The sequence below is a fragment of the Arthrobacter sp. AK01 genome, assembly GCF_021109375.1.
GTDB lineage: Bacteria > Actinomycetota > Actinomycetes > Actinomycetales > Micrococcaceae > Arthrobacter.
Genome location: NZ_JAJOHP010000017.1, coordinates 1 through 54976, shown reverse-complemented (window position 1 = coordinate 54976; position 54976 = coordinate 1). Strand labels below are relative to the sequence as shown.

At 63.4% G+C, this 54976-nt stretch carries 57 protein-coding genes, 1 pseudogene and 1 riboswitch (1 of these 59 cut by a window edge); of the genes and pseudogenes, 26 read left to right on the top strand and 32 right to left on the bottom strand.

Annotated features, from left to right (window positions below; translation table 11 throughout):
* The 5 genes in view from LN996_RS08145 to LN996_RS08125 are tightly spaced (at most 41 nt apart) and all read right to left on the bottom strand, a layout consistent with a single transcriptional unit that may run on beyond the window.
* Positions 1-54, bottom strand: the 5' portion of a protein-coding gene (locus tag LN996_RS08145) for a hypothetical protein (protein WP_231339906.1). Its footprint begins 357 nt before the window's first position; 54 of the gene's 411 nt are visible here — the first part of the coding sequence; its start codon is at positions 52-54; its stop codon lies off the left edge, out of view.
* A gap of 14 nt (positions 55-68) precedes the next feature.
* Positions 69-1253 (bottom strand): ParA family protein, encoded by a 1185-nt coding sequence (locus LN996_RS08140; RefSeq protein WP_231339905.1) that lies wholly within the window; start codon positions 1251-1253, stop codon positions 69-71.
* A gap of 41 nt (positions 1254-1294) precedes the next feature.
* Positions 1295-1828, bottom strand: coding sequence for a hypothetical protein (locus tag LN996_RS08135; RefSeq protein WP_231339904.1), 534 nt, complete (start codon positions 1826-1828; stop codon positions 1295-1297).
* The gene (locus LN996_RS08130; RefSeq protein WP_231339903.1) at positions 1828-2901 is read right to left on the bottom strand and encodes a M23 family metallopeptidase; all 1074 of its coding nucleotides are present in this window, start codon (positions 2899-2901) and stop codon (positions 1828-1830) included. The genes LN996_RS08135 and LN996_RS08130 overlap by 1 nt, the downstream gene beginning before the upstream one ends.
* The gene (locus LN996_RS08125; RefSeq protein ID WP_231339902.1) at positions 2898-3299 is read right to left on the bottom strand and encodes a hypothetical protein; all 402 of its coding nucleotides are present in this window, start codon (positions 3297-3299) and stop codon (positions 2898-2900) included. The genes LN996_RS08130 and LN996_RS08125 overlap by 4 nt, the downstream gene beginning before the upstream one ends.
* A gap of 285 nt (positions 3300-3584) precedes the next feature.
* Between LN996_RS08125 and LN996_RS08120 the strand changes: the two genes are divergently transcribed.
* From LN996_RS08120 to LN996_RS08090, 7 genes are all read left to right on the top strand, one after another.
* A complete protein-coding gene (locus LN996_RS08120; protein ID WP_231339901.1) occupies positions 3585-3908 on the top strand; it encodes an HTH domain-containing protein in 324 nt (107 codons plus the stop codon).
* 88 nt (positions 3909-3996) lie between these two features.
* Complete coding sequence (locus LN996_RS08115; protein ID WP_166842959.1) at positions 3997-4230, top strand: hypothetical protein; 234 nt, start codon at positions 3997-3999, stop codon at positions 4228-4230.
* A 147-nt stretch (positions 4231-4377) separates the two neighbouring features.
* Complete coding sequence (locus tag LN996_RS08110; RefSeq protein WP_231339900.1) at positions 4378-6228, top strand: hypothetical protein; 1851 nt, start codon at positions 4378-4380, stop codon at positions 6226-6228.
* Positions 6229-6934: 706 nt separating this feature from the next.
* Positions 6935-7759, top strand: a complete 825-nt coding sequence (locus LN996_RS08105; protein WP_231339899.1) for a ParA family protein — start codon at positions 6935-6937, stop codon at positions 7757-7759.
* 3 nt (positions 7760-7762) lie between these two features.
* On the top strand, positions 7763-8188 hold the full coding sequence (locus LN996_RS08100; RefSeq protein WP_231339898.1) for a hypothetical protein: 426 nt from the start codon (positions 7763-7765) through the stop codon (positions 8186-8188).
* A gap of 96 nt (positions 8189-8284) precedes the next feature.
* The gene (locus LN996_RS08095) at positions 8285-8635 is read left to right on the top strand and encodes a hypothetical protein (protein ID WP_231339897.1); all 351 of its coding nucleotides are present in this window, start codon (positions 8285-8287) and stop codon (positions 8633-8635) included.
* A gap of 78 nt (positions 8636-8713) precedes the next feature.
* The gene (locus LN996_RS08090) at positions 8714-9436 is read left to right on the top strand and encodes a hypothetical protein (RefSeq protein ID WP_231339896.1); all 723 of its coding nucleotides are present in this window, start codon (positions 8714-8716) and stop codon (positions 9434-9436) included.
* Positions 9437-9491: 55 nt separating this feature from the next.
* Here the strand turns inward: LN996_RS08090 and LN996_RS08085 are convergent, their stop codons facing one another.
* The 3 genes from LN996_RS08085 to LN996_RS08075 form a co-directional block, all read right to left on the bottom strand.
* A complete protein-coding gene (locus LN996_RS08085; RefSeq protein ID WP_231339895.1) occupies positions 9492-10319 on the bottom strand; it encodes a hypothetical protein in 828 nt (275 codons plus the stop codon).
* A complete protein-coding gene (locus tag LN996_RS08080) occupies positions 10316-10930 on the bottom strand; it encodes a recombinase family protein (RefSeq protein WP_231339894.1) in 615 nt (204 codons plus the stop codon). Before LN996_RS08080 ends, LN996_RS08085 begins: the two co-directional genes overlap by 4 nt.
* Before the next feature lie 275 nt (positions 10931-11205).
* Positions 11206-12306, bottom strand: a complete 1101-nt coding sequence (locus LN996_RS08075) for an SRPBCC family protein (protein ID WP_231339893.1) — start codon at positions 12304-12306, stop codon at positions 11206-11208.
* Positions 12307-12454: 148 nt separating this feature from the next.
* On the opposite strand from LN996_RS08075, the gene LN996_RS08070 reads away from it, so the two are divergent.
* From LN996_RS08070 to LN996_RS08060, 3 genes are all read left to right on the top strand, one after another.
* Positions 12455-13090, top strand: coding sequence for a TetR/AcrR family transcriptional regulator (locus tag LN996_RS08070; RefSeq protein ID WP_231339892.1), 636 nt, complete (start codon positions 12455-12457; stop codon positions 13088-13090).
* Between the two features lie 327 nt (positions 13091-13417).
* Entirely contained in the window at positions 13418-14587 is a 1170-nt protein-coding gene (locus LN996_RS08065; protein ID WP_014923382.1) for an ATP-binding protein, read from the top strand.
* Entirely contained in the window at positions 14580-15626 is a 1047-nt protein-coding gene (locus tag LN996_RS08060) for a hypothetical protein (RefSeq protein WP_231339891.1), read from the top strand. The genes LN996_RS08065 and LN996_RS08060 overlap by 8 nt, the downstream gene beginning before the upstream one ends.
* Positions 15627-15687: 61 nt before the next feature.
* On the opposite strand, the gene LN996_RS08055 is transcribed toward LN996_RS08060, so the two are convergent.
* The gene (locus LN996_RS08055) at positions 15688-20595 is read right to left on the bottom strand and encodes a DUF4082 domain-containing protein (RefSeq protein ID WP_231339890.1); all 4908 of its coding nucleotides are present in this window, start codon (positions 20593-20595) and stop codon (positions 15688-15690) included.
* Between the two features lie 517 nt (positions 20596-21112).
* Between LN996_RS08055 and LN996_RS08050 the strand changes: the two genes are divergently transcribed.
* Positions 21113-21562: a hypothetical protein gene (locus tag LN996_RS08050; RefSeq protein ID WP_231339889.1), complete on the top strand. Its 450-nt coding sequence runs from the start codon at positions 21113-21115 to the stop codon at positions 21560-21562.
* Positions 21563-21636: 74 nt separating this feature from the next.
* On the opposite strand, the gene LN996_RS08045 is transcribed toward LN996_RS08050, so the two are convergent.
* The 6 genes from LN996_RS08045 to LN996_RS08020 all read right to left on the bottom strand — a co-directional run bounded on the left by LN996_RS08045 (position 21637) and on the right by LN996_RS08020 (position 27187).
* Positions 21637-22248, bottom strand: coding sequence for a copper resistance CopC family protein (locus LN996_RS08045; protein WP_231339888.1), 612 nt, complete (start codon positions 22246-22248; stop codon positions 21637-21639).
* Positions 22249-22320: 72 nt separating this feature from the next.
* Complete coding sequence (locus LN996_RS08040; RefSeq protein ID WP_231339887.1) at positions 22321-22929, bottom strand: hypothetical protein; 609 nt, start codon at positions 22927-22929, stop codon at positions 22321-22323.
* Positions 22930-23024: 95 nt separating this feature from the next.
* On the bottom strand, positions 23025-23720 hold the full coding sequence (locus LN996_RS08035) for a thioredoxin domain-containing protein (protein WP_231339886.1): 696 nt from the start codon (positions 23718-23720) through the stop codon (positions 23025-23027).
* Positions 23720-24637: a cation diffusion facilitator family transporter gene (locus LN996_RS08030; protein ID WP_231339885.1), complete on the bottom strand. Its 918-nt coding sequence runs from the start codon at positions 24635-24637 to the stop codon at positions 23720-23722. Before LN996_RS08030 ends, LN996_RS08035 begins: the two co-directional genes overlap by 1 nt.
* Complete coding sequence (locus LN996_RS08025; protein ID WP_231339884.1) at positions 24634-25008, bottom strand: helix-turn-helix transcriptional regulator; 375 nt, start codon at positions 25006-25008, stop codon at positions 24634-24636. The genes LN996_RS08030 and LN996_RS08025 overlap by 4 nt, the downstream gene beginning before the upstream one ends.
* A 70-nt stretch (positions 25009-25078) precedes the next feature.
* Positions 25079-27187 carry a cytochrome c oxidase assembly protein gene (locus tag LN996_RS08020; protein ID WP_231339883.1) on the bottom strand — a complete coding sequence of 703 codons (2109 nt, stop codon included), beginning with the start codon at positions 27185-27187 and terminating at the stop codon, positions 25079-25081.
* 221 nt (positions 27188-27408) lie between these two features.
* Here LN996_RS08020 and LN996_RS08015 point away from each other — a divergent pair, with 221 nt between their 5' ends.
* The 5 genes from LN996_RS08015 to LN996_RS07995 all read left to right on the top strand — a co-directional run bounded on the left by LN996_RS08015 (position 27409) and on the right by LN996_RS07995 (position 32629).
* Positions 27409-27831, top strand: coding sequence for a helix-turn-helix transcriptional regulator (locus LN996_RS08015; RefSeq protein ID WP_269215627.1), 423 nt, complete (start codon positions 27409-27411; stop codon positions 27829-27831).
* 45 nt (positions 27832-27876) lie between these two features.
* The gene (locus tag LN996_RS08010; protein WP_231339882.1) at positions 27877-28845 is read left to right on the top strand and encodes a cytochrome c oxidase assembly protein; all 969 of its coding nucleotides are present in this window, start codon (positions 27877-27879) and stop codon (positions 28843-28845) included.
* Complete coding sequence (locus LN996_RS08005) at positions 28842-30470, top strand: cytochrome c biogenesis protein ResB (protein WP_231339881.1); 1629 nt, start codon at positions 28842-28844, stop codon at positions 30468-30470. The genes LN996_RS08010 and LN996_RS08005 overlap by 4 nt, the downstream gene beginning before the upstream one ends.
* On the top strand, positions 30460-31317 hold the full coding sequence (locus tag LN996_RS08000; RefSeq protein ID WP_231339880.1) for an SURF1 family protein: 858 nt from the start codon (positions 30460-30462) through the stop codon (positions 31315-31317). The genes LN996_RS08005 and LN996_RS08000 overlap by 11 nt, the downstream gene beginning before the upstream one ends.
* Positions 31318-31608: 291 nt before the next feature.
* Positions 31609-31783, top strand: a riboswitch (cyclic di-AMP (ydaO/yuaA leader).
* 3 nt (positions 31784-31786) lie between these two features.
* Positions 31787-32629 carry a M23 family metallopeptidase gene (locus LN996_RS07995; protein ID WP_231339879.1) on the top strand — a complete coding sequence of 281 codons (843 nt, stop codon included), beginning with the start codon at positions 31787-31789 and terminating at the stop codon, positions 32627-32629.
* 28 nt (positions 32630-32657) lie between these two features.
* On the opposite strand, the gene LN996_RS07990 is transcribed toward LN996_RS07995, so the two are convergent.
* From LN996_RS07990 to LN996_RS07965, 6 genes are all read right to left on the bottom strand, one after another.
* Positions 32658-33335 (bottom strand): vitamin K epoxide reductase family protein, encoded by a 678-nt coding sequence (locus LN996_RS07990; RefSeq protein ID WP_231339878.1) that lies wholly within the window; start codon positions 33333-33335, stop codon positions 32658-32660.
* A 40-nt stretch (positions 33336-33375) separates the two neighbouring features.
* Positions 33376-33987 carry a TlpA disulfide reductase family protein gene (locus LN996_RS07985; protein ID WP_231339877.1) on the bottom strand — a complete coding sequence of 204 codons (612 nt, stop codon included), beginning with the start codon at positions 33985-33987 and terminating at the stop codon, positions 33376-33378.
* 71 nt (positions 33988-34058) lie between these two features.
* Positions 34059-34808 (bottom strand): cytochrome c biogenesis CcdA family protein, encoded by a 750-nt coding sequence (locus LN996_RS07980; protein ID WP_231339876.1) that lies wholly within the window; start codon positions 34806-34808, stop codon positions 34059-34061.
* Between the two features lie 4 nt (positions 34809-34812).
* Complete coding sequence (lspA, locus tag LN996_RS07975) at positions 34813-35304, bottom strand: signal peptidase II (protein WP_231339875.1); 492 nt, start codon at positions 35302-35304, stop codon at positions 34813-34815.
* Complete coding sequence (locus tag LN996_RS07970) at positions 35301-37256, bottom strand: cation-translocating P-type ATPase (RefSeq protein WP_231339874.1); 1956 nt, start codon at positions 37254-37256, stop codon at positions 35301-35303. The genes lspA and LN996_RS07970 overlap by 4 nt, the downstream gene beginning before the upstream one ends.
* The gene (locus tag LN996_RS07965; protein ID WP_231339873.1) at positions 37253-37651 is read right to left on the bottom strand and encodes a helix-turn-helix transcriptional regulator; all 399 of its coding nucleotides are present in this window, start codon (positions 37649-37651) and stop codon (positions 37253-37255) included. The genes LN996_RS07970 and LN996_RS07965 overlap by 4 nt, the downstream gene beginning before the upstream one ends.
* 555 nt (positions 37652-38206) lie before the next feature.
* Between LN996_RS07965 and LN996_RS07960 the strand changes: the two genes are divergently transcribed.
* Together LN996_RS07960 and LN996_RS07955 are read left to right on the top strand one after the other, a co-directional pair.
* A complete protein-coding gene (locus LN996_RS07960; RefSeq protein WP_054809172.1) occupies positions 38207-38518 on the top strand; it encodes a hypothetical protein in 312 nt (103 codons plus the stop codon).
* A gap of 181 nt (positions 38519-38699) precedes the next feature.
* A complete protein-coding gene (locus LN996_RS07955) occupies positions 38700-39422 on the top strand; it encodes a metal-dependent transcriptional regulator (RefSeq protein ID WP_231339872.1) in 723 nt (240 codons plus the stop codon).
* A 27-nt stretch (positions 39423-39449) separates the two neighbouring features.
* Here LN996_RS07955 and LN996_RS07950 read toward each other — a convergent pair whose 3' ends face one another.
* From LN996_RS07950 to LN996_RS07920, 7 genes and pseudogenes are all read right to left on the bottom strand, one after another.
* Positions 39450-40700, bottom strand: coding sequence for an Nramp family divalent metal transporter (locus LN996_RS07950; protein ID WP_231339931.1), 1251 nt, complete (start codon positions 40698-40700; stop codon positions 39450-39452).
* A 386-nt stretch (positions 40701-41086) separates the two neighbouring features.
* Positions 41087-41462, bottom strand: a pseudogene (locus LN996_RS07945) (four-helix bundle copper-binding protein); the annotation flags it as partial.
* A 140-nt stretch (positions 41463-41602) separates the two neighbouring features.
* Positions 41603-42481 (bottom strand): F510_1955 family glycosylhydrolase, encoded by an 879-nt coding sequence (locus LN996_RS07940; RefSeq protein ID WP_231339871.1) that lies wholly within the window; start codon positions 42479-42481, stop codon positions 41603-41605.
* Positions 42482-42568: 87 nt separating this feature from the next.
* On the bottom strand, positions 42569-43183 hold the full coding sequence (locus LN996_RS07935) for a DUF305 domain-containing protein (protein ID WP_231339870.1): 615 nt from the start codon (positions 43181-43183) through the stop codon (positions 42569-42571).
* Positions 43184-43343: 160 nt separating this feature from the next.
* A complete protein-coding gene (locus tag LN996_RS07930; RefSeq protein WP_231339869.1) occupies positions 43344-43826 on the bottom strand; it encodes a DUF6153 family protein in 483 nt (160 codons plus the stop codon).
* A 99-nt stretch (positions 43827-43925) separates the two neighbouring features.
* Positions 43926-46076, bottom strand: coding sequence for a copper-translocating P-type ATPase (locus LN996_RS07925; protein WP_231339868.1), 2151 nt, complete (start codon positions 46074-46076; stop codon positions 43926-43928).
* Positions 46077-46141: 65 nt separating this feature from the next.
* Complete coding sequence (locus LN996_RS07920) at positions 46142-46450, bottom strand: heavy-metal-associated domain-containing protein (RefSeq protein ID WP_231339867.1); 309 nt, start codon at positions 46448-46450, stop codon at positions 46142-46144.
* Between the two features lie 210 nt (positions 46451-46660).
* Here LN996_RS07920 and LN996_RS07915 point away from each other — a divergent pair, with 210 nt between their 5' ends.
* On the top strand, positions 46661-47038 hold the full coding sequence (locus LN996_RS07915) for a metalloregulator ArsR/SmtB family transcription factor (protein WP_231339866.1): 378 nt from the start codon (positions 46661-46663) through the stop codon (positions 47036-47038).
* On the top strand, positions 47035-48093 hold the full coding sequence (locus LN996_RS07910) for a cation diffusion facilitator family transporter (protein WP_231339865.1): 1059 nt from the start codon (positions 47035-47037) through the stop codon (positions 48091-48093). Before LN996_RS07915 ends, LN996_RS07910 begins: the two co-directional genes overlap by 4 nt.
* A 686-nt stretch (positions 48094-48779) precedes the next feature.
* On the opposite strand, the gene LN996_RS07905 is transcribed toward LN996_RS07910, so the two are convergent.
* The 3 genes from LN996_RS07905 to LN996_RS07895 form a co-directional block, all read right to left on the bottom strand.
* Positions 48780-49103, bottom strand: coding sequence for a hypothetical protein (locus LN996_RS07905; protein WP_014923431.1), 324 nt, complete (start codon positions 49101-49103; stop codon positions 48780-48782).
* Between the two features lie 25 nt (positions 49104-49128).
* A complete protein-coding gene (locus tag LN996_RS07900; protein WP_231339864.1) occupies positions 49129-49323 on the bottom strand; it encodes a hypothetical protein in 195 nt (64 codons plus the stop codon).
* A gap of 675 nt (positions 49324-49998) precedes the next feature.
* The gene (locus tag LN996_RS07895; RefSeq protein ID WP_054809165.1) at positions 49999-50265 is read right to left on the bottom strand and encodes a hypothetical protein; all 267 of its coding nucleotides are present in this window, start codon (positions 50263-50265) and stop codon (positions 49999-50001) included.
* A 505-nt stretch (positions 50266-50770) separates the two neighbouring features.
* Between LN996_RS07895 and LN996_RS07890 the strand changes: the two genes are divergently transcribed.
* From LN996_RS07890 to LN996_RS07865, 6 genes are all read left to right on the top strand, one after another.
* On the top strand, positions 50771-51208 hold the full coding sequence (locus LN996_RS07890; protein WP_231339863.1) for a hypothetical protein: 438 nt from the start codon (positions 50771-50773) through the stop codon (positions 51206-51208).
* Between the two features lie 71 nt (positions 51209-51279).
* Positions 51280-51555: a hypothetical protein gene (locus LN996_RS07885; protein WP_231339862.1), complete on the top strand. Its 276-nt coding sequence runs from the start codon at positions 51280-51282 to the stop codon at positions 51553-51555.
* Between the two features lie 74 nt (positions 51556-51629).
* Positions 51630-51980: a hypothetical protein gene (locus tag LN996_RS07880; RefSeq protein ID WP_231339861.1), complete on the top strand. Its 351-nt coding sequence runs from the start codon at positions 51630-51632 to the stop codon at positions 51978-51980.
* A 584-nt stretch (positions 51981-52564) separates the two neighbouring features.
* On the top strand, positions 52565-52915 hold the full coding sequence (locus LN996_RS07875) for a hypothetical protein (protein ID WP_231339860.1): 351 nt from the start codon (positions 52565-52567) through the stop codon (positions 52913-52915).
* A gap of 78 nt (positions 52916-52993) precedes the next feature.
* Positions 52994-53977 carry a DUF4192 family protein gene (locus LN996_RS07870; protein ID WP_231339859.1) on the top strand — a complete coding sequence of 328 codons (984 nt, stop codon included), beginning with the start codon at positions 52994-52996 and terminating at the stop codon, positions 53975-53977.
* Between the two features lie 182 nt (positions 53978-54159).
* Positions 54160-54309, top strand: coding sequence for a hypothetical protein (locus LN996_RS07865; protein ID WP_231339858.1), 150 nt, complete (start codon positions 54160-54162; stop codon positions 54307-54309).
* Between the two features lie 113 nt (positions 54310-54422).
* Here the strand turns inward: LN996_RS07865 and LN996_RS07860 are convergent, their stop codons facing one another.
* Entirely contained in the window at positions 54423-54623 is a 201-nt protein-coding gene (locus tag LN996_RS07860; protein WP_231339857.1) for a hypothetical protein, read from the bottom strand.
* Positions 54624-54976: the final 353 nt, after the last annotated feature.

Genomic DNA, 54976 nt, shown 5'->3' with positions numbered 1-54976 from the left:
GATCATGGGCACGGCGGACCGAATAATGATTTCGTTGCTGATGGTGCTGAACATGTTTCTGCTGCTCCTTAGAGGGTGGTGGTTTTGGTGGACGTGGCGCGGTCAATGGCCAAGAGGCCTTCAGCGATTTCCGCTGAGGCACGTTCGAAGGCCCGGCGGGCCGGGTCACCAACGAGCTGCCAGTCGATGATCGAGCCGGTATCCAACGCCCCGTCATACGGGATGTCGATCAGGACCCGCACAGCGGAGGCAAGGTTCTCGCGAAGCTCCGCCTGCTCTGCCGCGGAAACCTTCGCCCCGCCACCCTGGGTGACCAGCACGACGGCGTTGCTCACCAGGTCCTTGTAGTGCGGGTTGCCGGTGCGCTCGGACATGGACTCGAGCTGTTCAATCATCCGCAGGGCGGAGACGACAGCGTTGCGCTTGAGCGTCGTGGGGATCACGAGCTGGTCGGTGACCTCGATCGAGGCAAGCCAGTTCGCAGAGCGGGTGTTGTTCCCGGTGTCCACGATGATGGTGTCGTAGAAACGGCTGACCACCGTGTGGATGCGGTTGAACTCGTCGGCACCAATGGATTTCATGCGGTCCGCGTCCTCGTCCGCGACCAGGACGGAGAACTGGTTGTTGCCCTGATGGCGGGTGTAGTAGGACAGCTCGCCCTTGCGAGCGGTGACGGTCTCGAAGGACTCCAGGACGTTCAACAGATCCCAGACCGTCCGGGTGGAGTCGTTCGCGTTGGTCCGGACGCCGGCGGTGCCCATCATCTCGTTGTTGTCCCACACCAGCGTCTGCTGGCCGGAGTGGATCCCGAACGTGGAACCCAAGCCGACGCTGCACATCGTTTTGCCCACCCCGCCCAGGGGCTGGGCGACCGTGATCTGCATCGGGCGGGAGTACACGCGCTGGATCGCGGACAGATCCGCCCGGCGTGCCAGCTCGGCCGTGCCAACCTTGGGGCTGATCAGACCGAAGCTGACTGCCCGCAGGAAGGCCTGCCAGCCGGTGGCCGGTGGCAGTTGGTCGTTCACGTTCTCCTTGCGCAGGACAGCTGCGCTGCGGCGGCCACTGACCAACGGTGCTTCGCGGTGATCCACCACCACCGTCTCCGCCTTCGGTTCGGTCGCTGCTGCTTCGGCATCCGGTACGGCGTGGATGATCGTGGCCGGATCCGTTGCGATTGCTTCGGGTTCGGTGTCGGTCAGACTGATGGGTGCGCGGCTCTTCCGTTCGCTCCCTTGCCAGTTCGTGCTCATCGGATGGTTCCTCTCGCTCGTTTCAGGTTCTGTCTTTGGGTTCATGAGGTCGGGTCTTGGGGGGATATGGCTGTTACCAGCCAGGGTTGCTGCTGTCCGGACCGGTGCAGGAGCATCTTCCAGCGGCCCGCGTCAGTGGAGAACGTTGCGGTGACCGTCAGCGGGTTGCCGGCGTCCCTGCTGATCGCTGGTCCGTCCGTGATCTTGCGGATGGGCACCCGGGCCGGGTCGATGTACTTCGCATCTTCGGCGTACTCAGGTGCAAGATGCGGGGCGAGGTCAGCGAACCAGGTTGTTTCCGGAACATCGGGACGGGCGAACAAGCCCATGACCTTGGCCGCGGTGTCCTTGACTGCTTTCTCCGCTGCGGCATCCCAGGTCACCTCCGGGACGCCGTAATGCTCATCGGTGCCGTGGTCGTGGCCGTCCTCGGCATGATGGCTTTCCTGCCCTGCCTGTCCCGTATTCACCGTGGGGGTCGAATCGGTCGCCGGTTCGGTGCCCGCGTTTCCGGCACAGGCACTCAGGGAGAGCGCGGCGGCCAGGGCGGCTGTGAGTGCGAGGTGCTTGCGCATCAGAGAATGCCTTTCTCTTTCATGATCGGAGTCGGGTCGATGGTGGGATTGATCGGGACCATGGGGTTGGGAAGGGCGCCGGCGAAGAACTCCATGTGGAGGTGGCGGCCGGTGACGTTGCCCGTTGCTCCCTCAGTACCAAGGGGGGTTCCGGCGGCCACGGTGTCACCTTCTTTGACCTTCACCGACCCGGCTTCCATGTGGTACATGCCGATCGTGAGCTTTCCGTCCACGGTCTGGCCGGTCACGCCGGTGCCGAAAAGGCCGTCCATGTTGCGGACCTTGACGATCTTCATATCCGTCAGGGCCACGATGGTTCCCGGCCCGCCAGGGTGAACGAGGTCGATCCCGTAGTGGAAGTTGGCCAGCACTCCCCCGGCAGTGCCTGGCGGGGCAGGACGGGAACCGTAACCGCTGCTGTTGATCGCCCCTTCCATGGGTTTGACCCACTTACCGGCCAAATCTCCGACAACCTGGTTGCCTTCAGCCGGGCACACACCGGACGGGTCCACTGCCGCGCCGGACTCCCCACCCAAGGCCTTGAAGACTTCCGTGGCCTGTGCGCGGAACTTTGTGTAGTGGTTCGGATCCGCGTTCCGCTGCGTCCGGTGGATGGCGATGGTCGGCTCCATGGTTTCCCAACCCTGGACGCGCTGAAGGGCCTTGAAAAAGTTCGTCGCCGAAATGGTGGGATCCATCCGGTCCGCATACGATCCCCACGCGCCGTTGGCACGCTGCTGGAACAAGCCACGCGAGTCCGGCCCGGCTCCGTCACCGTAGTCGATGACGCGCAGTGTGGACTCACCGATCGCCGCCTGTATTCCGATCAGCTGCGCCGCGACCGGCAGCTTCAGGGACTTGGCCGCGTTCATGATTGCTTGGGCGTTCTTCATCTGCGCGGCATCAAACCCAGCCACTCCCCCGGCAGGGGCAGGACCAGCAGCCGCACCGGCAGGGGCAGCACACGATGATGCCGCCTGTGCAGGATCGCTCTCGTCCAGGACAACAGTCACCAAGCCAACCGTCAGCAGGGCAACGATCGAGGCGCCGGTAAGGACTTTGCGGGCGGTCATCGCTTCACCACCGGACGTTGCTTGCGGACCCAGGAATCGGCCATCCATAGAGTCCCAGCAGCCTCCACGGTAAGAACAACTTCGGGGTGACGGATCCTCAGGACCAAACCGGGACGGCCATCGTTGTAGACTGCCGCGGCCTTGTGGCGGGTCAGCAGTCCTGTGTCTATCAAGGCGTCCAAGACCTCGGGTAGTTCCTCTTCGAGCCCTGTGCGGCGGGCAAGCTCAGCAGCGTACGTCACGCACGCTGCGCGGCCTTCAATAAACTCACGCTCATCCATCAGGCCCACGAGTTCAGCCAGGACCCGCCTTTGATATGCAGGGACGTCCAGGTCGCCGATCCAAGACCGGAAACTCTCGCGTCCGGCCTCGGCGCGGGTACGCAGAGACGCGCTCATCAGCCACTCCGTGCCAAACGGCAGCAAACTCTTCAAAACCTGTCCCTCCCCACTGGGCATCATTTCCACAGCTACCAGACCCGGGTGACAAAAATAGCCCACCCGTCTAGATAGTCCAGACGTTGGACCAACGCGTATTGTCCACGGAATTCCGCGAAAGTGCTTGTCACACGACCCCTTGTGGAGCAGATCACTCCCGTTTCAGTAAGAGCTTTTGCCCTTACATCGTCATATCACATTGTATGGCATATCATCGTGAGTGCACAGTTAGTAGACAATAGAGAGGTGCCGAAATATGTCCCACTCGCGATTCCAGGCCTCACGGAGGAGTCCTTGAGCATGCTCGGAGTCAATGCGCTCCGAACATCGATCCTCAGATACCTCGCTCAACACCCCGAGGGAGCCACTTCCGGCGTGATTGGACGCGATCTCGACGTCGACTACCGGACCGTCTGGAGATACCTCAAGGAAATTGAGACGCAGGGCGGCGTCACCTCGGAACAGGCGGAAGGAAAAGGGCAATCAGACCGCTGGCGGGTCTACAAACTCAATATCGACGCGCGAGAAGAAGCCATCCAGACCTACCTGGAGTTTCTGCGGGGAAAGTAGACCGCCATATCGCACTTAACGGCACAACATGAAGCATTTGGCGTGTCGCTACGCAAACGAAGGACACATACATAGTTAAGTGGGTTTCATGGCAGCTCGCAGACTACCCCGAGGCACACGGCTCAACCCTGTACGTCTTGGGTGGGCGATCGAAGAAGAGCGCAAGGAATTAATCGACAACCTGGCCGACAGGGCAGGAGTCTCCAGCGCAGTGATTCTCGAAGCGATCATTGACCACGTCCGGAAGGACATACCCGACGGCGGTCTTCCTCCATGGATGCTAGGAAACCAAGGAGTGCTGCCTTTGCCGCAAGCGTCTTAAATTACGAAGGCCCGCACTAGGCGGGCCTTCAACAAGTATGGCGTTCAGATCTCGTTCTTGGCGGGACCACGATCTGAACTAAAAAGCTTCCTCTCGCGAGGACGCTCCCTTTTTCGTACCTTCGAGAACGAAAGGTAACTGCTGTCTATGGTACCGGAAGCGGTCTTGGCGTCAACGCATGCCCCCCTGGGTGTCGGAACGCAGACGACACCGCAACAAGCCTGGGCACTTGCCCCCCTGATTGCAGGTGAGCCTTCCTACAGGCTCGGCCGCTGGATCGGCCAGAAGTTCCAATACCGCCGGCCAGCTCAACCCCCGAAAATTACGCCGACACTGCCTGACCGCCCGGCCGCCGTAACGCTTCACGGCCCCGACGGCCGCGTAGCCACACTCTGCCTGGACCTCGACACCTCCAAGGCCCTCAAACACGTCGTAGACACCGACGCAGCGCAGCTGGCCACCACGCTCAGGAAAGCTGGCGTGGGCTTCGTCGAAGACTTCTCCCCCAGCGGAGGCCGGCACCTGTATATCCCCCTGCAGGAACGCATGGACGCGGCCGACGCCCGCGAACTCGTAGAAGCCCTCGCCCTGATGGCCACGAGCCTTGACCCGAGCCCTCACCAAAACACCACCGACGGCTGCATCCGTGTCCCAGGATCCGCGCACAAGGCCGGTGGCCACCAAACTCTCATCACCCCCCTGACGCAGGCTTACGACGTCCTCCGACGCAGGAACTCCCCCGCCGCCGTCCGTTCCCTGAAAGCCGTCCTGGCACCGGAGCTGGCCCGCAACCGTGCGCGCAAAGCCCGTGAGACGACGCGGATTACCGCTCAGCGATCTACAGCAACACTGCCGCTCACCGCAGCTGCATTCAGCGACTCCCCGCTTCGCAGGGTTGCCCGTACGGGGCTCTACGACACGGCACGCTACGCGAGCCCCTCAGAAGCCCGCATGGCCGTCCTCAATCACTTCGCGGCCTGTGGCTGGACCCGCGGCCAGGTCCAGAACGAACTGGCCGGGCAGTTCCCCGGCCTCGCAGCCCTGTACGGCACAGCCAGCAAGCAGGAACGGCTCCTGCCGATCGAGTGGGCAAAGGCGGAAGCTTTCACGGCGAACCGCATGCCGCAGAAAAGCTCTTTCCAGAAAGTACGGGAAACGACTGCACTTATTAACAACACAAGCCTTACTCAACTCACAGGGGGGGCTACTAAACCTAGCCCTGCAGGAATCCACCAGCTCGTGAACGACCTGGAAAATATCCTCTATGCCGTTCTTGATCACCGCCTTCAGTCACGCGGCCGCGAAGGCTTGGGCCTTCGCCTCCTCCTCCGCGGACTCCTTGGCTATATGCGTGCCAAGCAAACCAACATCCTGGACGTCGGTTGCCGTACCCTCGCCGCGGCCCTGGGGAAACACCACGTGACGATTGCTCGCCTCCTGCCAGCGCTGGTCAAAGCCTCCGACGGTATTCTGACCAAAGTTGCTGACGCGCGGCATAAGGCAGCCGATGTCTACGTGATTCAGTTGCCTGAGCACTACACCCCGCTGGCCCGCGAACTCACGTGGCGCAGAGGGCAGGTTCATGCCATACGCCCCGTATTCCGGTCTCTTGGCGACGCCGCTGCCATCATCTACGAAGGAATCGAACGTGGCCGGCACTCCCCCACCACGGCCGACCTCGTGCGGGCCACAGGTATCAGCCGCAACGCGGCCACCAAAGTACTGACGGACATGGAAGCCTTGGCCATGATCAAACGCCAGGGCCGACACTGGACGACCACTACGGTGAACCTTACGCACCTTGCCGCGCGTCTCGGCGTGCTGGACGACTTCCAGGCCCACATCAGCCGAAACCGACGGGAACGCGCCGCCTGGCATGCCTACCTCGACCGCTTCCGTGACCAGCAAGTAAGCGAAATAGACCTCTATGAAGCCGAACGCGACGAATGGTGGATGCCGCCTCCCGATCATGAGGTGGTCCTATGGCTCGCAGCATAGGGCTCGGCCTGGGCTGTACGAGATGCAAGAGCGAGCTGCTGCCATGGACCTAAAAGGTCTTATAGCCCTTTTAGGTCCAATCTAGCGGTTCAGCGGGTCGAGGAATCTCATCCCACTGCAGTTGCTGAGAACCGTCAGGATACGTGCCCTCCCCCAAGCGTAGATTTTCCACACGGCGTGCGTATAGATACGGGTTGTGGCCGCACATGATCTGAGCCTGCCAAGAGACATTGGTTTCGCCGGTTCCGCTGACGTTAACGCGAATAGTCCCATATGTGGCGGGATATGGGTTGGACGATGGATCCGTAAGAAAGGCCAACTGTTCGTCCCCACCGAACTGTGTCGTCAGGTACAGAAACTCCACAGAGTCCTTCACGGTGTCAGGGCTTTTCCGCGAACTGAACATAGCTGCAATTGGACTTTGCAGATGCTGCTGGTTGGCCGTTACCCAAGTCACCAACCACGCCTTACGGCCTTGCTTGCTGGCCACCATCCACCTCCCCCTAGTTGTGGAGCAATCCTCTCCCCAAAATGAGCAAATGGCGAGCGTAATAGCTCTAATAGGTATAAAAGATCTTATGGTGTGTATAGTGTGATTAGAACTTTTAACCCTAAAAACTCTAAAATATTCAATAGGGGGAGTGTCGCCCACATCCCTAATGGACCTAAGAGGTATTTTGGATGCAATAGATGGAATGGAGACAAAATGGCTGCAACCATATACGCCCTCATCAACCAAAAGGGCGGGGTCGGCAAGACCTCAGAAACCTACAGTTTGGCGCGAGCATTGACTCAGGCTGGAAAGCGGGTCTTGGCCATTGATGCGGATCCCCAGGGAAACCTCAGCGGTCTCCTTTCTGCCGAAAGCGTTGAACAGGACCAACTGACATTTGCAGACGTGCTGCTAGGGGAGAACCTGCGGGAAGTCGAAGTGGACGGCATCTGGGAAGGCCTCACGGTTATCCCGGCCAACTCCAACACAACTAAGGCCGTCCAGCAGCTGCATGCCGAACACGGCCGCGAGTACAGGCTCAAGGAAGCACTCTCGGAGAACCTGGAGCGCTACGACGTCGTTCTCATCGATTGCGCTCCAAGCCTTGAACTTCACACCATCAACGCTTTGGCTGCTGCCCACCGGGCATTGGTGATAACCCAGCCCTCAAAGTTCTCCTTGGACGGACTTAGCCAACTCCAGCTGAGTTTCGACAGTGTGGCCAAGTACTACAACCCTCTGCTCACAGTCGCAGGCGTTATCGTCAACGGCAACCGCAACACCATCACGCACCGGGCATGGATCACCGACCTTATCGAGGCATCGCCCTGGCGGATCCTCGAACCCTACCTGCCCTACTGGAGCGTCATTCAAGACGCAATGGAGGCAGGCCTAGGCCTGGACGAGTGGCCCGATGACAAAGCCAGGCAAGCCTATGAGATCTACGCCAGGCACCTGGCGCATCTCGATGAAATAGACCTACGGCCACATCTGGAAAAGACTTTCCCCAAACACGACTACAGCAAACTGGAGGCCTAAACCATGGCGCAACGACCCGAACGTAGAAAGAGCGCCCTCGGCGCAGCTCACCCGATCGAGCACCAGAACAACCAGGCCCCCGCGCTAAGCAGTGTCCCCACGCAAGCTCAAGCAACCGAAGAAAATACTGCGGGGGAGCGCGCCGTTACTGAGAGTGCTTCAGGCCCCACGCCGCAAGCAGGCAGGCCGCAGTCGAAGTCAGGAAAGACTCAGCCCAAGGGATCCTTCTACGCAGATGAGGATGTATTGGAGCGCATCCGAGCGGCTTGGTTCCACACGCCGACCACGGCGGCCGAAAGGGAGGCATCCTTCTCGGACTTCCTCCGAGAAGCAGCCTTGGACCGGATGCTGAAGCGGGAGAACACGTACAACGACGGCAAGCCGTTCCCTGTCGTCGCCTCGGGCAAGATAGCGCGCGGCCGCCGCTGAAAGCGCCATGTCTCCAATGGCTCTTTTAGACCTAAAAGCCCCTCATAGGAGCGGAGGCCCATCTAGTGTTTGGTCGCTCGTGGAAAGGACTTGAGATTGTTTCAGAATCGCGAAGGACGGTCCCACCCTTACACAGGGCCCGCAGGCACCAATGACTTCGACAACCTCACCGCTGAAGAAATGTCCGAGCTTGTTTCCTCCTACAAGCTCCTGGGGGAGGCATTCGAAGACCGAGATGATGAAGCCATGTTTGGTCTGGGCTTCCACATGGAAGACCCACTCGCATTGATCAGATACAAAGCAGACCAGGCCGACCAAGCCCGCCGCGAACTCATTGCCGCCATCAAACTAGCCCGATACAAAGGCCAGGACTGGACAGAGATAGGCCCCATACTGGGCATGACATGGGTGGAGGCCATGAAGACATTCCACGCGGCCGGAAAGTGAGAAGCAATCTTGGAGACTAAGCCCGGCGGTCCGCTAAGGCGGGTCTGGCGATATTTCTTAACCTGGTCGCCTAGAGAGGTGATCCTCCTGGCAATCGCCAGCGCATCGTCACTGTTAGCCGTTGGGCTTGCCATCGCTTGGTCGTCGTCCTTGGTGCCGCTGGAGACAGTTTGGGGCCCTGTGGCATCCTGGGTAAACGTCGGCGTGACTGCGCTAGGCTTCCTGGTCGCTGGTCTTACGTTCTATCTCCGGTTTCGTGAAGTATCTCAAGGAGACGATGAGAAGAAGACGCAGCAAGAGAAGGAGGACCTGGAGAGCACGTTCCAGCTACATCAGCTAACGGATTCCGCCCGGGCCGCCATGCTAAGCGAAGCCTCTCAGGTAACGTGGGAACTCGTTTGCGACTCATTCCTCACGACTGAGGAACTTCCCGGATTCACGCTGAAGTATCAGGCCCGTTTTGCTATTCGCAATGGGACTGGGAAGCGGTTGACGGACGTCCATGTAGAAATCCCGAATACGACCACTCATTATGGCGACTTTCCGGCGTCCAGGATCGACGTGCCGGATTTCAAGGCCAAATCCGTCCACACGCAGTACGCTGAGCCCTACTTCGCCGGCAAAATGGGGGTGCACATCCTAGCGACAATTCACGGACCACACTCGCGAGGTGACGGGCCAAAAGGGCCTGTGGAGGTCTTTTCTGACAGAGCGATTCTAACCTTTAGGGTTGACGCTGGACCGCGATGGCAGCTGCCGCTGTCAAAGTTTGGCGGGTCGAACCCGACCCTCAAGCTCTGATAGAGCCTTCTTATCTCTTTTAGGTATAAATGACCTAAAAAACGACCTGGTCGGTTCAGTCGGCCCGCCTAGTCCTCCGGAAGAAGGCCCTCAGAGACTGCCATCTTGACTGGTGTGGGGCCTCGACTGGCAGCGCCCGGGGATGGTGCCACTCTTCCTTCGCATAGTCCTGAACTTTTGCGTAGAGTGCTAAGCCGCTTGTAGACGCGAGAGCAGCTCCCAGGAAAAGGACCAGAACCACCCACTCCGATATGCTCGCTGGGTTAGGCCCCGCGCCTGCAAAGCCTCCAATGGCCGCAGCCATCCCTGTAAGACCAAATCCGAATGCGAAAATTAGGACAAGGCCAAGGCCGCCAAGATTGTCCTTGAGCGATCGGCCAGCGTTGATGCTGTCGAGCTCAAGAGGATCGCCATCGAGATAGGCCCTGGCGACTTTCTTCCGAAGCAGCAAAGGGTTCAAGAAAGCTGCCGTTCCCAATGAAGCTACTGAGGGGAGGACTATCAGCACTAGAGTCCCCGGATCTTGTTCCTCCTTTTCCAGCAGTTTGGTCCAGGTAAGCTCTGCTGGTGGTATCTCCCCAATCCGGACGCCCAGCATTACTGCGGCAGCCACGGCGGAGAAAACCAAGAGGGCCGGCACTAATAGCCACTTTGCTGGTAGAGCGCTAAGCGCTACTAGCTTGCCGAGAGCTTCTCTTTGCAAGCTGTGAGACACATCGGAATCGCGTGAGAGCGCATGTTCTTGCGCTGCCATATCGCGCCAGAAGATTGCTTGGCGGCGGAGGCGGGAACCAGCGGTTATCTGATCGACGGCAATCAGGACTGCCGTCGAAGTACCTACCACGCTCACAAGCGGCACAATTAGCTCAGTAAGCAAGTTCACCTACCCAGTATGCCGTTCATATCCGGCGAATCTGGAGCCGGTGAACGGGGCGGCAGGTGCCGGTACAGGGTGCTGCGCTTCAGCCCGGTCTTCTCCGTAATCTCGCGCATGCTTGCTCCCTTGTCCCGGAGCATGACCGCGTGTTCGAGCTTTGCTGGGTCGACTACGGACGGGCGCCCGGTCCGCCGACCGTTGGCCGCGGCCACTGCCCTGGCATGGGCAACTCGTTCGGCGGAATAGGTCCGTTCCATCTCGGCGAACAGAGCCAGCATCACGAAGGCCAGTTGGGCCATTGAACTATCTGGGGCGGTGGTGTCGATCGCCAGGGGATCGGCCAGTGTCCGGATCCCGATATCTCTTTCTTTGAGCTCATGGACGAGGTTCAGGGTGTCTCGCACCGTTCGGCCGAAGCGGTCCAGGGTGTGGACCACGATCACATCTCCGGCCCTCGCGTGGCGCATCGCTTCTTGGAGTCCAGGCCTGTTCGTGGTTGCCCCGGATTTCTTGTCCACGTAAATGTGCTTGGCCTCGATGCCCGCGGCCGCCAGCGCGTCCATTTGACGGGCGAGGTCCTGCTTCGTTGTTGAGACCCTAGCGTACCCAATGTCCATGTCTGAACCGTACCGAAAGTTGTCTCTGTAACAGGGATTTGTTGCATGACTTTTGGGACTACATATGGGATTTTTATGTTTCGCGGGATCTCGCGGATTCGGGTGGGTGGGGGAGTGTCCCATCGGAGGTGTCCCACTTCTAAGGAAATGGGACACGTCTGAAGCGGACGCCATACTTGCTGCCGGATCCCGAGACGAGTTGGTTGCACGTCGGACGAGGAATGGCTTCTAAGGTGCCGGGTTGCTGAGCGATTGCGAGTCGGGACTGCCGTGGCTTAGGGCTGGTCCATTAGGACTTTGAGGGCGGCTAGGGCCTTCTCGTCGTCTCGTTTGAAGATCAGCGTCAGAAGGGGCACTGCGAACCGGGCGAGGCCGCCCACGTGGAAATCTACATTGCTGGTGAGTCGACAGGTGCCGGCGCCTGTGGGCTCTACCAGATAGGAAGCGACACCGGTCATCTTGCCCGATGGGATCTCGAAGGCGACGAAGCGGCCAGGCTCGTAGGCGATGAAGCGGTTGCGGGCGACGACTTTCATTCCCGCGAATCGCCGCGTGAACTCATGTTCAGTGCCAACGCGGAGAGGACCCGGCGTGATGCGCTTAATATCGTCGATGCCGTTCTGCCATCGGGTCGCGTTCGTGTGGTCTGCAACGAAGTCGAAGACCTTTGAGGCCGGAGCCTGCAACTCGGTGCGCATCTCCAGCTGGAGCCGATTCATGACGTCCTTTCCAAGGCGCGGACGCACGCCATGGCGTGCAAGTCCGGTTGATTGCAACGGGACGAGCGAATCCGCGGCTGGTGCCACAGCCCTGTGTGGGATCGACGAGGCGAGGGCTAGAACAGTCACGAACGACGCGGCCAGGACGGCAACCCACGCGCCGCGGGGCTCCGTAAGAGCGAGTGCAGGGCCGGCGATTCCGGGCCCGGCCAGAGCGAGGGCGGCAAGGAGGGCTGCGCTGGTGATGCCACAGGCCAGCCTGCTCCAAAGCGGACCCCGGCGCGATACAGCGTAGCCTCCACCGACTGCCATCAGAGCCACTGCGATCGCTCCTCCGCCAAGGCCCTGAGTTAGAAGGGCAGGAACCGCGCCGGGGAGGAGCATTGGAGCTATGGCAAACGCCAATGGTGCCAGAGCCAGCCAGCGCCAATGCTGTCGTCCGCCGGTCCGTCGGAGGGCTTCCGCCCAGCCTAGAAGTCCACCGGCAACGGCACCGGGAAAAATGAGTGCGCCGAATGTTCCCCACCAATCGAAAGTGGATGCCGGACCGGCGAGCTCCACCATGTATCCGCGGAAACCGGCGGCCCAGGCAATCCCGCAGGTCGTGCCCAGTGCGGTGAGAGTCACCGCTTGTCTGCCAAGGAAATGGCTGTTCATGATGGCCTCGTTAGCTACGGTGCCAGAGAGGGCGAGAAAGGATGTTGGGTCGACTGCCGGTGAGGACGGTCTGGGGGTTCTGGGTTTCCACGACACGGCTCTAATCTTGAAGCAAACTAGAGTGCTGCTCTAGTGAGATACTCTAAATATGGACCCGGACACACTGCACGTCAAGAGCACTCGCAGGCAGAAATCGGAAGCCACTCGGCGCAAGATCATAACGGCGGCGCACCAGGAATTTATCGCCCGAGGATTCCACGGGGCCACCATGGCCGGCATTGCCGCCCGTGCCGGAGTAGCTTCGCAAACCGTGTACTTCGTGTTCCACACCAAACCCGAGCTCATCAGTGCCGTAATTGACTCCGCCGTCCTGGGCGAAGGTGATCCCCGCCCACCGCAGGCCCAACCGTGGTGGACATCGATGATGCAGGAACCCGACGCTGCTGAGGCATTGCGGATCTTCATTCGTGGAGCAGGCCCCTTATTTGCGCGCGCGTCGGCTATCTCGGAAGTTCTTCGCGCAGCCGCCCTGACCGATAACGAGGTGCGCCGAACGCACCAACACCATGAAAACCTTCGCAGGGACGGGTTCGGACAGGTCTTGGAGATACTGGCGGAAAAGGGGCCGCTCCGTGCTGATCGGCCCATCGATCAGCTCACCGAGGCGTTCATGACTGTCTACGGTGACAGCACGTACCACCAGCTCGCTGTTGAGCGCGGCTGGAGCCACGACCAGATCATGGCATGGCTCTGCGACGTCCTTCCAGACATGTTGCTCACTTAAAAGAGTCCCCACCTACCCGCCGCCCTCCCAGCGAACTACAAGCTTAGTGTGGACATAATGCGATCGGAGCTTCGGTCAACCGCTATTTGACCGGGGCTTCGCCAATTCGGGGACCAAGCAACTAATGCCAGGGTCTGCTGCTGTCGCTACCCGGCGGAGCCGTCCCATGACTGGCCAAACAGGAGCGCACGACGGTGCGACAAGCGGGCTACCTGCCCATATCATCATGGCCAGGCGCTCTGCGCTGGCGATCCGTGCCCCCAAGCTCTGAATCCACGACTATAAGTGCATATCCAAAATGCTGGATACTGCCTTATAGTTCTTGATATGGAAAGTGCTTTGAATCCGTATTCGCCCGGTTCGGGGCGACGGCCCTTTGAGCTGGTTGGGCGCCAGAGTGAGATCGATGCCTTCGATCTGCTGCTGGCCAAGACCCGGCAGCGACGGCCCGACCGGGGGATCGTCCTGCATGGGCTTCGCGGGGTGGGAAAAACGGTGCTGCTGAACGAGTTTCGTCGGCAGGCCGAACACGCAGAATTCATGGTGGTTTTCCTGGAGGGCAGGGACGCTGAGGGAGGGCCGGAAGCCGTTCGGGCCAAGCTCGCCCGGAGCTTGCTGCAGGCAGGGCGGAAGCTGAACCGCCGCGGTGCGGGGGAACGGCTCGTGGCGGCGCTTGGCAGCATCGCCTCCTTCTCCGCGAAACTCGGCGTGACCGGCATCGATATCGGGGTCAACCTCAACCACGGCCGCGCCGATTCCGGGTCGATCGAAGTGGACCTGGAAGAACTGATTGAGGATCTCTGCCTGGCGCTGGCGGAGAAGCGTTCGGGCCTGATCTTCATCATCGATGAGATGCAGGACCTGGACGAGGGACTCATCGCCGCTCTCCTCAGCGCCCAGCACCTGGCCGGCCAACGCGAATGGCCTTTCTACATCGCGGGCGCAGGGCTGCCCAATCTGCCCTCGGTACTCAGCGAAGCGCGCTCCTACGCCGAAAGGATCTTCAACTACCGCAGCATCGGAGCTCTGTCGAGGGAAGCCGCCGAGGCAGCCCTGGTCGTCCCGGCCCGAAGGTTTGGGGCATCGTTCGTACCCGAAGCCCAAGACCTCCTCCTGAGCGCCTCGGGCGCGTACCCGTACTTCCTGCAGGAGTACGGCTACGCGGCCTGGGAAACAGCACCGGAAAAGACCGTGACCTTCGACGACGCCAAAATTGCGGTGGAAATCGGCCGCGCGCAACTGGATCAAGGGTTCTTCCCGTCACGCTGGAAACGGGCCTCGAAGGCTGAGAAGGATTTCCTCCGCCTGATGGCGATCGACGGTGATGAAGGATCCAGCACCGCTGAACTTGCCGAACGGGCGCACAAGAAGCAAAGCTCCATGACCATGACCCGCGCATCCTTGATCGACAAGGGGATCATCTACGCACCAGCACTCGGTGTCGTAGCGTTCACCGTGCCGGGCATGGCTGACTACGTCAAACGCCTCCATGAATAAGACGAGCGCAGGAACCGGGACCATTGCAGGTGGGAGGTTGCGGTGGGGAATTCTCCTGGCTGTTACCGCGCTGGTCCTTGCCGGGGCCGGGATCTACGCGGTGGGAGCGTACCAGCGCTTCGAGGAGAGCCGCAGGGCGGCCTCATCGGTAGAGGTCACGGCAGGCCAGCCCCTCCCGGGGGTCCCTTTCGTTCTTTTCAGGAACACAGCCGATGGGCAGGGGTATGGCAATGCGGCCACGGTGCCTCTTTCTGCCCCTGGCGGCACGCGTGCCGTCAGTGACCAGGCCTGCGACCGGGTCTATGCCGCTGCCGCCACGGTGGTCTGTCTCAGATCCAACCGTGGTTTGGTGACTACTCACGAAACATCTGTCCTGAACCGGGAATGGCAGCAGGAGCGTTCGTGGCCTGTGCCCGGCATTCCGAGCCGGGCGCGTGTCAGTGCGGACGGGTCCCTGATCGCCACCACGGTGTTTGTCTCCGGCCACTCCTACACTCAAGCGGGGTTCTCCACAGCAACCGAGATCACGTTGCCCGGCGGCGGTACAGGAAACCTCGAAGACTTCGCACTCATCGTGAACGGCGAACGGCTGCTGGCCAGTGACAGGAACATCTGGGGTGTGACGTTCGCACCCGGCCGGAGTGATGTCTTTTACGCCACGGCCGCGTCGTCAGGGCGGATCTGGCTGGTCCAGGGGAGTATCGAGGCCAGGACGCTGACGGCCATCCACGACAACGTTGAGTGCCCGTCGGTGTCGCCGGACGGCACCAGGATCGCGTATAAGAAGAACGTCGGCGGGCCCTTGGCCGCGCATTGGAACGTGGCGCTGCTTGACCTTGCAACCGGCACCGAAACGGTGCTTTCGGAGAAACGCAGCGTCGATGACCAGATTGAGTGGCTGGATGATCAGACCCTGCTGTATGGTCTCGCGGACGACACCACAGAAGGCGACAGCAACATCTGGAAACTGCCAACCGATCCCGCCTCCCAACCGAGCCTGTTCATCGAGCACGCGTGGTCGCCGAGTGTGGTCCGCTGACGTCCGGCCCGGAAACCGGGGGAGCGGACGGACGTCAGCAGTCTGAATGTCCTTCCACGCCTCAGCAGGTTCCCAGCAGGCCGCACAGCAGGCCGCCGGACTGAGTGGGGCTCGGCGAGGGGCTGGGTGACGGGCTGGCGGTCGGACTTGGGGAGGGAGTCGCTGTCGCCGTTGCGGATGGGGCCGGCATTGCGGTCGGGGTAGGCGTGGGCGTTTGGCCGGGCGTCGCCTGTGCCTGTGCCGGTGCCGCTGCCGAGTAGAGGACGTCGACGAAGTAGTTCGTGGAGTTCCACGAGTTCGTGGGTGCAGCACCGCCGGAACCGTACAGGTAGCGGCCGTTGTTGGGCCCGGCGGCGGTGAACACGCCGCTGGCCCAGGTTTGGGAGAAGAACGCAGGCGTGTAGGCGTAGCGGCCGTTGGGCGCCAGATAGGACACGACGTACGTTTCCCCCGGAACTACGGCTACCGGGGAGGACAGCATCGCGGTTTGCCAGCCGTTCGCTGTTTCATTCGCGAAGGTCACTTGGGCCAGCCGCGTTCCCGCGGCGTTCCACAGGGAGCCAACATGGGTTCCGGTGTTTCCGGTTCCCTTGTAGAACCGGATGCCGGTGACATTGCCGGCTTCGGAGACCGTGAACGCCGTCCCCAGTTCAACCGATGACGCATCATCGGAGGCCGCTGTCTGGGGTTGGAGTTCCCCGAAGATGGAGACTTGGACAGCATCAGGGTCGGCAGTGGTGAATTGCCAGGTCGTGGTCGGCAGCGTCTGGCCCTGACGGGATTCGACGTTGCTGACGGTGACGGAGATGGCGGTGGTGCCCGGCAGGACGGCCGCCGGGGTGAACGTCAGGGTGCGGCCGTCGGCGGACAGGGCAGCACTGCCGTCAACAGGTGCCCCGTTCGCTCCCAGCGTGAACGAGGCACCCGGCTTGATGGCGGAGGAGAGCGTCAGCGCTGGTTTGACATCAACAGGGACTCCCGTGGCGTCCGGCGCAGGGGACCGGTCGGTTATCGTCAGCGGCGGCACGGCGGCCATGAAGACCAGGTCCACCAGGTAACTCGCCATCGAGGCCGTGCCGGGGAAGTCTGCGCTGTAGCTGAACGCGCCGGAATCCGGGGCCGTGCGCAGCGGCCCGCTGGCGAATCCGTCCCCGAAACCAGCCGGAGTGTAGGAGTAGGTTCCGGCGGGAGCTTTGTACGCCACGACGTATTCGGTGTTGGCTGTGATGTCGACCGGTTGGCTGAACGTTGCTGTCTGCCAGCCAACACTGGTTTCGTTGGTGAAGGTGACGGTGGCCAGAAGCTGCCCGCCGGCTGTGTACAGGGAGCCGGTGTGCGTGCCGGTGTTCCCGGCGGCCTTGTAGAACCGTACGCCGGTGACCTGGCCGGCGGTGTCGCTGGCGAACCGGACCCCCAGGGTCAGGGGCATGCCGTCGTTGACCTCCGCGACGGTGGGCGATACGGAGTCCTGATACAGCGTGCAGGGGCACGTCCCGGGCGTCCTCGGGGCAGGGACTGTGGCAAACGTCCAGGAAGCGTTGCTCAGTGGTTGCCGGGACACAGCGGTTGCCGTGACGGTGGCTGTGTACGACGTCCCGGCCGCCAGCGGCGCCGCCGGGCTGAACGTGACCTTCCTCGTCTGAGGGTCGTAGCTGGTGGACCCGGGAACGGTTGTACCGGTAGCGGCTTTTACCGTCAGGTTGACGCTGGATGCCTCAGCCGGTTCGGACAGTACCGCACTGACCTGGCTGTCCAGCGGAACGCTGGACGCGCCCGGATGCGGGGACTGGCCCGTCGGGGTGAAGGCCGGTGGTGGGACCATCACGATGACATCGACCAGGTAGCTTGCTGTTGATCGTGATCCCGGAAAGTCGCCGCTGTACGTGTAGGCGCCCGCATCCGGGCCAGCCCGCAACGGACCAACGCTCATGCCCGAACCGAATCCATTGGCCGTAGCAGAATAGGCGCCGGTCAGTGACTTGTAGGACACGATGTAGTCCGTGTTCGCAGCCATCTGGACCGGTTGGCTGAACATCGCTGTCTGCCACCCCGAGGCGCTCTCATTGGTGAACGCCACCGTGGCCAGTTGCTGCCCGGCCGCCGTGTAGAGGGCACCGTTGTGGGTGCCGGTGTTTCCGGCCGATTTGTAGAAGCGCATGCCTACTACTTCACCGGCGGAAACGCTGGAGAACCGTACGCCCAGCGTCAAGGGAACGCCGTCCTGAATCTGAGCGATGCCCGGCGTGACGGAGTCGTCAAAGAGGCTGCACGGGCAAGATCCCGGAACGGGCACTGTTGCCCCTGTTGTGAATGCCCAGGTCCCGCCTGCTGTCACCGGACCACCGAGGGTGTCTGTTCCGGCGAGCGTTGCGGTGTACTGGGTGCTGAACGTCAGTGCGTTGTTCGGGGTGAAGGTTGCCCGCCGGGTGGGTGGATCGTATGCCGTCGTGCCGCTGACAGGGCCGTCGGGGGACTGCAGGGCAAGCTGGACGCTGGAGGCGGTGACGGGTTTGGAAAACACGGCACTGACCTTGGTGTCCACCGAAACGCTGGACGAGGACGGGAACGGCGTGTGCCCGGAGACCGTCATGGGGCTGCTGTCCACCGTGCTGAACAGGGCATCGGTGAAGTAGTTGCCGCCGTTATAGCTCGACGTCGGGAATCCGGATGAGGTGGTATAGACACCGGCCGGCTCGGCCCCGAAACCCCCGGCCACCTTCAACGGGGCGTCCGTGGCGCCAAAGCTCGCCCACTGGAAATTCTGGATCGAGTACCGGCCGTTCGGCGCCCAGTAGGACACCGTATACTTCTGGCCCGCTGCGACGGGAACGGCCTGGCTGAACAGCACGGACTGCCACCCGGAGGGGGTCTCGTTCGTGAACGTCGCCGTGGCCAGACGCTCCCCGGTGGAGCTCCACAGGGACCCGGTGTGGATACCGGTGTTGGCCGCGCTCTTGTAGAAGCGGACACCGGTGATGAACCCGTCCACCGACGGCGTGAAGCGCATCCCCATCTCGTACGCGCCGCCGTCGCCCGAGTCCGCGACAGCGGGAACGGTTTGACCGAAGACGCTGTAAGGGCCGCTGAGGGCCAGGTTCCTGGTGGCGGCCGCGCCGATGTTGGCGCTGTCATCAATGGCCCGGGCCTGGATGGTTGCCGTAGCCAGACCCTTCTGGATGTACGTGTACGTCCAGTTCTGCTTGCCTTGGGCGGGGTGCCACGTGGCGCCGCCGTCGGTGGAGACCTCGACGCCCGCCACAACACCGCCGGTGTCGGCCGCGGTTCCGGTGACGGTGATGCTGGTCCCGTGCGGCACGGTCGCCCCGTCGGCGGGGGCCGTGATCGCTGCGGTGGGCGCGGTCCTGTCCGTGCTCGGGACGGCGGCAACCAGCCCGGCGGCCCGGGTGGCGGGTTGGGCGCCCATGTCGGCCAAGAGGTTGACCTGGGCCTGCCGCATCCTCGGGTCGGCTGGTGCGCCGTCGCCGTCGTGCACCTCGTCCAGGCCCCAGGTCCACTGGACGCTGCCGGCAGAGAACACCAGCGCGCCGCTGGCGGCACGGTAAAGGGTCACATGATGGGTTGTGGTCCCGGGAAGGACGGTGTTGCCGAAGTCCTGAAGGTACTGGGGCACCTCCCCGACGGTGGTGGACAACCGGACCAGACCCGGTGGGCGGAACCCGTTGTCGAGGTCTTCGTCGGACTCATATCCGACCGTGTGCGGCGCCAGCGCCGCCGAGGAACCGGCCGGCAGCGAGGCCAGAGACGTGTTCCGCCACAGCCTGGTCTTGCCTTCCTGCGAATCGACGGTCACCGGCAAATCGGAGTAGTTGGACATGTAAATGGTTCCGGTCAGCCCGTTTTCGGGCAGCCCGCCGCCGTTGGCCTGGGCAGCGAAGCGCGGGTCACGCCAGGTGCCGGTCCATTCGGGGCTGGGGTCGATCTTTTCGTTGGCCCAGGTTTCCTTGTAGGAGGTCAGGGTCCGGCCAGCCGTACCGTCCACGGGGGAAGGCTCGAAGCGGGTGCGCCAGTACCCCTCATTACCTGAAAGGAACTGCAGGTTCACCCCGGCATCGCGGGCGGCGGTGATGTTCGCCCGTTGCTGGCCCGACCAGTATTCGTCATGCCCGACCGAGAGGAAGACCCTGTGGTTGAGCAACTGGGCCCCGCTCCGGTCGGTGTCGAGGCCGCTGATGTAGCTGACGTCATAGCCGTTCTGTTCCAGGAACCGCACCATCGGGTATTCGTTGGCGAAGAAGAAATCCCGGCCGTCCGGCCCGCCCCGGGTTGCCACCGGGCGGTTGTAGCTGACCTTGTACGCCCGGCCGTTCACGCCCTGATAAAAGTCCGAGCCCCCGTAGGAGTTATACGCCTGCCAGGACGGATCCGAAGTCTGGAAAACAACGTCCGAACGGCTGCCGTCAGCGCGCACAATGAAGGTGATGTGGCTTTGCCCGCCCGTGTCCGGCCTGGTCAGGAGCGCGACGTAGACACCGGAGACGGCCGTGGCCGGCACCTGCCACGTAGCCGACACCGCCCACGTGCCGCAGTCATACAATCCCGTGCTGAGGTCGTTCAGGCACTGGGGCTGGTTTTGGCGTAAGGCAGACGGGGTCACGTCGGCAACCTTGCGGGCACCGTCGCCGCCGTACCAGCCGGTGCGGTAGATCGCGATGGTGTAGCTGGGTGCGGGTGTGTCGATCTTGAAACGGACCGGCTGCCCGGCGTTGACGCTGATCTCGGTGGAGAACCCCTGGATGCTGTCATCGCCCGGGCCGGAAATGTCCCACTCCGAGGCCGGGTTGCCGGGCTTGGAGTTCTCGCACACCACCGGATTGACCACAGGATCACACGGACCTGCCGCGAAAGCCGCCGGAACCGTGAACGGAAGCAAAGCGGCAACCAGCATCAGGACCAAGGGCACGACCAAACGCTTCAGGACTGGCTGCGGGGTGGCTGAAGGACCGGACATAGGAACTCCTGGAGTGGACACGCCTGTTGCGAGATGAGGCCGCACTGTCCGCGCGGTCCCTGCTTGCCGCTCCCCAGCCAGGGTCAAACCAAGATCTTCAGTTATGAACACTCAGGTACTGTGCTTGGCTCGTCGTTCCGGAAGAACTGGACCGGATCCGACGTCAGAGCTAATCCAAGCCCAACGACGGATCATCGGAGCGAATCCGCCAAGTAACCCTTGGGACGCAGTGTAAAGGTCCGCCCGGCCGCCTCACAAGGCCTCCCCGAACAAACCCACACGCTGAGGTACTCCCAGGCCCGGCATCCGAGTCGAAACCGGCCATGACTCCACCCAACCATCGTCCTTTGCCACTCGCGGGGGAGCGAACCATCCGCGGGGCATTTCGTGCAGATCTTCCGGTTTTCTCGCTGCTGCCGCGACCCGGGGATCACCCGCCAGAACATATGAAAGTATGTTCATATATTGTTTTGCGGTTGAACCGCAGCACCCATTCTCTGAGGAGCCACGTAACCTGATGATTTCCCATACCGACTCGAGCCTGCCCGCGGCACCGGCGGAGGCCGCCAGGATGCCGATTGGAGCCCGTCGCCTCGTGCTCATCGGAGGGCTCTGCATTCCCGTAGGTCTGGTTGCCGGCCCGTACCTTTTCGGACTGCAGCTGGTGGCAGTTGCGGGGGCCGTCGCGGTGGCTGTGGCCTTGTCCTATCGGCGGGGGCCGGTATGGTTTTCCCGCTGGTCCTGGCTGGCAGCGGCAGCCGGTGCGCTCTGGCTGATCGCCACGGTCGGGTACTGGCTGAGCATCATGGCTGCCGTGGACGGTACCTCGGCGCCGTCCAGCCTACCGACGGTGTTGTTCTATGTAGGTTTGGCAGCCCTGGGAGTCATGGCTGTGGGTACCATCGCGGGCTGGATCTCACGCTTCCTGGCCGATCGGCACGCCCACGCCCCGGCCGCAGGGCAGTAGCACATCCGCCCCTGGGCCCGGGGATCAGTTCCCCGGAGCCCAGAGACGGGTGTCCTCAGATTTCGTGCGGTTCGCTAAGCTCCCGCGCCCTTATCCCTGCGCCTGCGGATGATGAAGAAGGCAGCGGCGACAACCGCAAGGATGGCCGCGGCAATGCCTACGGCTACGGGAGCGTTGCTGTCGTCGGGTTTGATCTGCTCCGGTGCCGTTTGGGCCGCCGGCGCAGGGGTGCTGGTGGCCGTTTCCGCGGCCGTGGTCGGCGCCGTCGATGGTGTGGCGGCAACGGCCTGGGCAGGATCCTGGACGGTGAAGGAGTAGTTGCCTTCGATGGGGTGCCCATCGGAGGAAACCGTGCGCCAGAGGACCTTGTAGACGCCATTGGCTCCTGCAGTGATGGCTGTGGAAATGGTCGGGCCCTCCACGGTGACCTTGCCGTCACTGAGGGTCTTGCCCGTCTCATCGGTGACGGTGATGACGCTCAGGTTCAGCTGCTCTGTGTCCAGAGGAGGCTCCGAGAGCGTCAGGGACACGCTGCCGGGGGCTGCGGTGACCGTGGTGTCCTTCGCCGGCACGGTGGATTCCAAGGCGTCGTGGGCCAGCGCCGGCGTGGCGGCGAAAGCCGGGATGAGGAAGGCAGCGGCGATAGCCAGCCGGAGGCGGAGGCGTCGGGGATTATGGGGTTTCATGATGGATTCTGCAATTCTGCTGGAGCTAAAAAAGGGGACCGGGCAGTGGCCGGGACGTCCTGAAACACATGCTCAGTACGTGCCGGCGAACGCGCACAGCGGAGGTCCCCGCACGGGCGGTCGGAGCAGAACCTTCCACCGCAGAGAGAGGGTCTCGGCCGCAATGAGCGGAACATAACGGCACCCCGGGATTGCAGACGGTTCAAGCGTTTCCACCAAGGGCCGCAGCCAGCCCGCCAAGGCCCACAGTGCGGATTCCCCCCGCGCCATCAGAACAGCGGTAACGAGAACCGCGGCCACGTGCATGCCGAGCATTCCGAGGCTGGCATCTGCGCTCAGGTGGTCATGCGGCGCCCCCGCGGCGACGCTTCCCGTGCCGCCGGGCAATCCACCGTGGTGGGCGACGGCGGGTGTGGGCGTCCCGGGTCCGGACAACGCCGAGAAGGCCAGGTGCAGCGTCGCCTGACCAATGCCAAGATATGCGGCCAGGGCGGGGGCCGTCATTTTCCGGCCCGCCAACATTACTGCCGACAGCGCAACGACAGCTGCCAGAGCGGTCATCACCGGAAAGGCCGGGAGTTCACCGCCGGCCAGGACATGCGCTGCGACCGCCAATGTCAGGACCGTCACCGCAACCGCAGTGGCTCTGGGGATGCGGAATGGTGCACGCGCAGAAGTCATCGCGCACCACTCCTTTCGGGGAAACTATTTGTTCTACGTTATGTAGAATGCCGATGTTGGGGCAATAATGCCCGGTACACCTGTGCTGCTGGCCTCTATTTTGCGGCGTCTGCGAGCAGCTGCCGGAATTGTTCTTCGGTTTGCAAGGTCAACATTTCGCCGTTGAGGAAGAACGTCGGAGTTCCCTTGACCCCGAGAGCGGTGCCGTCGGCGATGTCTTTCTTGATCCGTTCCTTGGTCTTGTCATCGGCCACGGCGGCGTCATAGGCTGCCAGGTCCAGTCCGAGATCCTGGGCGAAGGTGCGGAACAGCGGCGCCTGGGACTCGGTCTTCTCGCCCCACTGCGGCTGGGTTTCGAACATCTTGGCATACATTTGCTCGTATTTGCCCTGCTGGGCGGCGGCTTCCACAGCGAGGGCTGCGGTGGCTGAGTTACGGTGCGCCGGCAAGGGGAAGTAGCGGTTGACGAAGGTGATCCGGTCACCGAATTCCTTCTTCAGTTCCTCCACCAACGGCTGTGCGGCAAGGCACGCTTCGCATTCGAAGTCCAGGAATTCCACCAGCTGGGCTTTTTCCGTGGTTGGAGAGGTGACGCGGTGGCTGTCGTCGCGGACCAGTTGGGCTTCTGCGGCGGCAGCCGGCGTCTGGGCGGCCGGGGCGGGCTTGTTCAGCGTGAACACTGTGTACCAGATCACCCCGACGGCGACGAGGACGGCCAGCAGGACCCAGATGAAGACCCTGGCTTTCTTGGCGGTGTCCATGGGAGGGGGAGGGGTTTTGGTTTGTGTCATCAGTGGTGGATGCTTTCCTGGTCGCGGTGGGAGGCGGGTTCGATCTGGAAGGTGGAGTGTTCGACGCTGATGTCGAAGTGCTGGGCCACGCAGTCCTGCAGGTCCGCCAGAATGCTGGCGGCATGCCCGTCGGTCATGCAGTTGTCCTCGACGGTGACGTGGGCGGACAGGACCGGGGTTCCGGAGGCCACGAGGGAGGCATGAAGGTCGTGTACGTCGATGACGTGGGGCAGGGCCAGGATGTGCTCCCGCACCTTGGCCAGGTCCAGGCCTTTGGGCGTGGATTCCATGAGCACGTTCACGGTGTCGCGGAGAAGTTTGAGGGTGCGCGGGATGATCAGCACGCCGATCAGCAAGGACACCAGGGCGTCAGCCTGAAGCCATCCGGTCAGAGCAATGATGATGGCGGCGGCGATGACGGCGACGGACCCGAGGGCGTCGTTGAGGACCTCCAGGAAGGCTGCCTTCATGTTGAAGTTGTGGTTCCGCCCGGAGGCCAGGATTATCAGGCCGATGGCATTGCCGGCCAGACCGATGATGCCGAACCAGAGCATGGTGGATTCGCCGATTTCCGGGGGCTCGAAGAGCCGTCGGATGCCTTCGACGATGACGAAACCGCCGACAGCCAGCAGCAGCGCGGCCTGCCCGGCGGCGGCAATGATTTCGGCGCGCTTGTAACCCCAGGTGCGCTTCAGTGTGGCCGGTTTCAACGCCAGGGACGCGGCAATGAGGGCGATCAGCAGCCCGGCCGAGTCGGTGAACATGTGGCCGGCGTCGGCCAGCAGCGCCAGGCTGCCGGTCAGCGCGGAGCCGATGATCTCGGCAATCATCACCGTGAAGGTGATGGCAAAAACGGCGATGAGTTTGCCGCGCCGGGAGGTTGCCTCGGCGGCGTGGTCGTGCTCGTGACCGCTCATGAGTGGACCTCCAGAACGTCGGCGGAAACGGGGCCGGTGGTGGTGTCCTGGTCGCATTCGGGTTCGGCGCAGCCGCAGATGGTGTCCACGGTCAGGATGGTGCCCAGCAGGTCATCCAGCGCGTGGGCCAGTTTCGCGTCGGCGAGTTCGTAGCGGACCCGGCGCCCTGCCGGCTCCGCGGCGACCAGGCCGCAGTCCCGCAGGCAGGCCAGATGGTTGGAGAGGATCTGGCGGCTGACCCCGATGCTCTCAGCCAGATCCGAGGGGAACGCCGGACCGTCCTTGAGCTGCAGCAGGACCGCGGCCCTGGTCGGGTCCGCGAGGGCTTTCCCGAACCGGGCCAACACGTCAATCGTGGAAAGTATGCGCATACCCGTTATGTTACAGAATTTCTTGGATTCAGGAAGTTCTGTACTGATTCTTTTCCACGCTTTGCCCTGACTAGCCGTTGCTGTCATGGCCCCGGTTCCTGGTGTCGCGTTCCTCCAGTTGGGCGAGCATGGCATTGTAGGCGTCCAGGTCCGCATCGTTGGTGCGGATAGCCGCCCTGTCACTGCGCCGCATTTCGCGGGCGTCCGAACGTGACCACATGACGGCCACGCCAATGGCAATCAGCAAGGTCGGGACTTCGCCGATGCCCCAGGTAATCGCACCGGCCATCTGCTGGTCCTCCAAGGGCGGGGCGCCCCATTCACGGCCCAATTCGGTGAACCACTCGGGTTGGATCAGGGTGGTTGACCCCATCAGCGTGACGCCGAAGAAGGCGTGGAAGGCCATCGTGGCCAGCAGCAGCAGCAGCCGGAGCGGGTAGGGTGCGCGGCGCGGGACGGGGTCGGTGCCGATCATCGACAGGACGAACAGGTAGCCGGTAATCACGAAGTGGACCGTCATGAGTTCGTGCCCGACGTGCTCCCTAAGTGCGAAGCCGAAGGCGTCGGAGTAGTAGAACAGGACGATGGATCCGGCGAAATTGGCGGCGACGAACAAGGGGTGGGTCACGATGGCCGCCACCCGGGAATGGATCAGGGCCATGAGCCACTCGCGTGGTCCGCGGGACCCGTCGCGGCGGGGTGTCAGTGTCCGCAGTGCCAGGGTGACCGGGGCTCCGAGGACGAGGAAGACCGGAACGACCATGGTCAGGGCCATGTGGTCGAGCATGTGGGCGCTGAACAGGATCCGCCCATACACGGACGGCCCGCCCGAGGTGAAGAACACCAGCGCTGCCAGGCCCACGAGCCAGGCTACGCTGCGGATCCACGGCCAGCTGTCCCCGCGGCGGCGCAGACGCTGCGCCGCGCGCAGATAGAGGTACGCGGCGAACACGGCGAAGGCGATCCAGAGCCAGTCCGGCCGCCAGATGGTGAACCAGCGTTCGGGTGTCAGTTCCGGTGGCAGGAGGTATCCGGTGAGAATCTCCGCGGGCGTCAGGGCCGGCCGGATGTCTTCCCCGGCCGGTGGCGGGGTCCGGCTCAGGGCGGCGGCGAGCCCGCTGACGGCGCCCATGATCAGCAGTTCCACCACAATGAAGCGCCACAGCAACCGGTTGGCTTGGCCGGTCCGGTTCTTCACGCTGAGGGCGGGAATAAGCCTTTTCCGGTGCAGGTATCCGATGGCCCCCAAGGCGATGGCCGCCGTCGTCTTCGCGATGAGCAGAACCCCGTAGGGGGAGGCAATGCCGGCCGGCAGCTCGATGCGGATGGCGGCATTGATGATTCCCGAAGCCACGACGAGGACAAAGGCGAAGCCGGCCAGGGTGGAAAACCGTTTGAGGACTTCTGCGGTGTCTTTGCCGAAGGCCGTCCCGCCCACGGCCAGTGCGATCAGGCCGCCCAGCCATAGGCACACCCCGACCAGGTGCAGACCCAAGGAGTTGATGGCCTGCTCGTGATCGTTGCCGCCGGCGGCGTGGCCGATCAGCACCACCGGCACCAGACCGCCCACCGCGAGCAGGGCTGCGGCGGCCAGCCCGGCGCTGGAGCGCACGCCAAAGGTCAGGGTGGCAACGACCGCGGCGATGATGACGACCCACAGCCAGGCCGCGCCGTTGGGAAGCTCAGTGATGTAGGAGACGATCTGGGCCGCGAACTCGCGGCTGCCCGAAACCGGCACCCCGGCAATATCGGCGAAGCTGAACACCAGCACCGCCCCGGCCGAAAGAGTCCAGACCAGGCTCGCCACCGAGGCCAGCACCATGATCCGGCTGAACGCCGGATGCTCATCAGCGGCCGCGATCTCCGCCGCGGATAGGTCCGCCGTGCGGGACCCGGATCCGCGGCCCTTGCGGCCCCGCAGTACCGGCGGCACGATGAAGGCCGCGAAGAACAGGGCGCCGATGGTGGCCGCAGCTGCTACGTTCTGCACTGTCTGGGCCACGCCGTAGCCCCACCGGACCAAAGCGCCGGGATCCCGGGTTTCCGCCGGCAAGGTCCCCCTGCCGTAGGCCGTCGCCACCAGGACCACGATCACGGCGATCACGCCGGCCGCGGCCAGCCACCGCAATTTCGGCGAGGTGGTTGGGCTGCCGCTGGCAGCGGGGGCTTTCAAAGCCACAATGGTTCCTTAACGCTGGTCCCGTACCTGCCCCTCCATGGCCTGGGAGTCAGGCGGCGCCGATGCAGTCCGGCGCCATTCAAGATTATCTGTAGAGTTGTTCAGACGTTAATCGGTGGCCGACGGACACCTTCCGATCCAGGCAGTACGGCCTGGTCAGGCACGGACCGCACGTCAGAAGGCAAATGCGACGCATTAGCAGGTAGAGGTAGTCTTAATGAATGACCGGAACAGCACAGGCAACGCCGACGCCCAGCCAGCCGGGCAGCGACTGCGCCGTTCGGCTGGTCGATGCCGAAAAGGTCGAGGCCGTCCGGTCCCGAATGCCAGCGGACACGGACGTGACGGATCTCGCGGTGATTTTCGGGCTGCTCTCGGACCCGGGACGGGTCAGGATCCTCATCGCGCTGCTCGAAGGGGAGATGTGTGTGTGCGATTTGGCCGCCACCACAGGGTTGAGCGAATCCGGTGTTTCCCATGCGCTGCGCCTGCTGCGCGGCCCGCGGGTGGTGCAGGTCCGTCGGGCCGGCCGGATGGCCTACTATTCATTGGCCGACTCGCACGTGCGCATGCTGCTCGATCTAGGTCTCACGCACGTCGGACACGCCGGTCTGGACCGCCTGAAAATGGTCAGCAACAACTAACTTACGCCCCTGACCAGGCCGCCGTGGCCGGACGGGGTCACTGATATGGGTGAGCCTGGAGTAGAGGGCCCGGTATGGCTCCCCTCGTTGCCGCCTTCGCTGGGGGAGTATCTCGCACCGAACCTGCAGCCTGTTCCCCTGATCCCTGCCCTGACACTGCTGGCCGCGGTCCTCTACCTCGCCGGCGCGATCAGTCTCTGGCGGCAGGGCCGGCACTGGTCCCCGATACGCACCGCCTCGTTCCTGTTCGGCTGCCTGGCCATCATCGTCGTCATGGGAGCCGGAATTGAAGGGTACGGGCTGCGGATGTTCTCCATTTTCATGTTCCAGCAGCTGACCCTGATGATGGCTGTCCCGCCCCTGCTGGTCATAGGATCCCCCGGTACCTTGCTGCTGAGGGCGACCCCGCACAACCTGCTGGGCCGGCCGGTCCTAAAGCTTGCCCTCTGGGGCCTTCGGTCGCGTGCGGGCCGGTGGGCCATTCACCCGGCCTTCATGGTGCCGCTGTTCCTGCTCAGCTTCTACGGGGTCTATTTTTCCGGGCTCGCGGACCTGCTGCTGCCGAACTGGTATGGCCATGTGGGGCTGGAATTGTTGTTCCTGGCCGCGGGCATCCTCTTCACGGTGCCGCTGATTTCCGCTGACCCGCTGCCGAGCAGGCAGACACACTTCGGCCGGTTGTTGGACATCTTTGCCGAGATGCCGCTGCATGCCTTTTTCGGTGTCGTGATCATGATGGCCACCGCGCCCATGGTCAAGTTTTTCGCCGCGCCGCCGGAGAGCTGGAACGTGGACCCCATGCAGGACCAAGGACTGGCCGGCGGGCTGGCCTGGTCCTACGGGGAGCTGCCGGGAGTGCTGTTGTTGATGTTCATCCTGGTTCGCTGGCAACGGGACGAGGCCCGGGGCTGGGTCAAATCCGAACGCAAGGCTGCGGTAGCGGGGGACCCTGACCTGGACGCCTACAACGAATACCTGCAACAACTGGCCAACCGCCCGGTGCGCCGACGATGACATTACCTGACACTTCAACACCGGCCGCCGATCAGGCGCAGCACCCCGTATTGCCGGCATTGGGGCCCTGTGGGATGCTGCGCTGGGCCTGGCGGCAGCTGACCAGCATGCGAACGGCCCTGTTCCTGCTGCTCCTGCTCGCAGTGGCCGCCGTGCCGGGCTCGCTGTTCCCGCAACGATCAGCCAATCCCGCCCTCGTTACCCGGTACATCAAGGACAACCCGGCCTACGGGCCGGTCCTGGACGTGCTGCAGATGTTCGATGTCTACTCCTCCGTGTGGTTCTCAGCCATCTACATCCTGCTCTTCATCTCCCTGATCGGCTGTGTCGTTCCCAGGGCCCGCACCCACTACAAAGCCTTGCGCTCCCAGCCGCCACGTACCCCAAAACGGCTCTCCCGGCTGCCCGAGTATGGCACCTTGATCCTGCCCGCTGGGGACGGGATCACCGCGGCCGCCGCGATAGCGGACGCCGCGGACGTGCTGAGGAAGCGCGGCTACCGGGTCGAGGTCAGGGACCGGGATGGGCTGCGTCCCTCTCTGGGTGCCGAGCGTGGGTTTTTGAAGGAGGCCGGCAACCTGGTGTTCCACACCTCGCTGATCGGGGTGCTGGTGTGTGTGGCCATCGGCGGGATGTTCGGCTATCGGGGACAGAAGATCCTCATCGAAGGCGGCACTTTCGTCAATACCCTGGTCAGCTACGATGCCTTCACCCCGGGAATCAACTTCAACACCGCCTGGCTGGATCCTTTCGCCGTCACTTTGGAGAGCTTCGAGGTCCGTTTCGACAGGGAATCACGCCAGCAGTTCGGCCAGCCGATCGACTTCACCGCCGAGCTGAGCACCAAGGACGGAGCGGAGTCCCCGGCACGGGAACAGACCCTGAAAGTCAACGAACCAGTCTATTTCGGTGAAACCGGGGTGTTCTTGGTCGGCAACGGCTACGCCCCGGTCGTCACCGTCAAGGACGGCACCGGGAAAACCGCCTTCAGCGGTCCCGTGGTGTCCATCCCCAACGACGGGGTCTACACCTCTTCGGTGGTCCTCAAGGTCCCGGACGCCGCACCATCCCAGCTGGGCTTTGTCGGGTTCTTCCTGCCCTCGGCCATCAAGAACGACCAGGGCGTGTCCTACAGCTTCGACCCCGATCCCCTGAACCCGCAGCTGAGCCTGAACTCGTACTACGGGGACCTCGGGCTGGACACCGGAGCGCCGCAAAACGTGTACGTCCTGGACGTGGCCAAGCTGACCCAACTCAACGGCAGGGACCTTCCCGCCGGCGGCATCACGCTTCAACCCGGTGCAACGTACACGCTGCCCGAAGGCAAGGGAAGCATCAGCTTCGACGGGCTTAAACGCTACATCGGGGTGGATGTACGCAGTACCCCCGCCCAGGGCTGGGTGCTGGTATTTTCGCTGCTGGCCGTGGCAGGGCTCATGGTCTCCCTGTATGTGAACCGGCGCCGGGTATGGGTCCGCGCCGGCACCCACGTGGACGGCAGGACGATGGTCGAATACGGCCTTCTGGCCCGCGGAGAAGACCACCGCCTAGCCGCCGAGGCGACGGCGATCCGCGCACTGTTGGCACGGCAATGGCAGCTCCAGGAGGAACAGGATGGCGTATAGGTTCCTTCTGTCCTGGCGTTGGGCGGGTTGGCTGCTGCTGGCCGCATTATTCGCCGCGGCATGCATTGGGCTGGGGAACTGGCAGATGGAGCGCCGGAATCAGACCGTGACCGAAATCCGCAGGGTCCAGCAGAACTACGACAGAACCCCGGTGCCGTTCCAGGATGCCCGCGCCTCCTTTGACGTCGCCGACCCCGACGCGAAGTGGAGAACGGTTGTAGTGTCAGGGCGGTACCTTGCCGAGGACCAGAGAATCATCAGGAACCGACCCAACAATTCCGTTGCCGGATACGAGGTAGTGGTGCCGCTCCGGCTTGCTTCCGGTGAAACGATCGCAGTCAACCGGGGCTGGCTGCCGATCGGCAACACCCGGCCCGGGTACCCCGATGCCGTGCCCGCACCACCAGCGGGAGAAGTCTCGGCGGTCGTACGGATCAAACCCTCCGAGCCCGATCTGGGTCGTGACGCACCCGAGGGCCAGTTGGCCAGCATCGACCTGTCCTATTACGCGAGCCAGCTGGGGTACCCGTTGCTGGCAGGCAGCTACGGGGTCATGGCCTCGGAGTCCCCGCAGCCTGCCACAGTCCCGCAACCACTCGCCCCGCCGGCCGTCAAGGAAGGCTCGAACCTGTCCTACGCCCTGCAGTGGATCACCTTCGGCGTCTTGGCCTTCGTGGGTTTCGGGTACATGGCACGGCAGCAGGCCCGCATGCACCGTGAGGAACGGGACATGCCCGACGAATCCGCGGAGACCGCAAGCACCGCCCAGCAACCCCGTGCTCCCGCCCCGCGCAAACGCTCCCGCGTCGAGGAAGAAGACGCCCTGCTGGACTCGATGGGACTCTGACCAGGCACGGCAGGCCCGACGGGAGAGGGTGCCCCGGAACGGCTAGGGCATCCCCGGCCAGGCGGAGATCACCCGGTGTGCCGGGAACGATCCCATGGCCGGGATCGTTGACCCCTTAGCTGCAAATCTGAAGATACGGTCAAGCGTCTCAGAACAGCACCGAGCCGGGCGTCCCTGACCGAGGCCGACAACCCCTAAGTCACGAAATTGTAACGATGATGCTTTGCAGCTACTATTAATTCAGGTTTTTCTGTATTGAGACCCTTGATGCCCCGCGCTGGACCCCGCCGGGGGCATCAAACGACTATCCCTTTTTGACGGCGGGGGTGGAGGACCCAGAATCGGCAGCAAGCCTGCCTTGGGGTGAAGCCGTGATGTCGGTGGCCTGAAAGCCGCCGGGCACGGCCGGGCATTTTTCCTTGGCCCGAACCCGACAGCTAACTTCGCAGGCGAACCGAAAGGATCCCCCTTGCCTTCTGTACCCCCCCATGGCCGCCGCCGAAAACCAACCTCCGGATTCGCGCCCCGCACGGCCGTCTCGATGAAATCCCCCACTACCGGCCGTCACCGGCCCCTGCCAGAGGCAGAAGCGCGGGGGAGCCGGCGCAAACAGGTCACGGCCGCCGCTACGCTGAGCGTCGCCGCGCTGTTGACCGCAGCGCTCACTGCCGCCCATGCCGGGCCGGCCCCCACCAGCACAGCCCTCGCGGTGCAGGCATCGGGGACGGCAGCTGCCGGCGCGCCCGTCCAAGCCCCCGTGGGGGCTTCCATCAGTTATGAACGCCCGGCTGTCACCACACAGCAGGCACCGTTGCCGGTACCGGCCAAGACCCCCATAGCTGCTGCCGGCGCGGCCGCGCCGCCGCCCCCCGCCGCCGCCCCCGCCCCCCCCGCGACCCCGGCGGCCTCCCCGGCCGCGGCCGCGGCCCGGTTGGGGGCGCCGCTGGCCAGCATGTCGGTCACTTCTCCGTTCGGTATCCGCACCAGCCCGATCTCGGGCACCGGGGAGCTGCACACCGGCCTGGACCTCGTGGCAGCCTGCCAGGTAGCGGTGTTCGCCGCCGGAGCCGGGACCGTCGTGGAGGCCGGATGGTCCCCCTACGGTGGCGGGAACAGGATTGTGGTGGACCACGGCAACGGCCTGAAGAGCACCTACAACCACCTCGCCGCCATCGAAACTTCCGTGGGCGCGACCGTAACCGCCGGCCAGCGGCTGGCCGCGGCCGGAACCACCGGCAACTCCACCGGATGCCACCTGCACTTCGAGGTACTCCTGAACGGGCAGACCGTGAACCCGCAGGGATGGATGTAAGCCTCGCCCATCGCCTTGGTTGTCAGGGTCAGAGTCCTGATGTGCCCAGGAAGACGTGGCTGAAGGCGAAGAAGATGGTTGCGGTAACAGCCACGTAGAGCAGCGCGGTAATGATCCAGCCAAATTCGCCGACAACGCGGGCCGCGCCGGCGGGTACTTTGATGACTCCATGGGTGATGTTCCGGGCCGTGACCCAGACGAACAGGGGAATCATTGCCGCCCAGACAATCATGCAGAAGGGGCAGAGGATGTGGATCGAGTACAGGGCCTGGGACCATAGCCACACGACGAAGGCAAACCCCAGCGTGACACCGGCCTGCAGCCCGGCCCAGTACCAGCGGGCGAAAGTTGCCCCGGAAAGCAGCGCCATGCCCGTGGTGATGATGACGGCGAACGCCACGATCCCGATGAACATGTTGGGGAATCCGAAAACGGAACTCTGCCAGGTCTGCATGACCTGGCCGCAGGAAATCCAGGGATTGACGTCGCAGACGGTTTTGTAGCCTGGGTCTTTGAGTACCTCGAGTTTCTCCAGGACCAGGGCGCCGGAGGCGAGCCAGCCGATGACGCCGGTGATGACCAGGAGCCAGCCAAAGGGCTTGTCGCGGGTCATGCGGGGAATATCCGGCCCAAGCTGGGCTGCGACTGAGGCAGCGCCAGGGTCTGAGGTGGTCACGTTCGCGGCGGATTTCGCGGTGCTGGTCATGGCAGAAGTCCTTTAGGTGGTCTGGTGGCGGGCTTGGTATTCATGATCCCGCAGCTGCGGTAGTGATCAGTGCCTTCAAGGTTCCTTTTTGCGAGATCCCCAGGATCCGGGCACTGACGCGCCCTTCAGTGTCCAGGACCAGGGTGGTGGGCACTGCACGGGGCGGGACGTACTCGGTCATGGCGAGGAGGATGCCGCCGTCGCTGTCATCGAAGCTGGGGTAGTCGACCTTGAAGGTCCGTTCGAAGGCTTCGGCCGTCGCGGCGTCGTCGCGGACGTTGACGCCGTAGAACAAGACGCCTTGGTCTTTGAATTCGGTATGCAGGGCGGCCAAGTCCGGGGCCTCCGCCCGGCACGGAGCGCAGGCCGCGTACCAGAAATTGAGGACCACGACCTTGCCCGCCCAGTCCCGGGCAGCAACCTTCTCCCCACTGAACAGCCGGCCCTCCAGAGACACCCGGGCACCGCGTGAGGCGGGCGGGTATTCGTTGACCGACCCGTCGCCGGCGATGTAGTTTTTGTCGTCTCCGGCCTTGGCCTGCTGGGCCAGATCGTCCGGGGCTGCACAGCCGGCGAGGGCAAGTACTGCCGCGCCCATGCCCAGGATGGTGCGGCGGCCGGGGCGCCGCAGCGGTTCTGGTTGGTTGATCATGCTCTCAGTCCTTGCTTGTTGTGTCTGTGTGCGGGGTTGCGGTGGCTAGATGTACTGCCCGGGCAGTACAGCTAGACGGGCATCAGGAACGTCCCTGCCAGGTTCTGCAGCTGGTAGATCCATTGCACCCAGACCCCGGTAACCATCAGGATGCCCAGGAGGATGAGCATGACGGCGCCGCCGATGTTGACCGCCCGAATGTGCTTGCGGACCACGGTCAGGACCTTTGAGACCCAGTTCAGGCCCAGGGCCACAAGAACGAAGGGGATGCCCAGCCCCAGGCAATAGATGAAGGCCAGCAGTGCCCCGCGCCAGGCGCTGCCCGCGGTGACGCTCAGGCTCAGCACGGCGCTGAGTGTCGGGCCCATGCAGGGGGTCCATCCGAGACCGAAGACGATACCCAGAAGTGGGGCGCCGGAGAGTCCGCCGCGTCCTGGACTCTGGAATTTCCGGGTTTGCTGGAGCCAGGAGAACCGTCCGAGCAGGACCAGGCCCATGATGATGACCACCACGCCCAGTCCCCTCATGAGCGGGTCCTGCCAGCGGATCAGCCAGGAGCCGATGGCTCCGAAAGCAGCCCCGTAGAGGGTGAAGACGGCGCCGAAACCCAGGATGAACAGTGCCACCCCCGAGAGGACGCGCCGCCTGTTCCGCGGCTGCGTTGGGTCGGTGAGCCCTGAGACGAAGCCCAGGTAGCCGGGAACCAGCGGCAGGATGCACGGAGAGAGGAACGACACCAGACCTGCTGCGGCGGCCAGGGGCAGCGCCAGGATCAGGGCCCCGGAGGTCACCGTCGAGGCAAAGTATTCACCAATGTCCAACGATTCAGTCCTCGTCCTTGCGCGCGGCGGGGAAGAGTATTGTGCCCAGAATCAGCAGGCCCACTCCGCCGACGACGAACACGTCAGCCAGGTTGAAGGTCGGGAACCATCCGGTATGCAGGTAGTCAACAACCCCTGCCCCGTCCATCCGGTCCACGAGGTTACCCAGGGCGCCACCGAGAAGGAAAACAGCGCCGGCGCGGGAAAGCCTGCCGAACCGGGGGACCGCACGGAACAGGAATACCGCCAGCGCTGCGACGATCACTGCCGTCGCAACGACCACCACCCATGGGGGCAAGGTCGCGCCGAGGCTTAACGCCACACCGGTGTTATAGCCGAGCTTGAGGTTGAACAGACCGAAGTCCAGTACCCTGCCATCACCTATTGTCTCGACCACAACGGTCTTGACCAGCAGGTCAACCGCCGCCAAGGCGAGGGCGCCGAGCCCGAGGACGGCCCGTCCTGTCCGCGGCCGTCGGGTGCTCGTGGCACTCATGCGGAAACCCGGGAAGTGTCCGACAATACCGGTGTGGGATTTCCCGTCCGCGATGCCTTGATGCGGCCGGCGCGGACGCCATTGCCGATCACCACGATTTCGGCCAGTTCGTGGATCAGAACAACCGCGGCCAAGCCGAGGATCCCGAACAGTGCCAGCGGGATCAGGACCGCGATCAAAAGAAGTGACAAGCCCACGTTCTGCAGCATGATGGACCGGGTCCTGCGGGCGTGGTCCAACACCTGCGGCAGGTGGTTCAGGTCCTCGCCCATCAGGGCGATGTCCGCGGTTTCGATCGCGACATCGGTGCCCATGGCCCCCATCGCTATTCCGGTGTCGGCGGTGGCCAGCGCCGGAGCGTCGTTGACGCCGTCACCGACCATGGCAGTGGGCTGGTGGGACTTCAGGGTCCGGATGATCTCGGCCTTGTCTTCCGGACGAAGGTCGGCATGGACCTCGCTGATGCCGGCTGCATCACCCAAGGCCGCGGCGGTGATCGCGTTGTCCCCGGTGAGCATGGCTGTGGTGTACCCGGAGGCGCTAAGCCGGGCAATAACGTCCCGGGCTTCGGGACGAAGCTCGTCGCGGACTGCCACGGCACCGATGACCTCGCCGGCAGATTCGATGAGGACAGCGGTGGCGCCGGCTTTTTGCATTCTTTCCACGTCTGCGGCCAGCGGGCCGGGGTTGATCCAGCCGGGGCGACCCAACCGAACGATCCTGCGCTCGAATCGGCCTTCCAGTCCGGCACCTGGCACGGTGTCGACGTCGGTCACCTCGGCTCGTGTGGGGGAAGCGGCGAGGATGGCGCGGGCGAGGGGGTGTTCGCTGCGGGCTTCCAGCCCGGCTGCGAGGGCGAGGACCTCTTCGCGGTCCGCGGTGCCGGCAGTAGAGACATCTATGACTTCTGGCTTGTTCCGGGTCAGGGTGCCGGTCTTGTCCAGGGCGATGGTGCGGATCTTGCCGAGGGTTTCGAGGGCGCCGCCGCCCTTGATGAGCACACCGATACGGCTGGCCGCGCCGACGGAGGCGACGACGGTGACAGGGACGGAGATCGCCAGCGCGCACGGGGATGCGGCCACAAGGACGACAAGGGCGCGTTCAAACCACAGCAGTGGTTCTCCCACGATGAGACCGAAGGCAATGATCAGTGCCGCGGCGATCAGGATGCCGGGGACAAGTTTCTTTGCGATGTTGTCCGCCAGACGCTGACCGGGGCCCTTGCGGGACTGTTCGGCCTCGACGATGTGCACGATCCTGGCCAACGAGTTGTTCTCTGCCGTGCTGGTGACTTCGACTTCCAGCGGTCCGGTGCCATTAATGGACCCAGCGTAGACTTCGCTGCCGGGTCCTGCCTCGACGGGCACGGATTCGCCGGTCAGTGCCGAGGTGTCCAGAGAGGTACGGCCGGTGATGATCTGACCGTCGGTGGCCAGCCGTTCGCCCGGACGAACGATCATCCGGTCTCCGGGAACGAGCTCACCGGGGTCGACAGTGACCTCGGCCCCGCCGCGCAGGACGGTTGCTTCGGCCGGAACCAAGTCCAACAGGGACCGCAGACCGCGCCGGGTTTTGGCCAGCGAGTATTCCTCCAGACCTTCGGAAATTGAGTAGAGGAAAGCGAGCATCGCCGCTTCCTCGAATTCGCCCAGCGCTACCGCGCCGGCGGCGGCGATCGTCATCAGTGTGCCGACGCCGATCTTGCCCTTGACCAGGCGACGAAGGGTGGAAGGAACGAAAGTCCATGCCGCGACCAGCAGCGCCCCGATTTCCAGTACAAGGCGCAACCAGTCCGGCCCACCCGTCAGTGAAAGGATCCACGCGGCCAGGAGCAGCACACCAGCGATCGCTGCAGCCCTGATCTCTTTGATCTGCCAGAACCCAAGCGCTTCCTCCGCTTCCTCTGCCGCGGTTTCTGGCTTGTCGTCACTGCAGCCGCAGGCGTCACTCATCGAGTGTTCTCCTTCATCAGTTCTACGTTAGCCAGCACGACGCTGGTGCTTCCGTTGCCATAGTTCGGGCAGAGGCTGACCGCGTTGCCGGTCGCGGCAAGCAGGACCTCGGCCTGAGCGAGCATGTCCATCAGTTCCGGACGTGATAGCGAGTAGTACACACTGCGGCCCTGGGCGCGGCCTTCCACGAGGCCACAGTCCCGCAAACACGCCACATGCGCCGAGACCGTCGACTGTGCCAGACCCAACTCCCCAGTGAGGTCACCGACTCGAACCTCCCCGCCGGCCATCCGCTTCACAATGGCCAACCGTGTGGGATCACCGAGGGAATGAAACAAAGCGGCGGCAGGGTCAAGCTCCCCACAATCACCTGAACTAGCAGCATCAATCGTCATATGACGATGATAGCGTACATTTCCGCTGCTACCGGATCATGGCACCGAGAGCGCCGCACCAAAACAAATCCGTCATGCGGCACCGCGGTTTAGCCTCTCCGAGTCCCAAGAGGAAGGCTGAGAGTGAGGACTGGTTGACTGTGGCTCCGATAAGGGCACCGGCGATGGCCGGACCCCGCGATCAGACCGAGCCCGCGAGCCAGCCAATGCGTGTCCTTGGCCAGCTGTGACGATGGTCAGGCCTTCGGTGGTGTTGTGGATCGCGAAGTCCCCAATCGGGGTGGCACCGGGCGCCGGGGAGCCGACAGCGTAGGCTGATCCGATGCCAGGGCCTTCGTCGGGGTTATGCAGGCCGAGGCCGATGGCGATGAGCAAAGCCAACGTGCTGGGCGGCAAGGCGCTGGGCTACCGGTGCTGCTGAGGTCCTGGTGCCGGCGCATCCATACATCGGCGCCTTCGGGGACAAGTTCTGCGATGAGGGCGGAGAGGAAGCCACCAGTGAGGGTGGTCCTGACTTGTCCGCTGGTTGACGATCCGGCGGTAGACAATGAACTCATGAGGATTGAACTACTCCACATCGATGAATGTCCCAATACCGCTGAAACCCAGGAGCGCCTGGAAGCAGCCCTGAGGATCCTGGGACGTAGCGACCTTCTCGTGCATATGCGGCAACTGAGCTCCGCCTCGGAGACTACGGACACGGAATTCGCCGGTTCTCCAACCATCACCGTCGATGGCAACGATATATTCCCGACCGGCGCTGTCGCTAACGACCTCGCGTGCAGGGTATACGCCACGCCAAATGGACTTGCGGGCCTGCCGACCCTCAACCAAGTTACCGAAGCCCTGAAAACCCATGGACTCTGACACTTCCGGCACATGCTCCTGCTGCGGTAGGACGATGGCCCGAAAAAAGCTTCATGCCTTGGGCGCAGGCACGGCATACATCTGCCGACGCTGCGGCTTGTGGGTTGCCCTACGACTTACTCCGGATCCTTCAGACTCAAACTGACCTTCACGGAAAGGCTTGACCATAGGAAAGGTACATATGGGCGGCAGCAACGGAGCATCTGGCCAAGCAAAAACGCCGAAGGGGACGGACCTGACGGCCGTCGCCCAGGACTACCTGAAGTTGATTTGGTCCGCGCGGGAATGGTCCGACGAAGCGGTCACGGTGGGCCTTGTCGCGGAGCGACTCGGAGTCAGCGCCTCCACCGCCTCTGAAGGCATCCGCAAATACACGGCGCAGGGGTTGCTGACGCACGCCCGCTACGGCGGAGTGGGACTCACTCCAACGGGGGAGGAATACGCGCTGGAGATGGTCCGCAGGCACCGGCTCCTGGAGACTTTCCTCGTAGAAAACCTCGGCTACCGCTGGGACGAAGTCCATCATGAGGCTGAAGTGCTCGAACACGCAGTTTCGGATAGATTCATCGCCAGGATCGATGCGCTCCTTGGTCACCCACGCCACGACCCGCACGGCGATCCGATCCCATTACCGGGCGAACATCTGGACCGGTCCGACGCGGTGCCGTTGAGCGCGGTGCAGCCCGGGGATGCGGTGATCATTCGGCGGGTGTCGGATGAGAGTGCCGAGATGCTCCGCTACTTCGCCGGACATGGCCTCACCCCGGGCACGCAACTCATCGTCGGTGAACGCAAGGCCTTCGCCGCCGGTATACCTGTTCGTCTCGCTGGCTCCGGGAAAGACGTCGCCCTTGGTGGCCAGGCGGCAGCGGCCCTCTGGGTAGTACCCGTGGCCCAAGGTTAGGATGGGCCCGGCTTCCGGGTCCGGGTCTCAGGATTGGCCGCTGAGGGTGAGCGTGATGAGGACGATGTTGAGACCGACGATCAAGGTGGCGCTGGTCCAGCCGGCGATCTTCAGGGCTTTGCCATCGGTGTGGATGCCCATCACGTCACGTTTGCCGGTGAGCCGGATCAGCGGGATCAGGGCGAAGGGGATGCCGAAGCTGAGCAGCACTTGGCTCAGTACCAGGGCCAGGGTCGGTTCGATGCCTGCCCCCAGAATTATCAGCGCCGGTATGAGTGTAATGACCCGCCGGGTCAGCAACGGGATCCGGACCTTCAAGAGTCCGCCCATGATCGTCGCGCCGGCGTAGCAACCGACCGAGGTTGAGGCCAACCCTGATGCCAGCAGTCCGATGGCGAAGATGACGCCGATGGCTGGTCCCAGTGCCGAGGTCACTGCTGCGTGGGCTCCGTCGATGGTGTCGGTTCCCTCGATGCCGCGCAGGCTGGACGCGGCCAGCAGCAGCATTGAAATGTTCACCACACCAGCGAGCAGCAGAGCGCCGACGACGTCGAAACGGGTGGCCCGGATCAGGCGCGTCCGCACGACCGGATCCTCGGAGAACCCATGCCGGTCCCGTGCCAGGGCCGAGTGCAGGTAAATCGCGTGCGGCATGACAGTGGCTCCGAGCATGCTCGCCGCCAGCAGGACCGTGTCGGTGCCCTCGAAACGAGGAACCAAACCGCCCAGGGCGGCTCCGCCGTCAGGGGGATTGACGAACAAACCGGACATGAACCCGACAGCAATGATTCCAAGGAGCACCAGAATCGCGTACTCAAAGGAACGCTGGCCCCGGTGGGACTGCAGCGCCAGGAGCAGCATGGAAGCCACGCCAATGATGACTCCGCCGGCCAGCAACGGAAGGCCAAACAAGAGGTTCAGGGCGACGGCGCCGCCGATCACCTCGGCCATGTCCGTGGCGCCAGCGACGATTTCCGCCTGCACCCAGTACAGCCGTCGCCGCTTCGTCCCGAGCCTTTTGCCCAGGATCTCGGGAAGGCTCATCCCCGTGGCCAGGCCCAGCTTCGCCGATTGGTACTGCACCAACACAGCCATGGCGTTGGCCACCACCAAGACCCACACCAGCAGATACCCGTAGTTCGCACCAGCTGTGAGGTTCGCCGCTACATTGCCGGGGTCCACATAAGCGATCGCAGCAACGAAGGCCGGACCCAGCAGCAGGAGCCGGGACCACACCTTCCGGGGCGCAGGGCGGGTATCAAGAGCGGGTGCAGCCATCATCAGTCCTCATCATCGGGGCGTTCTGATACGAGAATAGAGGAAGTTAGGCATACCGAAAAGTAGTTATTAGGGGAGCCGATAAAAACAGGTTTTAGTTGTCGGCGATGTGGAAACCTGCCGGGGCTTCGACACCCGGCGGGTCGTACTCCGGCGGGCTTCTTGGGCCGCGGGCTCTCGGAGTTCTTCGGCCCGTATCGGGTTGCGCAGCGAGGTTTGTAGACGGCCGGCACGGTCGCTGGCAGCAGCACAACGAGGGACCTGCCGGTGTGACGCAGGCCGGGGCATGCGCTTGCGGGTCATGACAGGGTCCGGCGCGATCCACGCCAGCGGGTCGATGGTGGTCGTGCAGGATAGGCAGGGGGTCGGCGCAGTAACGTCGAAATGAGGGTGGCCAGAAGCGCCGGGCAGGCGTTTTCACAGCGGGGCAAGGCCTCGGCGCAGAGTGGTCGTGCATCCCGGCGTGATGTTCGCATTCTTCGGCGCAGACCCTGCAGGCGGTCCGGCAGCTTCGAGCAGGGACCGGACGATACCGGTATTGGTAGCTGTTTGGCGGTTGATGATGGTCCCGGTCGTTTGGCAGATATCGGCGCAATCGAGGTCTGTGCGGATGCAGGCCGCGAGATCGGCGACCATGTCCTCACCAAGGCACGCGTCTGCGCAGGCGCTGCACGCTTGGGCGCATTCCAAGCTGGCGGCGATACATTCCGCGAGTTTCTCGCTGTCCGTCCCGACAGCGGCTTTTGGGTGGGAACGGATCATCGCGCGGATGTGGTCATGGCCAGCTTCTGTTGTCGGTGGTGTGATGGCCGGCCGACCCGCCATCACACCCACCCTAGCCCCGGCATCTAGGGCACAAGAGAGGCCTACCTGGCCTCTCTTGCCTTGGCAGAACTGAGGCCTCAGGCGGCGTCAGCGGGGCGGTAGCTCGTGCCGCCGTCGGTGGAGACGACGATCCCTTCAGGGGTGGCGGCCCAGATCCAGGGGTTCCCGTCGGCGCCTTTGAGGGCCGCTATGGCCAGGACTTCGCCGTCGATGCGTCCCTTCTTCGTCCAGGTCGCGCCGGCGTCGGCCGAATAGTAGGTGGTCCCGTCGGGTGCAACACCTGCCGCTTCCTCCGGGGCGGCGAAGGCGGCGTACTGGATCACCGGACCAGTCTGGAGGAGCTTCCAGGTGGCTCCACCGTCGGTGGAGCGCTGGATTCCCTCTGTGGTGGTACCCAGCACGGTGTCGCTGTCGGTGTGCCCGGCCAGGCTTGCCGGGGCGAACATCGCCGCCACGGTGTTCCAGGTTGTCCCGTCAGGGCTGCTTCGCAGTTGCCCGTCGAAGGCGATGATCCCGGATTTGCTGGTGGTCAGGGCGTGGAAGTCGGATTCACCCTGCCGTGAGAGTTTCTCCCAGGTCTGTCCTCCGTCCGTGGATTTGATCAGCCCGAGGGGGTTGGGCAGGTCAGAGCCCGGGCCGGGGTGCCCGGAGGCGTAGAAGATGCCGTCCTTCCCTGCGGTGAAACCCATCAGGTCGTTGGTGCCGCCGATCTTGCTGGCAGGCTGTTTCGTGACGTCGAACAGCCCGTCATGGGTGGCCAGCAGTATCTGGCTGGTGTCGTCGTTAACGCTCAAACCGTGGACATGGCCGCTGGGCAGGGCCTTGTCGCTCAGTTCGATGGACGGAGCCGTCGAGGACGGGGGGCTGGCCGGGGTGCAGGCGGACAGGGCGAGGAGCACCGCGGCGCCGGCCGCGAGGGCTCCGGTGCGCGTACGTGTGGAAGTGAGAGATTGCATGGGAGAGCTCCAGGTTGAGTCAGAAGGGTACGCGGAAGCCCCCGGCCTCCCGGCAGGGGGTGAGGCCCGGGGCCCCGCAGGGGTTGTTTAGAGAGCGGCCAGCAGCGTCTGCATTTCTTTGATCTCCGCTTCCTGGGCGCTCACAATGTCCTTGCTGAGCTGGACAGCCTCGGCATCCCTGCCGTCCGTGGTTTCTGTCCTGGCCATCGTCACTGCACCTTGATGGTGGGCGATCATCTGCGTCAGGAAAAGTTTCGCGGCCTCGACGCCTTGGGCGGTGTCGAGCTTGGTCATGTCCTCGGCGCCCATCATGCCGTTCATGCTGTGCCCGGAGGCCATCTGCGTCGGCTCACCCCAACTCTTCAACCAGCCGGTCATCTTCTCGATCTCCGGGCCCTGTGCCTCCTTGATACGAGTGGCCAGTGCCGTGACCTCGGCGGGGATGTCCTGCTTCTTGAGGATCATGTCGCTCATCTCCACGGCCTGTGCGTGGTGCGGGATCATCATCTGGGCGAACATCACGTCAGCGGAGTTATGGTCCGCCGCCGCGGCCGGGCTTGAGGCGCTGGAGGAGCTGCCGTGGTCCATTCCCGGCATGGACGTTGCGGAGGAACCGGAACCGCCGGATGCGCCGCAGCCGGCAAGGGCAAGCGCTGCGGCGACGGCTGTCACGGCAACAGGCAAGAACGTCTTCGTATTCATGAAATCAGGTCCTTCATAAAGAATTTAGGGGCGCAAAGACGCCCGGAATTAAAGGTGGTGGGTGCATCAGCTACGGAGCGGTCATCCCTGAAAGGGGCTGACGGGCGCCAGGAAGGTCACGGCCGGGCCGGGCCGGGCCGTGCCCGGGCGGACGGGACGGCTACGTTCTGCTGATGGACAACTCACCCGGCGAAGGACTGCCGGGACGGTAGGACCAGGGGGCGCGATCGGTGATGGTTGAGGCCGCGGACTGCCTTGTGATGGAGGTCGTTTCAGTGGGCGCCGGTGCTGCCAGGCCCCCGGTCGCGACCGTGGGTGTGCAGGCGGTGTTCATCGAGTGCTGGCTTGAGCAGTTCCCGGAGCAGGAGCATTGGGCAAAGGAGGCTGCAGGGGACAGTTCCTGCGATGCATGCTCCGTCGATGGGGCCAGATGAGCGCCGTGGCCGGATGCTTTGCTTCCGGAGGCGGGCAGAGTCTGCCCGGCACTCTCCGGCAGGCCCGTGGAAACCGTCGCGCTTGAGTGTTCCGAATGGGTGCCGGTCATGACGTGCATGCCCAGGATTCCGGTGATGATGGCAAGGACAGCGGTCAGAAGTGCTGTCGTGAGCAGGGCGGAACCGGCGATGGTGCGGTGCGTGACCATCCTGGTCCTCCTCCCTGGGTACTGGTTGTTTCTAGGCTACCGGCACCAACGCCTGGTCCTCGTGGGACTGGTGCGTCGGTGCCGGTGGCACCACTTAGGTCAACGAACCTCGGAGGGGTTCAGTTTCACCCGGCGAAGCAGCTGGGCGTTGAGGGCGACCACGATTGTGGAAACCGACATCAGCACCGCCCCGGCCGCGGGGGACAGCACGATCCCGGCGAATGCCAGGACGCCGGCGGCCAGCGGGACGGCGATGACGTTGTACCCGGTGGCCCATACGAGGTTTTGCCACATTTTGGTGTAGCTCGCCCGGGACAGATCCACCATGGACAACACCGCCCGGGGGTCGTTGCCGGCCAGGATCACCCCCGCCGATTCCATGGCCACGTCAGTGCCGGCGCCGATGGCGATGCCGACTTCTGCCCGGGCCAGTGCCGGGGAGTCATTAACCCCGTCCCCGACCATGGCCACTTTCAGGCCACGGGCCTGCAGCTGGGCGACCTGCTTGTCCTTGTCCGCCGGGAGCACTTCAGCGAAGACCTCATCAATGTTCAGTTCCGTACCCACGGCCGTCGCAACCTGAGACGCGTCGCCGGTGATCATGGCAACTTTGATGCCCCTGCTCTGCAGCGCCGCCACGGCCTGCCGGGATTCCGGACGGATCGCGTCCTCAAGACTGACCGCACCCAATATCCTCTCCCCGTCGATGACGTGCAGCACGGCCGCGCCACGGCCCATCCATTCACGGGTTGAAGCGGCCAATGCCTCAGGTTCGGTGAGTCCCAGTTCGCGCAGCAGTGCCGGGCCGCCGACCTGGACAACGCGTCCATCGACCGTGGCGCGCACGCCCCGTCCGGTCAGGGAGGAGAAGCCCGTCGCATGTGGCAGAACCAGGTCTTTGCCCCGGGCAGCCCGGACGATGGCCCGCGCCACGGGGTGTTCGCTGTCGGACTCCACTGCCGCTGCCAGGGCCAGCAGCTCATCCTTGGAACCCTCATCGATAGTGGCCGTGTTCCTGACCTCGGGTTCGCCCTTGGTCAAAGTGCCGGTCTTGTCGAACAGAACGACGTCGATGGTGCGCATCCGCTCGAGGGCGATGCGGCTCTTGATCAGAACCCCGGCCTTGGCGGCCTGCTCAGTGGAGATCGCTATCACCAGTGGAATTGCCAGGCCCAGAGCGTGCGGGCAGGCGATCACGAGCACAGTCACGGTGCGCGTCACCGCTTCAGGCAGGCTTCCGAGCAGGATCCACGCGATGAACGTGATGACACCGGCGATGGTGGCGAAGTAGAACAGGAACGCTGCTGCCCGGTCCGCGAGGGCCTGGGCCTTGGAGGAGGAAGCCTGCGCTTCGGCAACCAACCGCTGAATGCCGGCCAACGCCGTGTCATCCCCAACGGCACTGACCGTGACCCGGACGGTGTTATCGGTGGCTACGGTTCCGGCCACCACCTGCTCACCCACGGAGCGGAGCACCGTCTTGGATTCACCGGTGATCATGGATTCATCGAACTCGGCCCGCCCATCAACAATGGTGCCGTCGGCGGGCATCCGGGCCCCGGACCGGACAAGGACGACGTCCCCGATCTTCAGTTCGGACACCGGGACGGTTTCCACACCACCATCGCTGACGCGTTCGGCCTCATCCGGGAGCAGTGCCGCCAAGGCATCCAAAGCCCCTTGTGCGGAGCCGAGGGCCCGCATCTCGATCCAGTGTCCAAGCAGCATGATCGCCACCAGCAGAGCCAGTTCCCACCAGAAGTCCAGATCGAAGTTCCCGATCCGCAAGCTGGTCGCCCAGGACGCGACGAACGCGACGGAAATGGCCATACTGATCAGCAGCATCATGCCCGGCTGCCGGTTCTTCAGTTCATTGACGCCGCCCTTGAGGAACGGCATGCCCCCGTAGAGGAAGATCACCGTTCCCAGAACGGGTGGGATCCAGGCCGAGCCCGGGAATTCGGGTGGCATGAACCCCACCAGATGCCCGAACATCGGGCTGAAATACACGACAGGGATCGACAAGGCCAGGGTCAGCCAGAACCGGTCCTTGAACATAGCGGTGCTGTGCCCGGCATGCTGGCCATGACTGTGCACCGCGTGATCGCCCCCGGCGTCATGCCCGGCGGGGTGGGCGTGGTGCCCATGTTCAGTCATTGCTGTCCCGTCGGCCTGCGGCGGGGCGGTTGCCTCCAGGTCAGCTTCGCTGACCGGTGAAGGGCGGTGATGGTGATGGTCGTGCTCTGTCATGACGAGCTCCTCCAGGTATGGCTGCGGCTTCGCAAGGAGCGGCGCAGGCCATGTGTGGGTTCGAACTAGTTGGTCAGGCTGTATCCAGCCGACGTGACGGCGTCCCGGATGGCCGTACGTGTGGCTGATCCGGAAACGATCAAGCGGGAAACTCCGCCGGGGACCAGTTCAACGGTTGCTGCGTCGACGCCGTCCACGGCGTTGACTGCTTTTTCAACGCTGGCTTTGCAGCCGCCGCAGGTCAGGCCTTCCAGGGAGTACCCGACACCGGCCGGGCTTTGTTCGAGGGTCTGGCTCGCTTCGGTGGAGCAGCACCCGCAGGCCGACGAGGAGGCGGAAGTGAGGGGCAGTTCGGTACGTGATGGTGTTTGCATGTCAGGTCCATTCAGTGCAGAAGATGCGATGGCGCTGTGGTTGAACGGTTGTAAAGAGGAACCCAAGGGCCTTCCGCGACATACCACTCACTGACAACACCATCAATATACCCCCAGGGGGTATCTAGCGCAAGCGTGATTCACGCCGGCTGCGGGGCAGTGCGAGAAGGTGAGTTGATCCTTCCCGGTGCTTTCTGCAATTATCTGCGTATGAATGCAGATAAGCAGGAGTGCGTGTTATCCCCGGACAGCGACTACGTTGAGCTGGCCGTGGAGGTCTTTTCGATGCTCGCGGACGCAACCCGCGTCCGGCTTATTCTTGCTCTCCGTCACGGCGAGCTGCCTGTGAACGCCTTGGCCGAAAAGACCGGCAAATCCGCAGCAGGAGTATCTCAGCATCTGGCCAAGATGCGTCTTGCCCGGCTGGTCACGACGAGGCAGGAAGGCACCAAGGTCTACTACCGGTTGCAGGACGGGCATGCCTGGGAGCTCGTCGCCGCCGCAATCCATCAGGCCGAGCACACTCTCGGCACCGCACCCCATCACCGCCTCCGCCCCCACACCGACCAGGAAGCGTCAGGACAATGAGCGACCACGCCCACAGCCACCCCGAGAAAGACCACGACCATCATGGACACGGACACCGCGTCGATGGGCACTACGGCGGAGTCCGCGCTTGGATAACGCACCTTTTCACCCCTCATTCCCACGATCCAGCCGATTCCACGGACAAGGTGCTGGAATCCAGCCAACAAGGAATCAGGGCAGTCAAGATCTCCTTGGTCGGGTTGGGAGCGACAGCACTGTTCCAGCTAGTCATCGTCCTGATCAGCGGCTCGGTAGCGCTTCTGGCCGACACCGTCCACAACTTTTCCGATGCGCTCACCGCTGTGCCGCTGTGGATCGCTTTCCTGCTTGGCCGCCGCGCCGCGACCAAAACCTACACCTACGGCTACGGCAAAGCCGAAGACCTGGCCGGACTCTTCATCGTGGCCATGATCGCGCTGTCCGCGATCGTCGCAGCGGTCGAATCCATCCGCCGCTTCGTCGAACCCCAGCCGGTGCAAAACCTGGGCTGGGTCCTCGCCGCCGGCGTTGTGGGCTTCCTCGGTAACGAAATAGTGGCCATCTACCGGATCCGCGTCGGGAGGGCCATCGGATCCGCAGCCCTGGTCGCAGACGGCGTCCACGCCCGCACAGACGGATTCACTTCCCTCGCTGTCGTCGCAGGAGTCATTGGCATATGGCTCGGATTCCCCCTGGCGGACCCCATCATCGGGCTACTCATATCAGCGGCCATCGCCGTCCTTCTCTGGGGGACCGCCCGCGACATCGGCCGCAGGCTCATGGACGGCGTCGATCCGACCCTGACAGCGAAACTTACCGCTGCGCTGGAGGAACAAGGCCACGCAGAAGCTACACCACGGCTACGCTGGTCCGGCCATGCTCTGCACGCAGAAGTGAGCGTACCCGTGAACCAGACCGTCGCAAGCACGACCGAACTGGCCCGGCAAGCCGCAGATATCGAACAGACCGTCCGCGCCGCCCTGCCCAACGTCGGACAGGTCACGGTCGTACCCGGCTACAGGGCACACGACGATCAAGACGAGAGCACCCACGCGCTTTCGAACCGGAACGAATGAGCCTCACGTCATGGACGGCTACGTAATGCTCTGCTTCCTGTCAGGACTCGCGTCCTTGACCGCAATAACATGGCACGTCCGCGCCAGGAGACAACGCCTCCTTAGCCGGCTGCAAGAGAGAAACCGGCAATGGTCGGCCCGCTTCCGGGAGGACGCCGTAAACTCTCACGATTAGGGCACCTCCTCCGCGATCACAGAGTCGAGACCGGCAGAGAAACCGGACCCGGCACAGTTCCAAATGCCCCCCAGCTCAGCAATTCATGCTGACAGTGTGCCAAACCCGGGTGAAATTCAGCTTTGAACCAGAAGAACTGGGCCACCACGTTTCCGAGAACTAACTTTGCCAACAGCTAAAGCCATCTTCACTCTGGCGGCATGACCAGCTCTGACCAGTCGGGGGACTGGGCCGGAACGGAACACACGAAGCCCGAGCGGCTCAGTTTCGAGCAGCCTGCCCCGACGGTTTAACCCCGTGGGCCTGTCAATATCCAGTGAATGTAGCCGTCCCATTTGGGTTCGGCCCAGATCCCGCCCGGGAGGGCATTGGGTCCGGGGAACGTTCTGACGAGTTTCGCCAGGGCAACAGCAACCGGTGGTTGCAGGGCCCGCGGGATGGACTCGCTCATGGAATCTCACTCTGTTCATGCCGGCCACCTGTGCGGCCAACTCTTAGGAGTGGCGCAGAGTTACCACGTCACCGGTTGCTCAACAGAGAAACGCACTGGGGACTCGCCTTTGACCAGGTTCGCTGGTTCAGGGCTCATGACGGACATGGTGATCTGATCGATGAAGTCTTCGATATCCGCTTCGGGAGCACCCTCGCGGGGTTCCATGGGGCCGGGGCGGCCAACTTCGAATCCGGTGATCTCTTCGTTCTCGTCCTTGCATACCAGCAGGGTCTCTTGAACTTCGTTCGCGAAGCCCTCGGCCGTCTCCTGATCCGTGAAGCCCTGGATCTCCAACTCGGCCGTCTTGTCGTCTTTCTGGACGTTCACTTTGAAACCAAGCATGTTGCTCCTTTGAGTGTTGCTGCGTCTAGTAGCCCTGCTGGACCGGCCGTCGCATGATCTGAACTGTGCTCCCGAGGCAGACCGCGCCGGAAGCGATCAGGATTACGGCGGAGGCGACGAGATACCACGTGCCGCCGGTGGTCAGGGCGCAGTAGAGGCCGTATACAAGGAAACCAGTCCCCAAAAGCGCCCAGATCAGCGCTGCTTTCTTCTTGTTCATGGCCCCAGCCTAAAGGACCAGGACCAGAACGGGCGTTCGCTGCGCTTCGGACTGTAAAAGCCTTTCTTTGCCTTACATGTGGCTGGGTTTTTCTCCGTACAAGGCCACTGATCGTAGCCGTCCGGGGGCCCGACCCGTCAACCCACGCAACCGGGCAATCCCACGCGGTCGCTGCGCTCCCTTATTTCGCGGGATTCCCCGGTCACTCTTCGGGGTTGACTGCCCACCCTCGACCGGCTGCGTCAGTGGGGGCCTCGCACGGCGGGGCAGGAAGGAGGTGGCTACATGAGCATCGACGAAGCGATCAAGCTCGCGACTTCGGTCGTGAGCTTGATGACAGCTGTCATCGCTCTACTCTCCATGCGGAACGCGCGCTTAAAGAGCAAACGCTCCCGAGCTGCAACTCGGAAGCGTAAGCGTAAAGCAAGGAAGTAGGTGTAGCTACGAAACCCGGTGGTCGTGACCGCAAGGTTGCGGCCACCGGCTCCTTCTCAGACTAGGTCCTACTCAACGATAAGGAAACCCTCATGGCTCCACTGACCATCGTGAACTTCGTTCTCTCGCTCACAGCACTGGGAGCGGCGATCCTGGCGTACCGCGCCATCTCCAAGGTCCCCAAGGGAGACGGGAACTAGACCGGATCTCGGGGGCGGGTCTGCCATACAGCGGCCCGCCCTACCGGGCCGGGTTGTCCTTCGGGCCGTCAGCTGTGTCGTTCATGATGTGCCCGATCGTGGCAGCGATCTGCCGTACTGCCTCAGGGTCTTCGGCCCACGAGCGCCCGGTGCGGCTGCAGGCACGGAACGAGGTCACCTTGGACTCATCGACCGTCTGCCGCAGATCCGCCCAGGCCGCCTCCAGCTCAGCCGACTTCCTGGCCGGTGCAGCCGCGGAAGGCCCGACTATTTTGCGGCGCCTGTTCAGAATGTTTCGCAGTCCCATTTGCCACCTACTTCTGACATAAGTGTCCCGCCTGGGATTGGGGGAAACCAGGCGGGACATGTTCACCGTATCAACCCAGTCTGACAAGAGTCAGGGGAGGAGCATGCTCGTGGGGCTCGCACCCTTTGGGCGTCCACTGCGCTTCGCTCCGTGGCCGGCTGTTGGGCCCGGTCCCGACGTCGCAGAGCTCCGCCGTGCCCGGTCCTGTTGTGTCTACGACGTTTTTTGGCTGCTGTCCTTCGGATTCTATGTGTCCGCTCCACCCCGTCTAGCCCCTCCGCAGGCTCCGGGGCCTGCGGTGCAGGAAATGTCCCTCCGGCGCTCCTGCGTCGCTTATTTCCTCCGGGAATTCCCCACACCTTGCCCAAGGGTAGACAGGCCTCCGTCGGCCACAGCTCCGCAAGCTTCGCCAGCAGCCAAAAAACAACGGGGGAGAGGGGAAGCTGGCCGGTCACCTTTGGTCGCCCCACCCACCACCTTTCTCGGCAAAAGAAGGAGCAACACCATGAACGCAATCAGCGTCCAGACGATCACCACAGAGGACACCGGCGAAACCATCCACGACGTGCCCTTACTCGTGGATTACCACATGAACGACGGCTACGACTGGATGGACGTCATCTCAGAACACGGCTGGGCCGTGATCCCCAGCTGGGGATGCGACGGCTGGGACCTCGGCCAGTGGCCCTACGTCATGGTTGCCGGAACCCGCACCGCCGACGCGACCGGAAACCTGTTCGGCATGGCTACCTACTGCGAGGGCGACGTGAAAACGACGTTCTACCGGACCAAGGCCCGTTTCTGGGACGCAATCACCGAAGAGGCTTTTTCCCACTGGAAGAACGGGCAAGCCCAAGGCCCAGCAGACCTGCCCGAAGCCGCTGCAGAGCTTCCCAGCCGCTACCGCATCCCGCCCACGTTCCAACCAGCAGCCGCCGCCTAAGCCCTTCCACTCCTTGCCGGGCGGACCCCCACCACCCGGCAAGGCACCAAACCAGCAAAGGACCAAGAACAATGACCGAAAACCGCGCCATCGCCAACAGCCCGGCCCAAGCCGTGGTCTTCCTCGAAACCCTCGCCGCAATCGTGGAGAAGTCTCCGGTCGCCTACAGCACCGACGGAGCCGAAGACCTCGCCGCCCACATACGCGGCATGGCTGCAGCCGTCACCACCGAGGCCAATGTGAACCCCGGCGAGCTGACCACCACCCGGCAATACGCGGCACTGGACTGGCACAACGAAGCTGTGGCCGTCCTGTTCGCCGCAGAACACCGCCCCACGTTCCTCTAGCAGGAACTGAGAACCGATGTACTGCCCGGCCAGAGCCGGGCAGTACATCCCCACCACTTCAAAGGAGCCAGCACATGAGCAACGCCACCACAGCCCCCAAAGGCATCACCGCCCTGATCTACCGCGACGCACTGGGCACGGACTTCTCCAATCAGGGCATTTCCGCCCGCGTCATGGGGGTAACCGTCATCGGCGAGGGCATCGACCCCGTTTTCGAAGCCACCGAGGAACGGCCCGCCGTCCGGCTCGTCAAAAACGACAGCTTCCACCGCGAAACCGTGACCCACGCCGAGCCAGTCGCCCCAGACGACGAACCCGCCCCGTGGTACATGTTCGGCGGCACGTTCATCTTCAGCAGCGACTCACGATTCCGACGCGCAGCCGGACAGTACGGAGCCATCCCGCTCCACGACCGCCGCGAGTAGCCCGGAGGGTGGCCGGTCTTTCGGGGCCGGTCACGGCGGGCGGTCCGCCGCAGGTGGCTGGCCCAGGTGGGTGGTTGCCGGCGACGGACCGCCAATCCCGCAACGGGCCGGTTGTTGGTCACCTGGTGCGTGCGGCAAACCCGGGCGGGGATTGCCCTGGGCGGATCCGCGGGAGCCAGGGGAGAAGCATGCTCGCAGGGCTCGCACCCCTTTCGGGCGTCCACTCCGCTTCGCTCCGTGGCCGGCAGTTGGGTGCTGCCGGTCCGTCGCAGAGCTCCTGCCCGTCAACACCTGTTTGTCTACGACGTTTTCTGGTTGCTGTCCTCCGGATTGTAGGCGTCCACTCCACCCCGTCTAGCCCCTCCAAAAGCAGTCGGGGCCCGCGGCACTGGAATTCTTCGACGGCGCTCCGCTTATTTCCTTTCGAAGATTTCCAGCACCTTGCCCTGCGGGTAGACAGGGCTCCGCTGGCCGCCGAGCAAGCAAGCTTGCCAGCAACCAAAAAACAACGGGGGGAGAGGGGAGCTGGCCGGTCACCATTGGTCGCCCCACCCACCACCTTTCTCGGCAAAAGAAGGAGCAACATGTTGAACCACCTGATCGCGCTGTACATCCCGGGGCGGCTGAGCGAAAGCGTCACTGTCCACAGCGTTGACGCCCGGCACACAAGCCTTCAGATCATCGTCGGCGGCGGACTGGAATGCATCGCCCGAGGCGACTGGCAGGTCTACCTGAACGCGGAAACGCAAACCACCGGAGCCTCAAACGTCCGTGCGGTGCAGCTGCTCCACGAAACCGGCCTTGACCTGCCGGTAACCGGGAACGCCGTGTTCCTGGGCAGGGCAGGACTAAACCACGACACTGACGTGCCGGACTACCTCGTCCGCAGGGCCGAAGTGCTGTTCGATACCCGCCTGATCCAGTCAGCGGCCTAGCCGCCCACGGTGGCCGGGGACCCCACGTACCCGGCCACCCCAACCACTCACTTTCTCGGCAAAAGAAGGACACACATCATGACTGAAAAACTCACCCTCACCAGCCCCGCTGACCTGCTGGCCTACGTCCCGCACCTGCTCGGAGGAACCCCCACAGAATCCTTCGTCGTGCTCACGGCCACCGCCGGAGCCCTTGGCGCCACGCTGCGCGTGGACGCCCCCATGGACGCGGCCCCGCTGGATTTCGCCCAAACGGTGACCAGCCTCGCGGCACAGGACGAGAACGCCACGGCCTGCTACCTCATCGTCTACACCGACGAAACCAGCACCGATGCCCGTTTCCCCTACGCCGCGCACGTCGCGGCCCTGGGCAACGAACTGGCCACGGCACGGATGCCCGTCCGCAAGGTCTACCTCGTCACCAGCACCCACTGGGCCGCTTACGGCAGCATGGAGCGGAACCCGCTGGAGCAGATCAAGGACAGCAACGCCAACGCCACCCTGACCTTCATGGGAAGCGCCCCGACCGTGGACATCTACAACCCGGCATTGCTGGGCAAATGGGTCGAACCGGTTCAGGTGCCCGTCCGCACGGAGGAATCCGTAGAGGAAGCACGGCGCGAATGGGTAACCGCACTGGACGCCGACGGCATGCCGGACCATGAGACCGCACGGAAACTGGCGGCATGGTTCCAAGACAACTACATCAGGGACTTCCTCATGGCCGACACCATCACCACGAACAACGGCGTCATCATTGACATCATTTTGGGCAAGTTCAACGGCCGTCCCGACTGGAAGCGCGTTGACCACGCCGAAACCATTGCGTTCGAACTGATGAAGGCCGTCCCCGAGGGCCAGCGCGCACCCATGCTGACCCTCATGGGATGGCTGCAATGGCTCAAAGGATATGGAAAGCACGCAGAGCGCTACCTGAAACTGGCCGTCGAGGACGTGCACGGTTACCGGTTTGCAGAACAGCTGTACGACCTGATTGGCAGCGTCTACATCGCAGAAGTCGCCAAGAACCAAGAAACCGCCTATAAGCGCCCCACCAGCTAACCGGTCAGGCCGGGCAGGATCAGCACCGGCCCTCCCCGGCCGCTCAGTAGCGGGGCGGCCTCCTCCGCTGGCGCTCCCCCGGCCGCCATAGCGCTGGCGCGGGCGCAGCAGCAACCCAGCCAACGCAAAGGATCCACGGCTACAGTGAACTTCAACGAGAACACTGCACCAGGAGATCCAACATGGGAACCGAATACATCCTGACTGAGGACGACAAACCAACACCAGAGGCGAGCTTCCTCGAAGACGTCATCGAGCTGCAGCTGCTCACCGCCAATGAATCCTTGGGAGCGGTGGACTTCACTCACCCCCAGGAACACCACGACTTCTAGCGCACCCCCTGCAGCAACGACGCTGCACCACAGATTTCCTTTTTGCCGAGGAACAATGAAGAGCCGGCCCCACCAGGGTGCCGGCTCTTCTGCCTTTCCAGGAACAGCCGCACTCAGCGGAGATGGAACCGGAAGCCAATGCCGTAGTAAACGGCACGGGCCCAAGCCTGCAACGTGGATTCGGCCATCGTCAGGTTGATCGCCCTGGCCTCGCTCCTGGCCGCCGCAACGATTTGAGACAACGGCTGATCCTCCAACGCTTCAACCCTCGCGGTCATCCGGGAGAGTTCCAGCCTGATGCTTTCAGTATTCATGGCAACGTCCTTCGCTTTAGATCGACTTGGTTTGGTGAACGTAAGGCCGAATTTCAAAGCGTTGGGGGACGTAGGCCCGTGTTGCTGACTCAGATGCATGCTCGCGGGGCTCGCACCCCTTTGGGCGTCCACTTCGTGGCCGGCTGTTGGGCCCGGTCCCGACGTCGCAGAGCTCCGCCGTGCCCGGTCCTGTTCTGTCTACGACGTTTTTTGGCTGCTGTCCTTCGGATTCTATGTGTCCGCTCCACCCCGTCTAGCCCCTCCGCTTCGCTCCGGGGCCTGCGGTGCAGGAAATGTCCCTCCGGCGCTCCTGCGTCGCTTATTTCCTCCGGGAATTTCCCACACCTTGCCCA

What these genes read in the sequence shown, in the direction of transcription:
- LN996_RS07890 (WP_231339863.1), top strand. Translation starts at nt 50,771, where the DNA reads ATGAACGCAATCAGCGTCCAGACGATCACCACAGAGGACACCGGCGAA.
- LN996_RS08080 (WP_231339894.1), bottom strand. Translation starts at nt 10,930, where the DNA reads ATGGACATTGGGTACGCTAGGGTCTCAACAACGAAGCAGGACCTCGCC.
- LN996_RS08040 (WP_231339887.1), bottom strand. Translation starts at nt 22,929, where the DNA reads ATGACTTCTGCGCGTGCACCATTCCGCATCCCCAGAGCCACTGCGGTT.
- LN996_RS08115 (WP_166842959.1), top strand. Translation starts at nt 3,997, where the DNA reads ATGGCAGCTCGCAGACTACCCCGAGGCACACGGCTCAACCCTGTACGT.
- LN996_RS08100 (WP_231339898.1), top strand. Translation starts at nt 7,763, where the DNA reads ATGGCGCAACGACCCGAACGTAGAAAGAGCGCCCTCGGCGCAGCTCAC.
- LN996_RS07930 (WP_231339869.1), bottom strand. Translation starts at nt 43,826, where the DNA reads ATGGTCACGCACCGCACCATCGCCGGTTCCGCCCTGCTCACGACAGCA.
- LN996_RS07905 (WP_014923431.1), bottom strand. Translation starts at nt 49,103, where the DNA reads ATGCTTGGTTTCAAAGTGAACGTCCAGAAAGACGACAAGACGGCCGAG.
- LN996_RS07900 (WP_231339864.1), bottom strand. Translation starts at nt 49,323, where the DNA reads ATGAACAAGAAGAAAGCAGCGCTGATCTGGGCGCTTTTGGGGACTGGT.
- LN996_RS07990 (WP_231339878.1), bottom strand. Translation starts at nt 33,335, where the DNA reads ATGACCAGCACCGCGAAATCCGCCGCGAACGTGACCACCTCAGACCCT.
- LN996_RS07940 (WP_231339871.1), bottom strand. Translation starts at nt 42,481, where the DNA reads ATGCAATCTCTCACTTCCACACGTACGCGCACCGGAGCCCTCGCGGCC.
- LN996_RS07915 (WP_231339866.1), top strand. Translation starts at nt 46,661, where the DNA reads ATGAATGCAGATAAGCAGGAGTGCGTGTTATCCCCGGACAGCGACTAC.
- LN996_RS08000 (WP_231339880.1), top strand. Translation starts at nt 30,460, where the DNA reads ATGGCGTATAGGTTCCTTCTGTCCTGGCGTTGGGCGGGTTGGCTGCTG.
- LN996_RS07960 (WP_054809172.1), top strand. Translation starts at nt 38,207, where the DNA reads ATGAGGATTGAACTACTCCACATCGATGAATGTCCCAATACCGCTGAA.
- LN996_RS07870 (WP_231339859.1), top strand. Translation starts at nt 52,994, where the DNA reads ATGACTGAAAAACTCACCCTCACCAGCCCCGCTGACCTGCTGGCCTAC.
- LN996_RS08070 (WP_231339892.1), top strand. Translation starts at nt 12,455, where the DNA reads ATGGACCCGGACACACTGCACGTCAAGAGCACTCGCAGGCAGAAATCG.
- LN996_RS07955 (WP_231339872.1), top strand. Translation starts at nt 38,700, where the DNA reads ATGGGCGGCAGCAACGGAGCATCTGGCCAAGCAAAAACGCCGAAGGGG.
- LN996_RS08030 (WP_231339885.1), bottom strand. Translation starts at nt 24,637, where the DNA reads ATGAGCGGTCACGAGCACGACCACGCCGCCGAGGCAACCTCCCGGCGC.
- LN996_RS08110 (WP_231339900.1), top strand. Translation starts at nt 4,378, where the DNA reads ATGGTACCGGAAGCGGTCTTGGCGTCAACGCATGCCCCCCTGGGTGTC.
- LN996_RS08065 (WP_014923382.1), top strand. Translation starts at nt 13,418, where the DNA reads ATGGAAAGTGCTTTGAATCCGTATTCGCCCGGTTCGGGGCGACGGCCC.
- LN996_RS07865 (WP_231339858.1), top strand. Translation starts at nt 54,160, where the DNA reads ATGGGAACCGAATACATCCTGACTGAGGACGACAAACCAACACCAGAG.
- LN996_RS08075 (WP_231339893.1), bottom strand. Translation starts at nt 12,306, where the DNA reads ATGAACAGCCATTTCCTTGGCAGACAAGCGGTGACTCTCACCGCACTG.
- LN996_RS08105 (WP_231339899.1), top strand. Translation starts at nt 6,935, where the DNA reads ATGGCTGCAACCATATACGCCCTCATCAACCAAAAGGGCGGGGTCGGC.
- lspA (WP_231339875.1), bottom strand. Translation starts at nt 35,304, where the DNA reads ATGAGTGCCACGAGCACCCGACGGCCGCGGACAGGACGGGCCGTCCTC.
- LN996_RS08140 (WP_231339905.1), bottom strand. Translation starts at nt 1,253, where the DNA reads ATGAGCACGAACTGGCAAGGGAGCGAACGGAAGAGCCGCGCACCCATC.
- LN996_RS07935 (WP_231339870.1), bottom strand. Translation starts at nt 43,183, where the DNA reads ATGAATACGAAGACGTTCTTGCCTGTTGCCGTGACAGCCGTCGCCGCA.
- LN996_RS07985 (WP_231339877.1), bottom strand. Translation starts at nt 33,987, where the DNA reads ATGATCAACCAACCAGAACCGCTGCGGCGCCCCGGCCGCCGCACCATC.
- LN996_RS07925 (WP_231339868.1), bottom strand. Translation starts at nt 46,076, where the DNA reads ATGACAGAGCACGACCATCACCATCACCGCCCTTCACCGGTCAGCGAA.
- LN996_RS07965 (WP_231339873.1), bottom strand. Translation starts at nt 37,651, where the DNA reads ATGACGATTGATGCTGCTAGTTCAGGTGATTGTGGGGAGCTTGACCCT.
- LN996_RS08010 (WP_231339882.1), top strand. Translation starts at nt 27,877, where the DNA reads ATGGGTGAGCCTGGAGTAGAGGGCCCGGTATGGCTCCCCTCGTTGCCG.
- LN996_RS07880 (WP_231339861.1), top strand. Translation starts at nt 51,630, where the DNA reads ATGAGCAACGCCACCACAGCCCCCAAAGGCATCACCGCCCTGATCTAC.
- LN996_RS08125 (WP_231339902.1), bottom strand. Translation starts at nt 3,299, where the DNA reads ATGAGCGCGTCTCTGCGTACCCGCGCCGAGGCCGGACGCGAGAGTTTC.
- LN996_RS07885 (WP_231339862.1), top strand. Translation starts at nt 51,280, where the DNA reads ATGACCGAAAACCGCGCCATCGCCAACAGCCCGGCCCAAGCCGTGGTC.
- LN996_RS08045 (WP_231339888.1), bottom strand. Translation starts at nt 22,248, where the DNA reads ATGAAACCCCATAATCCCCGACGCCTCCGCCTCCGGCTGGCTATCGCC.
- LN996_RS07910 (WP_231339865.1), top strand. Translation starts at nt 47,035, where the DNA reads ATGAGCGACCACGCCCACAGCCACCCCGAGAAAGACCACGACCATCAT.
- LN996_RS07875 (WP_231339860.1), top strand. Translation starts at nt 52,565, where the DNA reads ATGTTGAACCACCTGATCGCGCTGTACATCCCGGGGCGGCTGAGCGAA.
- LN996_RS08025 (WP_231339884.1), bottom strand. Translation starts at nt 25,008, where the DNA reads ATGCGCATACTTTCCACGATTGACGTGTTGGCCCGGTTCGGGAAAGCC.
- LN996_RS07895 (WP_054809165.1), bottom strand. Translation starts at nt 50,265, where the DNA reads ATGGGACTGCGAAACATTCTGAACAGGCGCCGCAAAATAGTCGGGCCT.
- LN996_RS08050 (WP_231339889.1), top strand. Translation starts at nt 21,113, where the DNA reads ATGATTTCCCATACCGACTCGAGCCTGCCCGCGGCACCGGCGGAGGCC.
- LN996_RS08005 (WP_231339881.1), top strand. Translation starts at nt 28,842, where the DNA reads ATGACATTACCTGACACTTCAACACCGGCCGCCGATCAGGCGCAGCAC.
- LN996_RS08060 (WP_231339891.1), top strand. Translation starts at nt 14,580, where the DNA reads ATGAATAAGACGAGCGCAGGAACCGGGACCATTGCAGGTGGGAGGTTG.
- LN996_RS08015 (WP_269215627.1), top strand. Translation starts at nt 27,409, where the DNA reads ATGACCGGAACAGCACAGGCAACGCCGACGCCCAGCCAGCCGGGCAGC.
- LN996_RS08035 (WP_231339886.1), bottom strand. Translation starts at nt 23,720, where the DNA reads ATGACACAAACCAAAACCCCTCCCCCTCCCATGGACACCGCCAAGAAA.
- LN996_RS08130 (WP_231339903.1), bottom strand. Translation starts at nt 2,901, where the DNA reads ATGACCGCCCGCAAAGTCCTTACCGGCGCCTCGATCGTTGCCCTGCTG.
- LN996_RS07950 (WP_231339931.1), bottom strand. Translation starts at nt 40,700, where the DNA reads ATGGCTGCACCCGCTCTTGATACCCGCCCTGCGCCCCGGAAGGTGTGG.
- LN996_RS07860 (WP_231339857.1), bottom strand. Translation starts at nt 54,623, where the DNA reads ATGAATACTGAAAGCATCAGGCTGGAACTCTCCCGGATGACCGCGAGG.
- LN996_RS08135 (WP_231339904.1), bottom strand. Translation starts at nt 1,828, where the DNA reads ATGCGCAAGCACCTCGCACTCACAGCCGCCCTGGCCGCCGCGCTCTCC.
- LN996_RS07970 (WP_231339874.1), bottom strand. Translation starts at nt 37,256, where the DNA reads ATGAGTGACGCCTGCGGCTGCAGTGACGACAAGCCAGAAACCGCGGCA.
- LN996_RS08055 (WP_231339890.1), bottom strand. Translation starts at nt 20,595, where the DNA reads ATGTCCGGTCCTTCAGCCACCCCGCAGCCAGTCCTGAAGCGTTTGGTC.
- LN996_RS07920 (WP_231339867.1), bottom strand. Translation starts at nt 46,450, where the DNA reads ATGCAAACACCATCACGTACCGAACTGCCCCTCACTTCCGCCTCCTCG.